Annotated in this window: 52 protein-coding genes and 1 pseudogene (2 of these 53 cut by a window edge); 26 read left to right on the forward strand and 27 right to left on the reverse strand. The window is 36.6% G+C overall.

Features of this window, described 5'->3' with window-relative positions; all coding sequences use genetic code 11:
• Positions 1 to 236, forward strand: the final stretch of a protein-coding gene (locus OLM61_RS15830; protein ID WP_264523585.1) for a hypothetical protein. It extends 457 nt beyond the left edge of the window; only the last 236 of its 693 coding nucleotides appear in the window; its start codon lies off the left edge, out of view; the stop codon is at positions 234 to 236.
• Positions 237 to 277: 41 nt separating this feature from the next.
• On the opposite strand, the gene OLM61_RS15835 is transcribed toward OLM61_RS15830, so the two are convergent.
• The 5 genes from OLM61_RS15835 to OLM61_RS15855 form a co-directional block, all read right to left on the reverse strand.
• Positions 278 to 1,114 carry a mechanosensitive ion channel family protein gene (locus OLM61_RS15835; protein ID WP_264523586.1) on the reverse strand — a complete coding sequence of 279 codons (837 nt, stop codon included), beginning with the start codon at positions 1,112 to 1,114 and terminating at the stop codon, positions 278 to 280.
• Positions 1,115 to 1,205: 91 nt separating this feature from the next.
• Positions 1,206 to 1,643 carry an acyl-CoA thioesterase gene (locus tag OLM61_RS15840; protein ID WP_017496553.1) on the reverse strand — a complete coding sequence of 146 codons (438 nt, stop codon included), beginning with the start codon at positions 1,641 to 1,643 and terminating at the stop codon, positions 1,206 to 1,208.
• Between the two features lie 149 nt (positions 1,644 to 1,792).
• Entirely contained in the window at positions 1,793 to 2,818 is a 1,026-nt protein-coding gene (locus tag OLM61_RS15845) for a saccharopine dehydrogenase family protein (protein WP_264523587.1), read from the reverse strand.
• Between the two features lie 78 nt (positions 2,819 to 2,896).
• A complete protein-coding gene (locus tag OLM61_RS15850) occupies positions 2,897 to 4,159 on the reverse strand; it encodes a Na+/H+ antiporter (protein ID WP_264523588.1) in 1,263 nt (420 codons plus the stop codon).
• 30 nt (positions 4,160 to 4,189) lie between these two features.
• Positions 4,190 to 4,669, reverse strand: coding sequence for a YybH family protein (locus OLM61_RS15855; protein ID WP_264523589.1), 480 nt, complete (start codon positions 4,667 to 4,669; stop codon positions 4,190 to 4,192).
• A gap of 261 nt (positions 4,670 to 4,930) precedes the next feature.
• Here OLM61_RS15855 and dnaK point away from each other — a divergent pair, with 261 nt between their 5' ends.
• The 10 genes from dnaK (at position 4,931) to bglX (ending at position 23,791) form a co-directional block, all read left to right on the forward strand.
• Positions 4,931 to 6,814 carry a molecular chaperone DnaK gene (dnaK, locus tag OLM61_RS15860; protein ID WP_173966835.1) on the forward strand — a complete coding sequence of 628 codons (1,884 nt, stop codon included), beginning with the start codon at positions 4,931 to 4,933 and terminating at the stop codon, positions 6,812 to 6,814.
• Positions 6,815 to 7,003: 189 nt separating this feature from the next.
• Entirely contained in the window at positions 7,004 to 7,549 is a 546-nt protein-coding gene (locus OLM61_RS15865; RefSeq protein ID WP_264523590.1) for a DUF6252 family protein, read from the forward strand.
• 177 nt (positions 7,550 to 7,726) lie between these two features.
• A complete protein-coding gene (corA, locus tag OLM61_RS15870) occupies positions 7,727 to 8,800 on the forward strand; it encodes a magnesium/cobalt transporter CorA (RefSeq protein ID WP_264523591.1) in 1,074 nt (357 codons plus the stop codon).
• A 62-nt stretch (positions 8,801 to 8,862) separates the two neighbouring features.
• Positions 8,863 to 10,956 carry a phosphate acetyltransferase gene (gene pta, locus OLM61_RS15875; RefSeq protein WP_264523592.1) on the forward strand — a complete coding sequence of 698 codons (2,094 nt, stop codon included), beginning with the start codon at positions 8,863 to 8,865 and terminating at the stop codon, positions 10,954 to 10,956.
• A gap of 191 nt (positions 10,957 to 11,147) precedes the next feature.
• Positions 11,148 to 12,332 carry an acetate/propionate family kinase gene (locus OLM61_RS15880; protein ID WP_264523593.1) on the forward strand — a complete coding sequence of 395 codons (1,185 nt, stop codon included), beginning with the start codon at positions 11,148 to 11,150 and terminating at the stop codon, positions 12,330 to 12,332.
• Between the two features lie 101 nt (positions 12,333 to 12,433).
• Entirely contained in the window at positions 12,434 to 15,178 is a 2,745-nt protein-coding gene (locus OLM61_RS15885) for a LuxR C-terminal-related transcriptional regulator (RefSeq protein ID WP_264523594.1), read from the forward strand.
• Positions 15,179 to 15,422: 244 nt separating this feature from the next.
• Entirely contained in the window at positions 15,423 to 18,425 is a 3,003-nt protein-coding gene (locus OLM61_RS15890; RefSeq protein WP_264523595.1) for a SusC/RagA family TonB-linked outer membrane protein, read from the forward strand.
• Positions 18,426 to 18,429: 4 nt separating this feature from the next.
• Positions 18,430 to 19,893, forward strand: coding sequence for a RagB/SusD family nutrient uptake outer membrane protein (locus OLM61_RS15895; RefSeq protein WP_264523596.1), 1,464 nt, complete (start codon positions 18,430 to 18,432; stop codon positions 19,891 to 19,893).
• A 73-nt stretch (positions 19,894 to 19,966) separates the two neighbouring features.
• Entirely contained in the window at positions 19,967 to 21,334 is a 1,368-nt protein-coding gene (locus OLM61_RS15900) for a glucoamylase family protein (protein ID WP_264523597.1), read from the forward strand.
• Between the two features lie 156 nt (positions 21,335 to 21,490).
• Positions 21,491 to 23,791 carry a beta-glucosidase BglX gene (gene bglX / locus OLM61_RS15905; RefSeq protein ID WP_264523598.1) on the forward strand — a complete coding sequence of 767 codons (2,301 nt, stop codon included), beginning with the start codon at positions 21,491 to 21,493 and terminating at the stop codon, positions 23,789 to 23,791.
• A 71-nt stretch (positions 23,792 to 23,862) separates the two neighbouring features.
• On the opposite strand, the gene OLM61_RS15910 is transcribed toward bglX, so the two are convergent.
• The gene (locus tag OLM61_RS15910; RefSeq protein ID WP_264523599.1) at positions 23,863 to 24,180 is read right to left on the reverse strand and encodes a hypothetical protein; all 318 of its coding nucleotides are present in this window, start codon (positions 24,178 to 24,180) and stop codon (positions 23,863 to 23,865) included.
• 225 nt (positions 24,181 to 24,405) lie between these two features.
• Between OLM61_RS15910 and OLM61_RS15915 the strand changes: the two genes are divergently transcribed.
• From OLM61_RS15915 to OLM61_RS15930, 4 genes are all read left to right on the forward strand, one after another.
• Positions 24,406 to 25,191 carry a glycerophosphodiester phosphodiesterase family protein gene (locus tag OLM61_RS15915; protein ID WP_264523600.1) on the forward strand — a complete coding sequence of 262 codons (786 nt, stop codon included), beginning with the start codon at positions 24,406 to 24,408 and terminating at the stop codon, positions 25,189 to 25,191.
• Positions 25,192 to 25,247: 56 nt separating this feature from the next.
• Positions 25,248 to 26,015: a family 43 glycosylhydrolase gene (locus tag OLM61_RS15920; protein ID WP_264523601.1), complete on the forward strand. Its 768-nt coding sequence runs from the start codon at positions 25,248 to 25,250 to the stop codon at positions 26,013 to 26,015.
• 11 nt (positions 26,016 to 26,026) lie between these two features.
• The gene (locus tag OLM61_RS15925) at positions 26,027 to 27,169 is read left to right on the forward strand and encodes a discoidin domain-containing protein (RefSeq protein ID WP_264523602.1); all 1,143 of its coding nucleotides are present in this window, start codon (positions 26,027 to 26,029) and stop codon (positions 27,167 to 27,169) included.
• A gap of 92 nt (positions 27,170 to 27,261) precedes the next feature.
• Positions 27,262 to 28,650, forward strand: a complete 1,389-nt coding sequence (locus OLM61_RS15930; protein ID WP_264523603.1) for a M20/M25/M40 family metallo-hydrolase — start codon at positions 27,262 to 27,264, stop codon at positions 28,648 to 28,650.
• 305 nt (positions 28,651 to 28,955) lie between these two features.
• Here OLM61_RS15930 and OLM61_RS15935 read toward each other — a convergent pair whose 3' ends face one another.
• From OLM61_RS15935 to prmA, 9 genes are all read right to left on the reverse strand, one after another.
• Complete coding sequence (locus OLM61_RS15935; protein ID WP_264523604.1) at positions 28,956 to 30,050, reverse strand: PAS domain-containing sensor histidine kinase; 1,095 nt, start codon at positions 30,048 to 30,050, stop codon at positions 28,956 to 28,958.
• Between the two features lie 196 nt (positions 30,051 to 30,246).
• Positions 30,247 to 30,930 (reverse strand): YiiX family permuted papain-like enzyme, encoded by a 684-nt coding sequence (locus tag OLM61_RS15940; RefSeq protein WP_264523605.1) that lies wholly within the window; start codon positions 30,928 to 30,930, stop codon positions 30,247 to 30,249.
• A 174-nt stretch (positions 30,931 to 31,104) separates the two neighbouring features.
• A complete protein-coding gene (locus OLM61_RS15945) occupies positions 31,105 to 32,007 on the reverse strand; it encodes a hypothetical protein (protein ID WP_264523606.1) in 903 nt (300 codons plus the stop codon).
• Positions 32,008 to 32,025: 18 nt separating this feature from the next.
• Positions 32,026 to 32,844 carry a 3-deoxy-8-phosphooctulonate synthase gene (gene kdsA, locus OLM61_RS15950; protein ID WP_173966851.1) on the reverse strand — a complete coding sequence of 273 codons (819 nt, stop codon included), beginning with the start codon at positions 32,842 to 32,844 and terminating at the stop codon, positions 32,026 to 32,028.
• Positions 32,845 to 33,427: 583 nt separating this feature from the next.
• Complete coding sequence (locus tag OLM61_RS15955; protein ID WP_264523607.1) at positions 33,428 to 33,880, reverse strand: 2-dehydro-3-deoxyphosphooctonate aldolase; 453 nt, start codon at positions 33,878 to 33,880, stop codon at positions 33,428 to 33,430.
• Positions 33,881 to 33,981: 101 nt separating this feature from the next.
• Complete coding sequence (locus OLM61_RS15960; protein ID WP_264523608.1) at positions 33,982 to 34,659, reverse strand: lysoplasmalogenase; 678 nt, start codon at positions 34,657 to 34,659, stop codon at positions 33,982 to 33,984.
• A gap of 7 nt (positions 34,660 to 34,666) precedes the next feature.
• Positions 34,667 to 35,938, reverse strand: a complete 1,272-nt coding sequence (locus OLM61_RS15965; RefSeq protein WP_264523609.1) for a sterol desaturase family protein — start codon at positions 35,936 to 35,938, stop codon at positions 34,667 to 34,669.
• 64 nt (positions 35,939 to 36,002) lie between these two features.
• Positions 36,003 to 36,278 carry an ATP-dependent Clp protease adaptor ClpS gene (locus tag OLM61_RS15970; RefSeq protein WP_095381901.1) on the reverse strand — a complete coding sequence of 92 codons (276 nt, stop codon included), beginning with the start codon at positions 36,276 to 36,278 and terminating at the stop codon, positions 36,003 to 36,005.
• Between the two features lie 120 nt (positions 36,279 to 36,398).
• Positions 36,399 to 37,232, reverse strand: a complete 834-nt coding sequence (prmA, locus tag OLM61_RS15975) for a 50S ribosomal protein L11 methyltransferase (protein WP_264523610.1) — start codon at positions 37,230 to 37,232, stop codon at positions 36,399 to 36,401.
• A 113-nt stretch (positions 37,233 to 37,345) separates the two neighbouring features.
• Here prmA and OLM61_RS15980 point away from each other — a divergent pair, with 113 nt between their 5' ends.
• Complete coding sequence (locus tag OLM61_RS15980) at positions 37,346 to 38,482, forward strand: hypothetical protein (protein ID WP_264523611.1); 1,137 nt, start codon at positions 37,346 to 37,348, stop codon at positions 38,480 to 38,482.
• On the forward strand, positions 38,442 to 40,781 hold the full coding sequence (locus OLM61_RS15985; RefSeq protein ID WP_264523612.1) for a hypothetical protein: 2,340 nt from the start codon (positions 38,442 to 38,444) through the stop codon (positions 40,779 to 40,781). The genes OLM61_RS15980 and OLM61_RS15985 overlap by 41 nt, the downstream gene beginning before the upstream one ends.
• 133 nt (positions 40,782 to 40,914) lie before the next feature.
• Here OLM61_RS15985 and tpiA read toward each other — a convergent pair whose 3' ends face one another.
• The 4 genes from tpiA to OLM61_RS16005 form a co-directional block, all read right to left on the reverse strand.
• Complete coding sequence (tpiA, locus tag OLM61_RS15990) at positions 40,915 to 41,667, reverse strand: triose-phosphate isomerase (RefSeq protein ID WP_264523613.1); 753 nt, start codon at positions 41,665 to 41,667, stop codon at positions 40,915 to 40,917.
• A gap of 72 nt (positions 41,668 to 41,739) precedes the next feature.
• Positions 41,740 to 42,234 (reverse strand): TlpA family protein disulfide reductase, encoded by a 495-nt coding sequence (locus OLM61_RS15995; RefSeq protein ID WP_264523614.1) that lies wholly within the window; start codon positions 42,232 to 42,234, stop codon positions 41,740 to 41,742.
• 373 nt (positions 42,235 to 42,607) lie between these two features.
• Positions 42,608 to 43,708, reverse strand: coding sequence for a BT_3928 family protein (locus OLM61_RS16000; RefSeq protein ID WP_264523615.1), 1,101 nt, complete (start codon positions 43,706 to 43,708; stop codon positions 42,608 to 42,610).
• Between the two features lie 91 nt (positions 43,709 to 43,799).
• Positions 43,800 to 44,342 (reverse strand): DUF1599 domain-containing protein, encoded by a 543-nt coding sequence (locus OLM61_RS16005; protein WP_264523616.1) that lies wholly within the window; start codon positions 44,340 to 44,342, stop codon positions 43,800 to 43,802.
• A gap of 237 nt (positions 44,343 to 44,579) precedes the next feature.
• Between OLM61_RS16005 and folP the strand changes: the two genes are divergently transcribed.
• The 4 genes and pseudogenes from folP (at position 44,580) to OLM61_RS16025 (ending at position 47,167) form a co-directional block, all read left to right on the forward strand.
• Positions 44,580 to 45,404: a dihydropteroate synthase gene (folP, locus tag OLM61_RS16010; RefSeq protein ID WP_264523617.1), complete on the forward strand. Its 825-nt coding sequence runs from the start codon at positions 44,580 to 44,582 to the stop codon at positions 45,402 to 45,404.
• Between the two features lie 303 nt (positions 45,405 to 45,707).
• Positions 45,708 to 45,857: pseudogene (locus OLM61_RS16015) on the forward strand (dihydropteroate synthase); the annotation flags it as partial.
• A 6-nt stretch (positions 45,858 to 45,863) separates the two neighbouring features.
• Positions 45,864 to 46,481, forward strand: a complete 618-nt coding sequence (locus OLM61_RS16020) for a hypothetical protein (RefSeq protein WP_264523618.1) — start codon at positions 45,864 to 45,866, stop codon at positions 46,479 to 46,481.
• Positions 46,482 to 46,519: 38 nt separating this feature from the next.
• A complete protein-coding gene (locus OLM61_RS16025; RefSeq protein ID WP_264523619.1) occupies positions 46,520 to 47,167 on the forward strand; it encodes a hypothetical protein in 648 nt (215 codons plus the stop codon).
• A gap of 117 nt (positions 47,168 to 47,284) precedes the next feature.
• Here OLM61_RS16025 and rlmH read toward each other — a convergent pair whose 3' ends face one another.
• The 8 genes from rlmH to OLM61_RS16065 all read right to left on the reverse strand — a co-directional run bounded on the left by rlmH (position 47,285) and on the right by OLM61_RS16065 (position 52,756).
• Positions 47,285 to 47,758: a 23S rRNA (pseudouridine(1915)-N(3))-methyltransferase RlmH gene (rlmH, locus tag OLM61_RS16030; RefSeq protein ID WP_026982293.1), complete on the reverse strand. Its 474-nt coding sequence runs from the start codon at positions 47,756 to 47,758 to the stop codon at positions 47,285 to 47,287.
• Positions 47,759 to 47,867: 109 nt separating this feature from the next.
• The gene (locus OLM61_RS16035) at positions 47,868 to 48,170 is read right to left on the reverse strand and encodes an antibiotic biosynthesis monooxygenase family protein (RefSeq protein WP_264523620.1); all 303 of its coding nucleotides are present in this window, start codon (positions 48,168 to 48,170) and stop codon (positions 47,868 to 47,870) included.
• 20 nt (positions 48,171 to 48,190) lie between these two features.
• A complete protein-coding gene (locus OLM61_RS16040; protein ID WP_264523621.1) occupies positions 48,191 to 49,606 on the reverse strand; it encodes an adenosine deaminase in 1,416 nt (471 codons plus the stop codon).
• 211 nt (positions 49,607 to 49,817) lie between these two features.
• Positions 49,818 to 50,102: a GNAT family N-acetyltransferase gene (locus OLM61_RS16045; protein WP_264523622.1), complete on the reverse strand. Its 285-nt coding sequence runs from the start codon at positions 50,100 to 50,102 to the stop codon at positions 49,818 to 49,820.
• A gap of 6 nt (positions 50,103 to 50,108) precedes the next feature.
• The gene (locus OLM61_RS16050) at positions 50,109 to 50,504 is read right to left on the reverse strand and encodes an OsmC family protein (protein ID WP_264523623.1); all 396 of its coding nucleotides are present in this window, start codon (positions 50,502 to 50,504) and stop codon (positions 50,109 to 50,111) included.
• A gap of 2 nt (positions 50,505 to 50,506) precedes the next feature.
• Positions 50,507 to 51,388, reverse strand: coding sequence for a pirin family protein (locus tag OLM61_RS16055; RefSeq protein ID WP_264523624.1), 882 nt, complete (start codon positions 51,386 to 51,388; stop codon positions 50,507 to 50,509).
• Positions 51,389 to 51,656: 268 nt separating this feature from the next.
• Positions 51,657 to 52,493, reverse strand: coding sequence for a DNA alkylation repair protein (locus tag OLM61_RS16060; protein ID WP_264523625.1), 837 nt, complete (start codon positions 52,491 to 52,493; stop codon positions 51,657 to 51,659).
• A gap of 26 nt (positions 52,494 to 52,519) precedes the next feature.
• On the reverse strand, positions 52,520 to 52,756 hold the full coding sequence (locus OLM61_RS16065) for a hypothetical protein (protein WP_264523626.1): 237 nt from the start codon (positions 52,754 to 52,756) through the stop codon (positions 52,520 to 52,522).
• A 193-nt stretch (positions 52,757 to 52,949) separates the two neighbouring features.
• Here OLM61_RS16065 and nadC point away from each other — a divergent pair, with 193 nt between their 5' ends.
• The 5 genes from nadC to priA all read left to right on the forward strand — a co-directional run.
• Complete coding sequence (nadC, locus tag OLM61_RS16070; protein ID WP_264523627.1) at positions 52,950 to 53,807, forward strand: carboxylating nicotinate-nucleotide diphosphorylase; 858 nt, start codon at positions 52,950 to 52,952, stop codon at positions 53,805 to 53,807.
• 97 nt (positions 53,808 to 53,904) lie between these two features.
• Complete coding sequence (locus OLM61_RS16075; RefSeq protein ID WP_264523628.1) at positions 53,905 to 54,828, forward strand: YihY/virulence factor BrkB family protein; 924 nt, start codon at positions 53,905 to 53,907, stop codon at positions 54,826 to 54,828.
• A gap of 1 nt (position 54,829) precedes the next feature.
• Positions 54,830 to 55,261: a DUF2147 domain-containing protein gene (locus OLM61_RS16080; protein WP_264523629.1), complete on the forward strand. Its 432-nt coding sequence runs from the start codon at positions 54,830 to 54,832 to the stop codon at positions 55,259 to 55,261.
• Between the two features lie 19 nt (positions 55,262 to 55,280).
• Positions 55,281 to 56,024, forward strand: coding sequence for a subclass B1 metallo-beta-lactamase (gene bla-B1-FLAV, locus OLM61_RS16085; RefSeq protein WP_264523630.1), 744 nt, complete (start codon positions 55,281 to 55,283; stop codon positions 56,022 to 56,024).
• Positions 56,025 to 56,103: 79 nt separating this feature from the next.
• Positions 56,104 to 57,671, forward strand: partial view of a primosomal protein N' gene (gene priA, locus OLM61_RS16090; protein WP_264523631.1) — the 5' portion only. It continues 883 nt past the right edge of the window; 1,568 of the gene's 2,451 nt are visible here — the first part of the coding sequence; it begins with the start codon at positions 56,104 to 56,106; its stop codon lies beyond the right edge, outside the window.

A 57,671-nucleotide genomic window follows, 5' to 3' on the forward strand; every position in this document is an offset into this window, starting at 1 on the left:
TGGCTCCGAAAATTTTTGGGAGCTATGAGATTGTTCCCAAGCTTATTGTTTTTGGACAGTTGAACAGCAGGGTTAATGATATCGCCTTAAAGTATCAGACTGGTCGTTTCTCGGCAGGAGGATTTTATTCCGGTCATGGAGAAGAGGGGATTTTCGGAACGGTTAACGTAGGACGTTTTGCGATTTCCTGCAGTACGACTTTTGATAAAGTAAATTTTGGGCTGAAGTTTCAATAAAGGAGTTGCGAATTGCAGCCTAAAATGATTAAGCGCGTAAATTACCTTTTCAGCGTTACTACCTGCTGTGGATAAGGAATGTCAATGTCGGCTTCGTCAAAACGTTTTTTGATGCTTTGGAGTAAATCGCAATACAAGACAAAACCGTCTGTAGAGTTTTTTGCCCAGGCCCATGCTTTCAGAGTTACGCTCGAATCTGCCAGTGCTACTACACGGGCAACAACCAAAGGTGTTTTTTGCTTTTTGTTTTCGGCGGTTCGGGTATCGATAAAAAGCGGATGTTTGGCAATTTCGTCCTGCATGATTTCTAAGGCCTTTTCAATATCAGACTGATATCCAATGCCAACTTCAATAATTTTGCAGCATTTGGTGTCGTGCATGTTGGTGTTGACAATAATCTGATTGCTGATCACTGAATTTGGAATGATGATGCGGTTGTTTTCGGCATCTTTTAGAACGACCTGTCTTAAATTAATATCTTCGACTGTGCCCACAAAATTGTTGATGGTGATTTTATCGTTGATGCGGAAAGGTTTGAAAATAACCAGGAAGATTCCGCTCACGATATTGCTTAAGGCCTGTTGAGAAGCCAAACCGGCAACAATAGAGATTACTCCGGCTCCGGCCAGAACTGAATGACCAATTATTTTAAATTCGGGAATTTGTATTAAGGCAAAGGCAAATCCTAAAATATAAATTATAGTAATGATTAAGTGTTTTAAAAACTTAAATCCTGTAGCATCATAATCTTTATCAGCCTGTTTTCGATATAATACATAACGAAGTACTTTGTCGGTAATGGCACTAAGGATTATAGTGGTAATCGCTATAATGGCAATAAAAATGCCTATTCTGAAGTCTTTTAAATAATCAATCATAGCTCTTAAGTTTGAAAAAAAATCCAAAAAACGATTTTTGTTAAAATGTGCTTTTTGGATTTTTGTAATTTATAACCAATAGGATTTCGTTTTAAAGTCCAACAAAGTCATCACTTTTTGGGAAGATGCTCAAGGCTTCAATAGCGATTTCGGGAGTTGGAGAAGCTAATTTGCGGAGTTTAGTATCCATCCACGCGCCATCCACTGTGATAACGGCACAAAGGGTATCGTCTTCTCTTCTAAATTCATGAATGATCGACCAGCGTGAGGCATCAGCTTTCATTTTTGAGGTTTTGGTATGAATGAAGATCTTATCAGAAAGTTTTAACTCTTTTCTGAAAATACATTCTTCTCTAAACAAAACAGGTCCAAAACCCTGTGTTTGCATTACTCTTAAAGTTAAACCCAGTTCTTCAAGGATTTCAATACGATGCTGTGCGCCAAAATCGTAATAAGCACTGTGACGAACGTGAAAATTAGGGTCAAGATCTGACCAGCGAAAAGAGATTTCTTTAATAAATGAAGCCATTTTTGTAATTGTATTTTAATTGAATGAGATTGACGGCAGAACGTTATTTTCTTTGGAAAATCAATCTTTTTTAGAAAATCGAAATTACGAATAAAAAATCAAACGATTTGTGGTAAAGAAGAACTATTGCTATTAAAAACCGAACTGTTTTAATTTAATTTCGATTCTTCAATCGCAGAGATTATAATGTCCTCTTCTTTTAAAGATTTAAGAAAATCTGTGGCATCAAATACTTCTCCAATGGTGGTGACTCCTGTTTTTTTAGCTTTTCCGGACAGTATTCTGTTCACTGTTTCTACAACAAGCGGCGCGGTAACGGCATAAATGTCCTGACCCTGAGCGATAATTGTTCTTTTGATGTTTTCTTTTGTTGCGGTAACTTCCAAACAAAAATGCTGTGATGATCGGTTTTTGTGATCGGTAGGTTTGGGTTCGGGTGTGGCAGCATTTCGAAGGTCGTCGAGTGAATTTTGACTGAGGTAAGTATTGATGTTGCCAACTTTTAAATGACGCGAGATCGTTATGATTTCTGAAAGGGGTAATGCAACCACCTCTTTAACTCCAATTGGATTCTTAAAGTCCCATTCTAAAGGTGTACTGGGTTGAAGGTCTTGCAGAAGACCATCTTTTAAGGTTAGTCGGGTATAATGATTTCGGTCTCCTGTTAGTCTTGTTCCTTTTGTAGGATGCCAGGAATCCAAGCCGATGTAGAGGTTTATTTCGTCAATCTGATCCCAGTCCTGAGTGATTGCAGTGCTTAATAAATCGCCTAATCCGCCATAAAAGGCAGCCGCAGGAATGACCAGAATTTCGGCCAGTTTTGCCGGGTTAGAAAATTGTTCGAATATATCCAATACCGATTTTTGTTCGGCAGTCAGGTCAATATAGTGAATGCCTAATCGCAAAGCCGATTGAATGATAGGATCGGCAGTGTCTAAAAACGGACCAGCACAGTTGATGACTATTTTTGCTTTGGAAAATGCCGCATCTAAGGATGCCGGATCCTGAATATCTGCCGCTTTTAGGATGGCTTTCGGGTAGTCCTGATTTAAAAGAGTCAGTTTTTCGTGGTCTCTTCCGGAAAGGATTAATGGGTAGCCCTGTTTGTAAAGTTCTGCTACAATAAATTTCCCGGTGTGCCCGTAAGCGCCATAGATGGCAATGGTATTTTCCATAAGTTAAAATTTTAATTATATTCGTTTAAGGAGTTGATAATTAGTTTAAACGAATATAATTAAAATTTCTGATGCAGTTTATTTTTCTTCCTGAACGCCTAATTTTTTGACAATCCACGGAAGTGTAAGTCCTTGTCCGACTATGGTTAAAAGTACCACCGCAACAGAAATGAATACTATGGCATTTCGCTCTGGAAAAGGAGTGCCGTCTTCCAGAAATTTAGGTAATCCCAGGGCTATGGCCAGCGAAACAATACCGCGCATTCCGGACCAGCTGATTATAAAACTGTTTTTAGAATCCAATAAGGAATGTTCGCTGATTTTTCGTCTTTTTCGGTCATTTTTTTGAAAGGCTTTCTGCAGGTTTATTTTTTGAAAAAAGACCCTCACCATTCGGGTTAATAAGGCCACGATAGTGATGATAACAGCATAACCAATATAAGGTAAAATCATGTTGTCGTCGATATCTTTCAGGATGTATCGGAAATTAAGTCCGATCAGGATAAAAATCAATCCGTTTAGGATAAATATAATGACATCCCACAAGTTTTTCGAATTGTTTCGGAGGCTTTCCGGAAATATTTTCTTGCTGAAACGAGCGATAGCCAGGCCCAGAAATACGACCGCAATTACTCCCGAGACATGCAAATGTTCCGCCACTAAATAAGTAACAAAGGGCATCAGGAGCATAAAACTTAAGGTGACATTTGTGTTTTTACGGACTTTGGTGAGAATGAAAGCTAAAATTTTGCCCATTATAAAACCTACTAGAAAACCGCCTCCTAATAAGAGTACAAATTGAAGTGTTGCTTTCCAGATGATAAATGCAGAACCCATGGCAGTCGCCACTGCAAATCGATAAGCAACCAGCGCAGAAGCATCATTGATTAGGCTTTCTCCTTCGAGTATGGTGATTGTTTTTTCGGGTATTCCCAGTCCTTTTGTGATGTTTACTGCAGCAACTGCATCGGTAGCCGAAAGTATTGCTCCCAGTACAAAAGACAGTGGCCAGGTCATGCCGGGAATCATATAATGTGAGACTACGGCGATCCAAAAGGTCGTGAGAAAAACCAATGGTATGGCCAGCGTACTTATGGTGCTAAGATTTGTTCTCAAATGTTTTGGTGAGATGTTAAACGAAGCATCATACAATAAAGGCGGTAAAAAAATCAGAAAGATAATTTCAGGATTAATTTCGATTTCACTCATTGACGGAATAAAGCCAATAGCAACTCCAACAATAACCAACAATATGGGATAGGGGAGTTTTGCTTTATCGGCAAATGCGGAAAGTCCTATGACAATGGCAAGAATAAAAATGATGATGGTATAGTTTTCCATTCGTGTAATTTAGAAAAAGACTACTGTAATTTATTTTTCTTTTGTTGGCGCTTCTTGTGCCATTTCTCTTAAGGTAATCCAGCCTGTAGGACTGGTTTTGTCCTGAATATAAACGACCATTGAACGGCCTCTGCTTATTACTGAAGCTCCTCCGTTTTTGGGAGTTGTTTTAAAACCAAAAACAACAGTTTCTATAGCAGTTTCACCATTAAAAATAGTACTTTCAACAGTGTTTTCTATAAATTCTACTTTCGAGTTTTGAAACCAGTCCTGTAATCCCTTTTTTAAGTTTTCTCTTCCAATCACAACATTATTTCCGCCAAAATATTTTTCAATATTCGGACTATGTAATTTTACAATCAGTTCTGCATCTCCTTTTTCAAATGCATTTCGTATTGTTAAAGTAGCCTTATCTAATGATTTTTTAAGTTGAGTTGTATCGTTTGTATTTTGTGAAAACAGATAAGGAGCGGTAATTAAAAAACAGATAAATGGAAGTATTGTTCTCATAATCATAATGAATTAATGTATTTCAAATATATTATAATTTAAGTAAAGAAGTAAATATTATGACGAATTGATATTGATAATGACATGTAAAGCATTGATATGCCACGTATGTCAGGTTTTAAAAATGTCATGTTGTCAGATAGTTTTAAATGTGTCGACAGTAAAACTGACAATTTTATTTGGTTTTTTATATTGGCACAAAGATTGACTTATGCCACCTGAGTTATTAAATTAGTATATCAAAAATTAAATATATAAAAAATGGGTAAAATAATCGGAATTGACTTAGGTACGACGAACTCTTGTGTTTCTGTAATGGAAGGTAACGAAGCAGTTGTTATCCCTAATGCAGAAGGAAAAAGAACTACTCCTTCTATTATCGCTTTTGTTGAAGGTGGAGAAATTAAAGTAGGTGATCCTGCAAAAAGACAAGCAGTAACGAATCCTACAAAAACGATTGCTTCTATTAAACGTTTTATGGGACACACTTTTGCTGAGACTACAAGCGAAGCAAAAAGAGTTTCTTACAAAGTAGTAAAAGGTGACAACAATACTCCACGTGTGGATATTGATGGTCGTTTATATACTGCTCAGGAATTGTCAGCAATGACTCTTCAAAAAATGAAAAAAACTGCTGAAGACTATTTAGGTCAAACAGTAACTGAAGCAGTTATTACTGTTCCTGCTTACTTTAACGATGCTCAACGTCAGGCTACTAAAGAAGCTGGTGAAATTGCTGGTCTTAAAGTTATGCGTATCATCAATGAGCCAACTGCTGCGGCACTTGCTTACGGATTGGATAAAAAAGGAACAGATCAAAAAATTGCTGTTTACGATTTAGGTGGAGGTACTTTTGATATCTCTGTTCTTGAATTAGGAGACGGTGTATTTGAAGTATTGTCTACAAATGGTGATACTCACTTAGGTGGTGATGATTTTGACCACGAAATTATTGACTGGTTGGCTAATGAATTTTTAGCTGAAGAAGGTATTGATTTACGTTTAGATCCAATGTCATTGCAACGTTTGAAAGAAGCTGCAGAGAAAGCAAAAATTGAATTGTCTTCTTCTTCAGAAACTGAAATCAACTTGCCATACGTTACAGCTACGGCTTCAGGACCAAAACACTTAGTTAAAAAATTATCTAGAGCTAAATTTGAGCAATTAACTGATTCATTAGTTAAACGTTCTATGGAGCCAGTTGCTAAAGCGTTAAAAGATGCAGGTTTATCTACATCTGATATCGACGAAGTAATCCTTGTTGGAGGTTCTACTCGTATGCCAAGAATCGCTGACGAAGTAGAGAAATTCTTTGGTAAAAAAGCATCTAAAGGAGTTAATCCTGATGAGGTTGTTGCTATTGGAGCTGCTATTCAAGGTGGAGTTTTATCTGGAGATGTAAAAGATGTATTGTTACTTGACGTTACACCTTTATCTTTAGGTATCGAAACTATGGGTGGTGTATTGACTAAATTAATCGAGTCTAACACAACTATTCCAACTAAAAAATCTCAAGTATTCTCTACTGCTGCTGATTCTCAACCATCTGTTGAAATCCACGTATTACAAGGAGAAAGAGCTATGGCAGCTGATAACAAAACTATCGGTCGTTTCCACTTAGATGGTATTCCACCAGCACCAAGAGGAGTTCCTCAAATCGAGGTTACTTTTGATATTGATGCAAATGGTATCATCAAAGTTTCTGCAACTGATAAAGGAACTGGAAAATCTCACGATATCCGTATCGAAGCTTCTTCTGGATTAACAGCTGAAGAAATCGAAAAAATGAAAAAAGATGCTGAAGCTAACGCTGACGCTGACAAAATAGCTAAAGAAAGAGCTGAGAAATTAAACGAAGCTGACAGCATGATTTTCCAAACAGAAAGTCAATTGAAAGAGTTAGGAAGCAAATTAGCTGACGACCACAAAGTTGCTGTAGAGTACGCTTTAACTGAATTGAGAATGGCTCACCAATCTCAAGACATTCCAGCTATTCAAACCGCTCTTGACAACATCAATGCAGCTTGGAAAACAGCTACAGAAGCTATGTATGCTCAAGGTGAACAAGGTCAACAAGCAGCTCCACAACAAGAGCAATCGCAAGGAGACAATGTTGAAGACGTTGAATTCGAAGAAGTAAAATAATTCTTCTTTAAACGATAATGAAACCGGATCAGAAATGATCCGGTTTTTTTTATTTTATTTAAACCCGACAGGTTTTTAAAACCTGTCGGGTTTGTTGAATTATTTATGCCGAATGTGGTTTTACGTAAGTTTATTAAGGTTTTTAGTCTTTAATTTGAAAAAAAATAATTAAAAATGAACCTTAAAATCATGAAGAAAATTCTAGGCATTGGACTATTGTCGTTATCTGTTTTGTTAACCGCTTGCAGTAGTGATGAAAACGATAAAAATGATAATAATAACGCTGTTTCGGCTACTATTAATGGTGCGGAATGGAATGCAACCAAGATTAACAGCGTAACGTTAATCAAGGTAAAAAGCGAAAACCAGCAACGTTTCGATATTAATATTCAGGACAATGCCCAAATGTTGTCTTTAGCTTGTGTAAGCGAGCTTACAACTGCTGATGCAATGCCATTGAAAGCCTATAACTTTATTGAAGATATAGAGGATATGGACGCCCTATTTATTAATACTTATTTAGTTGATGGAAATACGTATACAGAGCATTTTGTTGAAACCGGAAAACTAACGATAACCTCTATGGATGCTGCCAAAAAAACAGTATCAGGAACTTTTAGCTTTACTTCTAAAAAAGTGGGTACACTACAGACTAAAGTAAAAACACCTGAAGTTGTTGAAGTAAAAAATGGAATTTTTACAAACTTATCCTATACTGTAGTAACACAACCATAAATAAAAGTAATTTATAAGGAAGAAACCGGGTCAGAAATGATTCGGTTTTTTTTATGGTTGAAATTATGACGGAGAAGCGTTGTAGTAGGCCCATTTTAATGGATTCTCCTCAAAATGACATTTGTCATTTCCCATTCAGATTCTTTTTCGTAATATTACTTTGTAAATCATTTTTGAATGAGAAAGATAAAATACAAGAAAGGTAGGAAGTTGCAACATACAAGTCTGGAGTACACAGGCACGCATAAAGATCATGAAACAGAAATGCAGCTTTTTGTTTATAATGAGACTGATATTGTCGAGTACGAGAAGTTTACGGTTTTGGCCTTAAATTCCTGTTTTGATTATACTAAAAATAATTGGTTGAATATTCACGGATTAAATGACATCGGTCTTATTAAAACAATAGGAGATCATTTTAAAGTAGATGATTTTTTACTGGCTGATATTTTAAATACGACTAAAAGAACCAAATTGGAGGAACAAAAAGATGTTTTGTTTTTCAACATAAAATCGTTGTTGCCTTCAGAATACTCAGATGGTCTTAAGGTAGAACAGCTCAGTTTTATATTAAAAGACGGCATTTTGATTTCTTTTCAGGAAAAAAGGAGTGACTTCTTTACACACGTACGTGAACGTCTGCGCACTCATGCCGGAATCGTAAGATCTAAAAAGGTAGATTATTTGCTTTATTTATTGCTCGATGCTGTAATGGAAAACTTTTACATTACGATCGAAGATGAAGAAGATAATATTGAAGAGCTTATCGATTTAACAAAGAAAGGAGCAGACCCAATTATTTTGGAAAAAATTGAAAATCACCGTGATAACTTTAATTTTTTGAAGCGTTCGATTACCCCGCTTCGGGATTCGCTTTTTTATTTAAAAACCATTAAAGATGACGATGAAAATAATGGTCTGATACAGAAAGAAACCTTTAACTTTTTCATCAGACTACACCAAAAAAGTTTAGAGCTTCTGGAGCAGATAGAATCTGATATGAGCTCATTGGAAAGCGCTTCCAATTTCTATTTTTCAGAACAGAGCCGAAAAATGAACGAGATCATGAAAACCCTGACCATTATTTCGGCCATATTTATTCCACTTACCTTTATTGTTGGGGTATACGGAATGAATTTCGAATACATGCCCGAACTAAAAGAAAGAAACGGCTATTTTATTGTGATGGGATGCATGTTTATATTGGTAATAGGTCTGATCATTTATTTCAAAAAAAGACGCTGGTTTTAACGTTTATTTCTCTATTTAAAATACGATTATATACGACATTTGTTGAGTTTAAAACATAAATTATGAGTAAAGCAATATATATAGCTACAAGCGATCAGAATAGCGGAAAATCAATTGTAACACTTGGTTTGATGAGTATTTTGATTGGTAAAACGGCCAAAGTGGGTTATTTTAGACCTATTGTTGAGGATTTTGTGGATGGAGAGTTAGACAATCACATCGAGACCGTGCTGTCGCATTTTAATCTTGATATTAAATTTGAAGACGCCTTTGCCATCACCAAAAGCAAATTAATCAAGAAAAAAAACAAAGGAAAAATAGGAGAGGTTCTGGACCTTATTATCGAAAAATATAAAAAACTTGAAGAGCGTTTTGATTTTGTTCTGGTAGAAGGAACAAGTTTTACTGGAGAGGGAACTTCAATCGAACTGGATTTGAATGTTTTAATTGCCAAAAACCTCGGGATTCCGACCATCATTATCGGATCGGGAGTAGGTAAAACGCTGGAAGAATTAGTAGACAGTTTGTATTTGGTTTACGATTCTTTTAAAGTAAAAGAAGTTGAGGTATTATCGGTCATCGCCAATAAAGTACAGCCCGAAAACATCGAACTGGTGACACAGGGATTGCAAAAAAGCTTACCGGCCAATGTACTCATTAATACCATCCCGTTGATTTCAAGTTTGAACAATCCGACAATGCAGGAAATTGTCAACCAGCTTGATGCCAAAGTATTGTTTGGTGGCGCTTACTTAAACAATGAAATTGGACATTTTAGCGTTGGGGCAATGCAATTGCACAACTATTTGGTACATCTGCATGATAATGCACTGGTGATCACGCCAGGGGACCGTTCAGATATTATCTTAGGGGCTTTACAGGCCAATGAATCGGCCAATTATCCAACAATATCGGGAATTATCCTAACTGGAAATATCGTTCCGGAAGAAAGCATTCTCAAACTTATTGAAGGACTTTCGGCTGTAGTACCGATTATTGCCGTTGATGGTGGAACTTACGGGATCACCAACCGAATTGGATCGATCAGATCAGAGATTTACGCCAATAATACCCATAAAATAGAAACTTCGATCAGCACATTCGAAAAGTATGTTGCTATGGATGAGCTGTCTGAAAGATTAATCACCTTTCAAGCAGAAGGAATGACGCCAAAAATGTTTCAGTACAACATGGTAAAAAGAGCCAGACAGCACCGAAAACATATCGTTTTACCGGAAGGAAATGACGAGAGAATCATCATTGCAGCCTCAAGATTACTCGCTATGGATGTGGTCGATATTACCATTATCGGCGATAAAAAACAGATTGAAAGCAAAGTTAATGAACTCGGAATTACACTGGATTTTTCAAAGATCACCGTCATCAACCCAATAGAGTCAGAACTTTATGAGGATTATGCCAACACCTATTATGAACTGCGAAAAGCCAAGAATATAAGTATTACCACGGCAAGGGATTTAATGGAAGACGTTTCGTATTTTGGAACCATGATGGTATACAAAGGCCACGCTGACGGAATGGTTTCGGGCGCTGCACATACTACGCAACATACCATTTTACCTGCTTTGCAATTCATTAAAACAAAACCGAACTCCTCGGTAGTTTCGTCCGTGTTTTTTATGTGTTTAGAAGACAGAGTTTCGGTTTTTGGAGACTGTGCCATCAATCCAAATCCAACGGCGGAACAATTGGCAGAAATTGCCATTTCGTCGGCAGAATCAAGCTCAGCTTTCGGAATTGAACCTAAGATTGCCATGCTTTCCTATTCTTCCGGAGCATCCGGAAAAGGAGATGAGGTAGATAAAGTAAGAGCCGCAACCGAAATTGTAAAACAAAAACGTCCCGATTTAAAGATAGAAGGGCCAATTCAGTATGACGCCGCTGTCGATCGTGCTGTTGGAAAAAGCAAAATGCCCGATTCTGAAGTAGCAGGGCAGGCGAGTGTTCTTATTTTCCCGGATCTGAATACAGGAAATAATACCTATAAAGCAGTACAGCGTGAAACCGGAGCTTTGGCTATCGGTCCAATGTTACAGGGATTGAACAAACCAGTAAACGATTTAAGCCGTGGTTGTACCGTTGATGATATCATCAATACCGTTGTAATTACGGCCATTCAGGCGCAAGGACTTTAATTAATTGTTAATTATGCATTTTGCGGTATGAGGTACTCAAAAAATCCGTTTTATCCGTGTCTTCGCGATAGCGAATCCGTTTTACCAGCGTAAAAAAATAATCGTTTCAGCGTTAGGTCATACAACCTGAAACCTGAAACAAAAAAACAATAAAAAACTTAGAGACTCAGTCCCTTAGAATCTTAAAAATAATGAAAATACTAATAATAAACTCAGGAAGTTCGTCAATCAAATATCAATTAATGGTCATGCCTACCAACGAAGTAATTTGTACCGGTATGATTGACAGAATTGGTTTAGAAACTTCAAATGTGATCTTTAAAACGGCAACTAACACTATCGAAGAAACCTTTCCGATTGCCAATCATAAAATAGGTTTGCAAAAAGTAGCCAATATGCTTTTAGATGCCGACAAAGGAGTGATAAAATCGACTTCAGAAATTGCCGCAGTGGGCCATCGCGTGGTACACGGAGGAAGTGCTTTTAGCGATACAGTAAAGATTGACGAGAAGGTGAAATTAAAAATCAAAGAACTTTTCGAACTGGCACCGCTTCACAATCCTGCTAATTTGGAGGGAATTAATGTGGCCGAAGAGATCTTTAGTTCAGCAGAGCAAATTGCGGTTTTTGATACTGCTTTTCATCAAACAATGCCCGAATTGGCTTATAAATACGCCATCCCAAATTACCTTTTAACAGAACATAAAGTACGTGTTTATGGTTTTCACGGAACCAGTCATAAGTACGTATCTGAAAAAGCGATTGCTCACTTAGAAAAGAACGCTAAAATAATTACCATTCACCTCGGAAATGGCTGTAGCATGACCGCCATTAAAGACGGCAAGAGCATCGATCATACTATGGGGTTTTCGCCTTCAAACGGTCTTATAATGGGAACCCGCTCCGGAGATATTGACCAGTCCGTTATTTTTTATATGGTTAAAAACCTGGGGTATACAGCCGATGAAGTAAATTCTATTTTACTGAAACAAAGCGGTATGCTTGGACTTACAGGCTACAGTGATTTGCGTGACATTGAAGCAGAAGCTGAAAAAGGAAACAAAGATTGTATACTGGCATTGCAAATGAATGCCTACCGAATCAGAAAAACGATTGGTTCGTATGCGGCAGCTCTAAACGGTTTGGATGCTATTATTTTTACCGCCGGAATTGGGGAGAACTCCTCTTATGTGCGTAAACTCGTTTGTACCGATATGGATTATTTTGGAATTGAACTGGATGAGGAGAAGAATCAGATTCGTTCTAAAGAAATCAGAGAAATCAGTACACCAAATTCAAAAGCAAAAGTTTTGGTGGTACCAACGGATGAGGAATATGAAATTGCCAATCAGGTTTACCAGTTGCTTCAAAGCTAAAACTGGCCCATATTATAAAAGGAAGCTTCTCATTTGGGAAGCTTTTTTTATGCTTTCAGATTAAATATTTGTCTGTATCTTTGGCTATAAATCATACTATTTTGAAATCGATACTTCTTAAAGCTATATTTTTCTTTTTCATTGCTTTTCAAATCCAGGCACAAGAATTACTCCCTTTCGTAGAAAATTACAACAAATCAGATTATCAGGGCGACAATCAAATCTGGAACGTTGTTCAGGGAAATGATGATGCGATGTATTTTGCCAACAACCATTATTTATTGCGTTACGATGGTGTAATCTGGGAAAAATACACCCTTCCCAATAAAACAATCATCCGTTCGATCATGATCGAAGGAGATAAAATCTATTCAGGTTCTTATAAAGAATTTGGGTATTGGTACCGAAAAGACGGAAAGATGCACTATGTATCGATCACCAGGAAACTGCGATTGTTTGATGAAAAAGACAACGAAGAGATCTGGAAAATCTTTAAATTTAACGGTTCTGTTTATTTCCAGTCTTTTAACGATGTTTTTATTTATAACGGAAAACACATTCAGAAAATCAAATTTCCTTTTTTGATATCCTACTGTTTTGTAGTCGATAATAATGTGTATGTGGCCTCTGTTGAAAAAGGTCTTTTTCGCATGGACGGTTCGAGAATCGCCAATCCGAAAGGCTGGAACATTTTAAAAAAGACGGTAGTTCATGCCATCGAAAAATACAAAAACGAAACGTTTATTTTTACGCAGAAAAAAGGAATCTTTATTGTAGAAAAAGGAGGTTTAAAACCCTGGAACAATCCTTTAAATGAAATCCTAAAATCGGCAACAATCAATGTGGCCAAGTTCATTAAAGGAAATAAACTGGTAGTAGGAACCGGGAACAGAGGCGTATTTATCTATGACTTTCAGACCGACACCTATAAAAACATCAACAGGAACAATGTCTTAATGAACAATTCGGTCTTAAGCATTGGTTTTGACAAAGAGAACGATTTATGGCTAGGTTTGGACAATGGTATTACCCATGTAGAGATCAATTCTCCCATTTCCTTCTTTTATGATAATTCGGGTCTGCTGGGGTCTGTTTATTCCGTTGCGGCTATCGACAAAGGGTATTTGATTGCTTCAAATCATGGGGTTTTCGAATTTGTATCAGGCAAATTTAAGATGTTGCCCAATACACAGGGACAAGCCTGGAATATTACTAAAATCGGTACAAAATATATCATTGGTCATAATGACGGAACCTTTTGTTACGAAAATGGCTCGTTGGTTCGAATCAACAATATAAGCGGTGGATGGAATTTAACCAAAAGCGGCATCAATACTACTTATTTTCAATCTACTTACAGCGGAGTTGTGGTGTATGATGATATTTCAAAACCTACGCAGAGGAGGATTATTAACGATCTTTCAAAACCTATAAAATATGTGGCGCAGAATCAAAAGAATGAAATCTGGGCTGCCGACAATTACCGCGGATTGTATCGCGTACTGTATGATGATGACTATAAGACCAAAAAAGTCGAGAACATCACCCAGCAGAGTAAAATTAAAAATGATTTTGGTGTAAAGATTTTTGAGTTTAGAAATGAGATTCTTTTTCTCATAAATAATGTGTGGTACACCTACAACTCGATTAGTGCAAGTTTGGAAGAAAACGAGCTATTCAATTCTAATTTTAAAAAGATAAGCGATGTCGTTTCGATCGACGAAGACCACTTTATTGTGCTTCAGGATGGCATTTTGTATCATATTTATGCAAAAGGAAATAAATTTATCTGGAACATTATTCAGGAGAAATATTACAAAGGCACACTGATCAATGATAATCTGAGGATATTTAAAACGCAGAACCATTATTTACTCAACCTTGATGACGGATTTATTTCGCTTCAGCTGACTTACGAAAACAAGCAAAATTCGAATGTTAAGATAGAAGCTTTTAATGACGGAAATCTGGTACCAAACGATTCTAAAATCAAATACAATACGGAGATAAAAATAAATGTAATCTCAGGGATTTACGGTGCGAGCAAGCCTAATTTATTTTACAAAATTAATAAGGGCAATGATTTTTTACCAATTTCTGATGGGCTGGTGGTATTGAACAATTTAAGCAGTGGCAATCATGCTATTGTGGTTTACAAACACGATGGAGCGAGCTACGAAAAAGTAACCAGTTTTGATTTCAAAGTGGCAGAGCCCTGGTATTTTTCATTCTGGATGATCTTGCTGTACCTGTTGGTAGTGGGAGCTGTTTTGTTCATCTATTACAAATGGAACAAGCTGCGCTACATGCAAAAACTGAAATTACAGGCCGAAGAATTAAAACATCAGCGTGAAATTCTGGAAATGGAATTAAAAGCAGAGAACGAACTGAATCTTCAGGAATACGAAAAACACATTCTGGAATTGGAACTACAAACCAAATCTTCTGAAGTTGCCGGGAAATCATTGTCGATTGCCAAGCAAAGTGAAATGATCGATAACATTCAGAACATTCTGAACTCCGAAAAAGACTTCAATAAACTTAAAAGCGAAATCAAAAAGGCAATCAAGATCAATGAGGTAAACAAACACGAGTGGGAAATTTTTGAAACCAACCTGAATCAGATCCACAATGAGTTTATCATTAATCTTTCTAAGAAATATCCAAGCTTAACGCCAAAAGATATTAAACTGTGTATTTACCTTAAAATGAATCTTTCGTCAAAGGAAATTGCCCCTATGATGAACATCTCTTTTAGAGGGGTAGAACTGCACCGATACCGTCTAAGAAAGAAGTTAGGGCTTACACAGGATGAAAACCTCTCAAAATTTTTATTAAGTCTGTAAGATTGGGATTAGTTTTTTAAATATCTTATATTTTTCCACTTCTTTTATTGTATAATTCTAATACATCATTACTACATCATAACGTTATGTTAACAAAATAAAATTAATATTTAATTTGTTGATAACCATTAATTTGTGTCCAATTTTAAACATAATGATGTAGCTGTGTTGTAGTGCTATTTGATGTACTACAACGTTGTAATTGTTTAATTTGGCACTACTAACTTAAACGATTACGAACTGTATGAAAAATTTTATTTTTAGCTTTTTAGCGCTTTTGCTATTGCCGGCTTATATGTCTGGACAAGCAATTAAAGGAAAAGTAGTAGACAGTAGTGGAATGGGAGTTCCCGGAGCAATTATTTCTGCTTCGAGTACTAAAGCTTCTACTGATGCTGATTTCGACGGAAATTTTACCATAAATGCCAAAGTGGGCGAGATATTAAAAATCTCAATGTTGGGTTTTGAAGCTGTTTCTGTAGCAGCGACATCCGCACCAATGACGATTACTTTAAAAGAATCAGACGATACGGTTCTGAAAGATGTAGTGGTAATCGGATACGGAACCCGAAAAAAAATCGATAATACTTCAGCAGTAAGTTCTATTAAATCGGAAGAAATTACCAAAATGAAAGTGTTAAATGCCTCTCAGGCCATACAAGGTAAGGCAGCCGGGGTTCAGGTGTCTACTTCAGATGCACCGGGAAGTACTCCTTCTGTGGTAATCAGGGGAGCAGGTACTGCATTAGGAGGAAGAAATCCTTTATTTGTAGTAGACGGTATGCCAACCGAAAACATCAATAACATTAATAGTAATGACATTACTTCTTATGAGATACTGAAAGATGCTTCTTCATTAGCAATTTACGGAACCAGAGGTGCCAATGGTGTAATTATGATTACCACTAAGGCAGGTAAAGGGAAACTTTCTGTAGATGTTGAAAGTTTTACAGGTTTCAGATCTCCTTTGAAAAAAGTAAAAATGGCCAATAGCGACGAATATGTTCGTTATAGTAATGCCGCTTTCAGCAAAGATTTTCCACAAGGAAGATTCTCAGCAAACCAACCTTACAATACCGATTGGCTTGACGAAATTACAAGAACAGGAATCTATACGCAGAACAATATTGCAATCTCAGGATCTTCAGATAATGTAAAATACTTCTTTAGTGTTGGAAATTATGAGGAAAAAGGAATTCTGAACGGATCTGATTACGGACGTACTACGATTAGAAACAATAACGAGTTTAAGCTTTCTGAGAAAGTTAAACTGACTCAAAATTTGAGTGTTAGTACTATCAAGAACAGACCAATGCCTTTAAGCGCATTTACCAATGCTTACAGACAGTCTCCATTAGTTCCTGTGCGTTACCCTAACGGAAAATACGGTGTGCCGTTTGTTTCGAATGGAGTAGTGGCTGAAACAGGAGCATCTTTCAACAATGTTGGAAATCCGGTGGCTCAATTGGATTATACAAATGAGCAACAGGAAAGTGTTATTTTACAAGGTGGTTTGAAATTAGACTACGAGATTATCAAATCATTAAAATTCACTTCTCAGTTTAATGGAGAATTTTACACCTACAAACAATACAATTATGTTGACAATACAGCGCTTTGGTTATCAGCAGATCCAACTCGTGTTGTAGCAGGTTACCCTGGAAGTTTGAATAAAAACACTTTGACCAGAAGCAGAGATCAGTATTTCAACTGGAACTTGTCTAACTACCTGACTTATAATAAAGTTTTTGCAGAAATTCATGATGTTGAAGTTACTGCCGGTATCGAAGCTAACGTGCAGGGAACCAGAGAGAAATTAACGATTGACAGAAAAAATGTAAATCCAGATTCAAATTACTGGTCTTTAAAAGATGTTAACGTTGCCAGTTCAGTAACAGGTTACAAAGATGAAGCCTTGAATCAAAGAAGATTAGCTTCTTACTTTGCCCGTTTCCAATACAAATTAATGGACAAGTATTTGCTTACCGGTACAGTAAGACGTGACGGATCATCTCAATTTGCTGAAGACAAACGTTGGGGAACATTCCCGTCTGTAGGTTTGGGATGGATTGTATCTAAAGAAAGCTTTTTAAGCAAAGTAGAGCAGATCAATTTATTAAAATTAAGAGGTTCTTGGGGTAGATTAGGAAATCAAAATGTACCATTGAACACACAGATTATCACTTCGGGAGTAGATTATCCTAATTTTGGTTCAGGGATAACGGTTAACTCTCAAATCGATCCTAGTTTATCATGGGAAATTGTAGAAGAACTTTCTGGAGGTGTTGATTTTGAATTGTTAGACAGCAGATTAAAAGGATCTTTTGACCTGTACGATAAAAAAACAACCAACACTATTTTGAATGTTAAGCCTTATTCTTCATCAGGAATTACATTGGCAACACCAGCGCACATTGGAGAAGTATCTAACAAAGGTTATGAGATCTCTTTACGTTGGGATGATAAAATAACGGATAATTTGAGCTATTGGGTTGGAGGAAATTTTTCTCATAACAAAAATGAGCTAACAAGTCTTAAAAATGTTCAGCTAAGTCCAATTATTGGAGGAAGTTTAGGAAACGGTCAAAATACTAAAATATTAGACAATACTTCGGTAGGACAGCCTTTAGGAAGTTTCTATATGTACGAATATGCCGGGATTGACCCAACAAACGGTCAGATGTTGTATTACAATGCAAACGGAGCCAAAGTAGCTCAGACTGCCTTAAATGAGAGAACTGATAAAAAATACGTAGGTTCACTTTTACCAACGTCTACTTACGGAGTTACTTTAGGAGTTAACTATAAAAACATTGATTTTTCTGTTGACGGTTACGGAACAGGGGGAGCAAAAGTTTACAATGGTAAAAAAGCGCAGCGTTTTGGAGGTGAAAACATAGAAGCTTCTATGGCTCGTGATTTCTGGACACCAACAAACACAAACGCTTCTAATCCTGCACCTTCTAATGTGACACCTTTCGCGTCCACTTATTATTTAGAATCAGCAGATTTCTTTAGAATCAATAACATCACTTTAGGATATAAACTTCCTTTAAAAGACGATCAGTTTCTTAGCTACTGTAGAATATATGTAAATGCAATTAACCCGTTTATTACACAAAAATTCTCAGGATTTTCACCTGATGTAGTGTCAGATGGTAAGTTAGTTGAAGGTACTCAGGGGGTTGAGCTGGATGCTTATCCATCATTGAGATCATTTGTTATAGGTGCTAATTTAAAATTTTAATATTATGAAAAGATTATATATATCAATATTTGTACTCTCTGGATTGTTCATTTCAGGTTGTTCAAATGATTTTTTAGATGTAGAGCCAAGCGAGGCTATTCCGGCCGATCCTGCATTGGTAAACAGTGATGAGGGAGCTTCAAGTTTTGTAACGGCAATTTACAACCAGTTTTTAGGTTGGGAAATGTCCTCTTTTGGATGGAATGCGGTTTCAAGTATCATTTCAGATGACGCTGATAAGGGATCAGATCCCGGAGATGCTGGTGGAGATAAAGATATTGTTGATGCTTTAACGTACAATGCATCAACCCCATCATTTGAATCTACGTGGAATGCCAATTATGCCGGGATAAACAGATGTAATCAGGCATTGGAAATGTTTCCTAAGTTAGATAAAGTAACTCCTGCTTTGAAAACAAGATTAGAAGGAGAAGCTAAATTTATGAGAGCTTTTATGTACTTTACTTTAGTAAAAGGATATGGCGGAGTTCCTATTGTAGATCACTTAGCGTTGGTTCCGATTTCGGAAGAAGACAGAAAAATGCAGTTAACACGTAAGCCGGCAGCAGAAGTGTATGCTTTTATCGAAAAAGACTTAAAAGATGCTATTGCAAACTTACCGGAGAAATCAGCCTACGCAGGAAATGATAAAAAACGTGTTTCTAAAGGTTCAGCTTATGCATTGTTGGCAAAGGTGAGTTTGTATCAAAAAAAGTGGCAGGAAGTAATTGACAACTGCGATAAGGTAACAGGATATTCTTTAGTATCAGATTATGCTTTACAATATAAAAAAGAAGGAGAATTTGGTCCGGAATCTATTTTTGAGATTGATGGAATCGGTTCAACTTCAAGTCCTGGATTTGGAATTGGTAATTACACCGTTTCTCAAGCGCCACGTGGTGCCGGAGGCTGGGGTTGGGGTTTCAATACACCTACTGAGGGCTTAGCAAATGCTTATGAAGCAGGCGATGTAAGAAGAGCGGCAACGATCATTTTCAGAGGTTCAGTTTTATACGATGGAACACCGGTACCGGCTACTGTAGCAAATCCAAGATACAATTACAAAGCATACTCATCTGCTTTTTATAATCAGGAATTTACAGATACCAATCTTAGATATTTAAGATATGCTGAAGTAGTGTTAATGAAAGCAGAAGCTTTGAATGAATTGGGGCAAACTTCGGCAGCAATTCCTTTAGTAAACATGATTCGCAAAAGAGCAGGTTTAGGAGATACCCCTTTTACCTCTCAGACCGATATCAGAAAAGCGATCTACAAAGAAAGAAGATTAGAAATGGCTTTCGAACATGACAGATGGTTTGATCTAGTTAGAACAGGACAGGCAGAGGCTGCTATGGCTGCTGACGGAAAAACTTTTGTGGTTGGAAAACATGAATTATTCCCAATTCCAACTTCATTCCTGAGAGAAGCAGGCGCACTTTCGCAACAAAACCCTGGTGGTTACTAAATAAATTTTTAAAATCACTTCCTTCTTTTTCTGAAGGAAGTGATTTTTATTCATTGTTTTTAAAAATTTTATAATGGTTAAAATTTCAGTTTTACTATTAACTTTTACTTTTTTGAGCTGTAATGCACAAGAAAAAAAAGACAAAGAAAAGGCATCGTCAGCTACAGTAAAATTAACAGACGAGCAGCTTTTAGCTACGGTTCAAAAAGAGACCTTTAAATATTTTTGGGATTATGCCGAACCCAACTCAGGATTGGCCAGAGAACGTTACCATCCGGATGGGAATTACCCTGAAAACGATGCACATATTGTAACTACAGGAGGTTCTGGTTTTGGATTGATGGCCATAGTATCCGGAATGTCACAAGGATATGTAACCAAAGAAAAAGGTGTTGAAAGACTGAACAAAATTGCTGATTTTTTAGGCAAAGCAGATCGTTTTCACGGAGCATGGTCACACTGGATAGACGGAAATACAGGAAAAGTAAAACCTTTTGGAACCAAGGATAATGGTGGAGATTTGGTCGAAACCTCATTTTTGGTTGCAGGAATGATTACCGTTCGCGAATATCTAAAAGACGGTTCGGAGAAAGAGCGAGCAGTAGCTCAAAAATATGACGCACTTTGGAAAGGAGTAGACTGGCAATGGTACACCAACAATAAAAATGTCTTGTACTGGCACTGGTCGCCAACCTACGACTGGCAAATGAATTTTCCGCTGGAAGGCTACAACGAATGTTTGATTACCTACGTGATGGCAGCTTCTTCACCCACACATGCGATAGAGGCAAAAGCCTACCACGAAGGCTGGGCGAGAAATGGCGGAATTGTTTCTTCAAAAACAAAATACAACCTGCCATTAATTCTAAAACACAACGGGGCTGAGGAATTTGGAGGACCCTTGTTTTGGGCGCATTATTCGTATGTAGGACTTGATCCGAACCAATTAACAGACAAATATGCCAACTATTGGAATCTGAATGTGAATCAGGTAAAAATTGATTACCAGTATTGTATCGAAAACCCGGGGAAGTTTAAAGGTTATGGACCCGATTATTGGGGATTAACCGCATCTTATTCCAGAAATCCTGACGGATCTATAGGTTACGATGCACACATGCCAAGTAACGATAAAGGGGTTATCTCTCCAACAGCTGCAATTAGTTCAATCGTGTACACGCCAAAAGAAGCAATAGCTGTCATTAGAAACTTATATGAAAATCATAAAAAAGAAACCTTTGGAAATGCAGGGTTTTATGATGCGGTAAGCTTACAGAACAAATGGGTGGCAAAACGTTATTTAGCCATCGATCAGGGACCTGAAGTTGTCATGATCGAAAACTACCGTACCGGTTTATTGTGGAAATTGTTCATGAATGCTCCCGAAGTAAAACAAGGTTTAACGAAACTTGGTTTTAAATCCGGAAAATACGAATTCTAACAACATTAGAATGACATCCTGCAATCTGGGGATGGAGGTTTAAACGATAAAAACGAATACAAAAAACAAATAGATTAAAATGAAAACGCTTCGATTTCAACTCATAAATGAAACGAAGAAAGCGGTTTCATGCTCCAAAAACAAATATTAATACACATGAAAAACAAATTAGTCTTACTATTTTTAGGATGTGCTGTTCTCGGATACGCCCAGAAAAAGAACACTAAAAATACAGTAAAAATCAAACCGAAATCAGAGTTTGTAGCAGAGTTATTGTCAAAGATGACACTGGACGAAAAATTGGGACAGCTTAATTTACCGACTTCTGGAGATATTACTACAGGACAGGCAAACAGTTCTGATGTGGCGAAAAAAATTGCTGAAGGTAAAGTTGGAGGTTTATTCAATATTAAATCAGTTCAAAAAATTAGAGAAGTACAACGAATTGCGGTGGAGAAAAGCCGTCTGAAAATTCCATTGATTTTCGGAATGGACGTCATTCACGGTTACGAAACCACCTTCCCAATTCCACTGGGATTATCTTGTACCTGGGACATGAACCTGATCGAAAGAAGCGCCAGAATTGCAGCGCAGGAAGCCAGTGCTGACGGAATCAACTGGACATTCTCACCAATGGTAGACGTTTCTCGTGACCCGCGTTGGGGAAGAGTTTCTGAAGGTTCAGGAGAAGATCCGTATTTAGGAAGCCAGATTGCCAAAGCGATGGTAAATGGGTACCAGCAGCATGATCTTTCAAAAAACAATTCGATTATGGCCTGTGTAAAACACTTCGCTTTATACGGAGCACCGGAATCAGGACGTGATTACAATACAGTCGATATGAGTCATATCAGAATGTTCAACGACTATTTTCCTCCTTACAAAGCCGCTGTTGATGCAGGAGTAGGTTCGGTAATGGCTTCTTTCAATGAGATCGACGGAATCCCTGCAACAGGAAACAAATGGCTGATGACCGATGTTTTAAGAAAACAGTGGGGCTTTAAAGGTTTCGTAGTAACCGATTTTACCGGAATCCCTGAAATGATCGAACACGGAATGGGAGATTTACAGGCTGTTTCGGCTTTATCGCTAAACGCAGGTGTAGAAATGGACATGGTAGGTGAAGGTTTCTTAGGGACTTTGAAAAAATCATTAGACGAGAAAAAAGTAACCATCGAGACTATCGATAACGCGGTTAAACTTATTTTAGAAGCAAAATACGATTTAGGTTTATTCAGTGATCCGTATAAATATTGTGATGCCAACAGAGCAAAAACAGAAATCTTTACGGCAAGCAGCAGAAAAGAAGCACGTTCGACAGCAGCACAATCCTTGGTTTTACTGAAAAACCAAAATCAATTGTTACCACTTAAAAAATCAGGTACAATTGCTTTAATCGGACCTTTGGCAGATGCAAAAGAAAACATGCCGGGAACCTGGAGTGTGGCTACAAGAATGGAAAATGCGATCTCACTTTTGGCAGGAATCAAAGAAGTAGCGGGAGCTTCTACAAAAGTATTGTATGCTAAAGGAAGCAACTTAGATTACGATGAAGAGTTTGAAACCAAAGCAACCATGTTTGGTAAAACCTTACACCGTGATACTCGTTCAAAAGAAGAATTACTGGCAGAAGCTTTAAAAGTGGCTAATCAGTCAGACGTAATTGTTGCAGCATTGGGAGAATCTGCCGAAATGAGCGGTGAATCAAGCAGCCGTACGAACTTAGAAATTCCACAGGCCCAGAAAGATTTATTAAATGCCTTACTAAAAACAGGTAAACCGGTTGTTTTAGTATTGTTTGACGGGCGTCCGTTAGTGATAAAAGAGGAAAACGAAACCGTTCCGGCTATTTTAAATGTTTGGTTTGCCGGTACCGAAGCAGGTTATGCTATTGCCGACGTTTTGTTTGGTGATGTGAACCCTTCCGGAAAATTAACATCAACTTTCCCAAGAAGTGTGGGGCAGTTGCCGATTTATTATGCACACAAAAATACAGGAAGACCTCTTGTTAACAAAGAAGGTAAATTCGAAAAATTCAGATCAAACTATATTGACGAAAGAAATGAACCGTTGTTCCCATTTGGTTTTGGTTTAAGTTATACCACTTTTGAGTATTCAAACCTGAAGATTTCAGCTGATAAAATGAATTCAAATGGTAAATTGAAAGTAACCGTAGATGTTGCCAACACCGGAAACTATGATGGAAAAGAAACCGTGCAGTTGTACATCAGAGATTTGGTTGGATCTGTAACAAGACCTGTTAGAGAGCTTAAAAATTTCCAAAAAATAACCCTTAAAAAAGGGGAGAAACAAACCGTGACTTTCGAGATCACAGTTGAAGATTTAAAATTTTATAATTCTGACCTACAATTTGTAGCAGAACCTGGGCAGTTTGATGTTTTCGTAGGTGGAAATTCAGATGCCGATAAGAAAGTTAGCTTTGAGTTAACTAATTAGTTGGTTTATTGATTAGTGATTAGCCCTTCGTGTTTTGGTTTGCGAAGGGCTTTTTTTAAATAGGTTCAACATTAACTATTAGATGAAAAATCGATATCAATAGCACCAGAAACCTGATCATTGTACACTGGGTATGTTGCATCACCATTCAGATTCCATAGACCACTATCACCATTGTAATTATAAGTCTGACCTTGGACATGACCTTGCGCATCAAAAAATTGCATGTAGAAACTGGCAAATGAAGTGTTGGCTATACTTGCATCATAAGGTTCCCCATCAAAGGTAGTATGACTACTTCTTAATTGAGAAAAAACGGCATTTATAACAGTACCATTGTCACCATCAGTTTTAACCGGGTAAGTTCCTGAATTTTCTTGCTCTTCCATAAATTGAATTTTTAAAATTATAATGCAATATTAAATAAAATAATAAAAAGAAAGATATTTCTTATAAAATATATTACAGTATTTTCATACATATTAAAAGTTTGTATTCGTAAATTTACAAAGGGGGTGACGGCCTTTCTCAAACTGAGGGAGAACTAATTCTTTTGGATATTTGCGCAGTCAATACAGTTTACGATATAGGTTATAAAACATAAATTCAAAATAATGAATACTACTAAAGCATTTCGGATATCATTACTTTTAACAATAACAATTGCTTTTCAGTCCTGCTGTGTGAAAGAAAATGCAATAGTGGCACATCGAGGGGCATGGAAAAAGAACAATCTCCCTGAAAATTCGATAGCAGCTCTGCGACATGCCATCGACTTAAAACTTCCCGGTTCAGAGTTTGACGTTTGGAGAACAGCCGATGATTCACTCGTTATCAATCATGACGCACATTATAACAAATTGCTTATTGAGGAAACAAATTATGCCGATCTTATAAAGTTTAAACTTTCAAACGGAGAGAAGCTTCCAACCTTGTACGAGTATATAGCTGAAGGCAAGAGAAATAACAAGCACACCCTTTTGGTTTGTGAAATAAAACCTTCAGAAATAAGTAAAGAAAGAGGAAGAAAAACGGCGTTGAAGGCGGTCGAAACAATCAATAAACTGAAAGCAGATAAAAGTACCTGCTACATTAGTTTTGATTACGAAATTCTGAAACAAATCAGAGAAGTCGATTCCCGGGCAAGTTTACAGTATCTCGAAGGAAACAAATCTCCAAAAGAAGTTAAAGCAGATCATATAAACGGCGTTGATTATCATTATTCAGTATTTAAGAAACATCCGGAGTGGATCAAAGAAGCTAAAGCGTATAATGTTATTTTAAATGCCTGGACGGTAAACGAAACGGCCGATATGGACTGGATAATTGATCATAAATTCAATTATATCACTACCAATGAACCTGAGTTGTTAAAACAAAGGATAAAACAGAAAAAATAGAACTATTGAAACTGTGTTTTCCCTTTTGGAGAAAACCTTTTATATAAAAACATCCTATGAAAAAAATATATGGAGTAGCTGTTATGCTGATGCTGATTAGTTTAAGCAATACAATACTTGCACAAAATACTAAAATTCCAGGTAAGACCGAATGGTTTGACCCCAACAAAAAAGCCTCAACCTACTGCAATCCGGTTAATATCGGCTACAATTACACCACCGAGAATCACAATGGCATTCCGGAATCCCGTCGTTCGAGTGCCGATCCGGTAATTATCACCTTCAAAGGAGAGTATTATTTGTTTGCCACCAATCAGGCGGGGTATTTTTGGAGCAAAGATATGTCAGACTGGAAGTTTGTGTACGGCAGTTTTCAGCGCCGCCCTGCCGATGATGACCAATGCGCCCCTGCGGCATGGGTGGTTAACGATACCTTATTTTATGTGGGATCAACCTGGAAAAGAGACCATCCTGTTTGGAAAACTGCCGATCCAAAATCGGGACAATGGTTGCGACATATCGACAAAGCGATGCTGCCAACCTGGGATCCGGCTATTTTTCAGGACGATGATAAAAAAGTATATATGTATTACGGTTCAAGTGGAAAATTACCGCTTGTAGGCGTAGAAGTCGATTACAATACCTGGCTTCCAAAAGGCGATCAGGCAGCTTACGAAAAACTATACAAAGCCACTGAAGTAGAAGACATTCAACGTGCTTATGGCGAAATAAAAGAAGTCGCAGGTCTTGATCCTGCCAATCACGGTTGGGAGCGTTTTGGACCCAATAACGATATGGAACCCGCACCCTGGGGAATTTTATAGAAGGCGCCTGGATGACCAAACACAATGGTAAATACTACATGCAATACGGAGCTCCTGCTACTGAATTTAAAGGTTATGCCAATGGCGTACATGTTGGAAACAATCCGCTGGGGCCTTTTACCTATCAAAAACACAATCCGATGTCGTATAAACCGGGAGGATTTGTAATTGGAGCCGGACACGGAAATACTTTTGCGGACAATTATGGAAATTATTGGAATACCGGAACCTGTAAAATCTCCATCAAAGACCGTTTTGAGCGTCGTATTGATATGTTTCCTGCCGGATTTGACAAAGACGATGTCATGTATTCCATCACCGCTTACGGAGATTTTCCGATCGTTTTGCCAACCAAAAAACGCAACCAGGAAAGAGGAGCTTCCTCCGGCTGGATGTTACTTTCATATAAAAAGCCTGTGACCGTTTCTTCTTCAGAAGAATGTATGGAAGTGGAAACCCACAGAATGGACAACGGCGGGAAAAAAGTATATGAGAAGTTTTGCTACGGAGCAGAGAATTTAACCGATGAAAATATTCAAACCTACTGGTCAGCAAAAACAGCGAATCCGGGAGAATGGTTACAGTTGGATCTGGGCAGACAAATGCAAATTCAGGCGCTCCAGATCAATTATGCCGATCATAAAGCAACGCAATTCAACAAGGCAATGGACATTTATTATCAGTATAAAATCTTTATGTCTGACGATGCCGTAAACTGGAAATTGGTAATCGATAAATCTAAAAATGCAAAAGACGTTCCGCATGATTACGTTGAACTGACAAAAGCAATTAAGGCCCGTTACATTAAAATGGTCAACATTCATAATGCTTCCGGTTTATTTGCTATTTCAGATTTCAGAGTATTTGGAAACGGATTGGCAGAAAAACCACAACCGGTTACGGATTTTAAAGTAGTGCGAAATACAGCTGATTCGCGAAACGCCATGATCTCCTGGAAAAAACAAAGTAATGCTATTGGTTACAATATCTATTACGGCATTTCACCGGACAAATTGTATAACAGCATTATGGTCTACGACGATAGTTCTTATGATTTTAGAGGGCTGGATAAAGGAACGACCTATTATTTTACGATTGAAGCGTTCAATGAAAACGGAATTGGAGTGAAAAACGAATTGCAGGAAGTAAAATAATTCTCATTTTTTTTCCAAATCGTTACATAAAAGCGATGGCAGTTCTAAAGAATTTTGTTCCTTTGTGTAACAACCAAAATGCTATACAACCTATGAAAAAAACGATTCTTTTAACTGCTTTAGTTTTAAACGGATTGACATCTTTTGCACAGTCAAATGATGAGAAAAACATTAAATTATTTTATAAAAAAGCTCTGACCGAGTCTAAATGTTACACCTGGTTAGAGTATTTGTCTAACGATATCGGAAGCCGTTTGTCAGGTTCTGCAAGTGCCGAAAAAGCAGTGCAATACACCAAAAGACAATTAGAGACTCTTGGTCTTGATAAAGTGTACCTGCAGGAAGTAATGGTTCCGCATTGGGTGCGTGGCGAAAAAGAAACCGCGTATATTTTAGACAATAAAACAAAAACGGTAGTGCCTATTTGTGCTTTAGGAGGATCAGTTGCTACTGCAAAAACGGGACTTACCGCTGAAGTAATCGAAGTAAAAGGAATAAAAGAACTGGCGGAATTGGGCGATAAGGTAAAAGGCAAAATTGTATTTTACAACAGACCAATGGACCCGGAAAATATCGAAACTTTTAGATCTTACGGAGCCTGTGTAGATCAAAGATATGCTGGTGCAAAAGAAGCAGCAAAACTAGGAGCAGTTGGAACTATCGTACGTTCGATGAACTTACGCTTAGATGATTTTCCGCATACAGGAGCTCAAAGTTATGGTGATTTACCAAAAGACCAGTACATTCCAACCGCTGCAATTAGCACCAATGGAGCTGAGTTGTTGAGTAAATCACTAAAAAGAAACCCGTCTTTAAAGTTTTATTTCAAACAATCTTGTGAGACGCTGCCGGATGTTTTATCCTATAACGTAGTTGGAGAACTTACCGGAACAGAAAACCCTGGCAACATTATGGTTGTTGGCGGACACTTGGATTCCTGGGATCTAGCGGATGGTTCGCATGACGACGGAGCAGGAGTAGTGCAAAGTATGGAAGTAGTTCGAATTTTAAAAAATTTAAACTATAAGCCTAAAAACACCATTCGTGTAGTGCTGTTTATGAATGAAGAAAATGGTGGTAAAGGAGGAGCGAAGTATGAAGAACTTTCGAAACAAAAGAACGAGAATCATATTTTTGCTTTAGAGAGCGATTCAGGAGGATTTAGCCCAAGAGGGTTTTCAATCGAAGCAGATGATGCTAATTTCAAGAAAATAGCAGGTTTTAAAGACCTTTTCGAGCCATATTTGGTACATAGCTTCACTATTGGTCACGCAGGGTCAGACATCAATCATTTAACGTCTAAAGCAATTGTGAAAGCAGGTTTGAAACCGGACTCACAACGTTATTTTGATTACCACCACGCAGCAAACGATAAATTTGACGCCATCAACAAAAGAGAACTAGAGCTTGGAGCAGCAACAATGACAACTTTGATGTATTTAATGGATCAGGGCGGAATTGTTCTTCCAGCGGCGAACTAAACTTATAAAAGTAAATTCCAAATCTCAAATTTCAAATTCCAATAGGATCGCTCTTATTAGAATTTGGAATTTGGGATTTTTTTATTGGAATTTATTTATTTGGGATTTGAAAAAAAAATCCAAACTTCAAAATCCAAATTCCAGTAGGATCGCTCTTATTAGAATTTGGAATTTGGGATTTTTTTATTGGAATTTTTTTATTTGGGATTTGAATTAAAAAAATTCCAAACTTCAAAAACCAAGTTCCAGTCGGGTTGCTAATATTTGGAATTTGGAATTTAAAGTTTGGAATTTTAAAGAAGTTCTCAGAACGTAATCGTAAATTTAGCCCCTTCATTGGGTTGGCTTTCCAGACAAATGTGACCTCCTAGGTTTGTTATGTGATTGTAAACCAGATAGAGACCAATTCCGTTACTGTCCTTATTCGAACTGAATTTTTGATGCAGTCCAAAAATCTTATCTTTTACTTTTTCCATGTCAAAGCCTATTCCGTTATCCGAAATAATCAATTGGGTAGTTCCGTTAGAACGAAGGGAATTAAAGTGAATAACAGGCAAAAAACCGGGTTTTGAATACTTAATCGAATTGGTAATCAGATTGAGGAATATACTTTTTAGAGATGTTTTATTGAAGAGAATGGTTTCTGCCTCCGAAAAATCAATTATAAGCTTTGTTTTCGAATTTTGAATGAGCGAATGGATTGAGGATAAAACTTCTTCTAAAACAACTTCAAAATTCAGCATTTCTAACTGCTCGTCTTCCTCGTTTTTTTTATCCAGCAGCGCAACATGATCGATCAGCGTTTTCTTTAAGCTTTGTGTGGAAGTTTGAATAACAGAGATTAATTCAAGCGTTTCAGGATCGGTTATAGTAGAGGTATCCAAAAGATCAAAAACGGCCAAAAGATTGTTTACAGGAGATCTTAAATCGTGGGCCGTGGTATAGGTGAGTTGTTTGAGTTCTTTGTTTTGTTTGGTGAGTTCAGCCAAATGAAGGTTTCTTTCCTGTTCGAGTTCTTTCTTAAAGGTGATGTTTTTGGCAATGGCATACACCAGTCTGTCTTTGGCAATCGGAACAGAACTCCATAAGAGCCAGACAATAGTGCCGGTTTTGGTTACATAGCGGTTTTCGAAATTATAGAGACCGATATCCAGGGTAAGGTCTTTTCGGGCATTTGCGGTTCTCATTTTATCGGCTTCAAAAACAAAATCGTTTATAGGGAGCGATAGTAATTCTTCTTCGGTATAGCCCAGTAATTTAGAGACAGCTGGGTTTATTCTTTTAAAATAACCGTCAAAACTTGCAATACACAACAAATCTGGTGAAGAGTCAAAAAAGTCTTCGAACTGCGAAAAAAAGTGCAGATTGTTTCTGGATAATTTAGGTGCTCTATTAATCATAGTTAAACCTAATTTAAAATTTGTCTTACTAAAATAACACTAAAATTTTACATTTATGATTTGTTTTTAACAATTTTAATGAATATTCGTTGAAAAACAGATTAATTCGTTGAAAAGTTAATAGAGGTGTAAAAGTGTAAGTTTTTGGAAACGAAATGGTTCTGCTTTCTCTTTCAATACAGACAAAAAATGGCTTTTAATAGGTGTCAATTACCGTTTTTAGGAGCTCAGAATCGACCAAATCGGAGGGAGCGACTACTTTTTCGTCAAGAGGAACATCATTTCCGTATCTTTCCTTTAGTATTTTTTGTACTCTTGGATCGGTTAGATTAAAATCTTTCAGCTGTTTCAATTTCGACAATTCAATGTTTGCCACATTCTTATAAATTTTCCAGATCAGCTCAGAGCAATAAATTCGGGTATCGCTCCACTCAAAATAGGCATCGTATTCTCTTCCGTCAAATTGCTGACTGTATGCTTTCATTTTTTGAAGAACCACAGGAGTCAAAACGGCATCGGCATTTTTCAATCGTTTTACAAGATAATCTGCGTTTTTTCCGTGCTGAATCCATTCATCAAAAGGAGTAAGTTTTACAGGCTGAACCGCTTCAAAAACAAACCATTTTCCGTTGATATCGTAAATGATGCCACAATGTGAGAATTTAGAGTTGGTTGCAATTCGTACCGCTTCACATTGAGGAGACTGAGAGGTTTGGAATATAAGGTCACCATCTTTAATTTTGTCTTGTAAGGTCGTTTTTTCTTTCGTTTTAGCGTGCGAAAAAGGATTGTTGGGGAAAACCTGAAGCGCAACAAACAAAGCACACCCAAAGCTGAGTAAAAAGGTAATTCCTAAAAAGAGAGATTTTGATTTTTTCATTTTGTAAAGGTGTAATGTGAGATGTGAAATGTGAAATGTGATCTGTAAAATGTGAAACCTGAAACCTGAAACCAACACCTTAATCCCCCGTTCACAAATTATCAGGACAAATAAAGGTCAAAAAAAAATAGTTACCAAAATGATAACTATTTTTAAATATAATTTTAAGAAATATTAGATTCTAAAAATTCCTCCAACAGCAATAATTCGCTGCAAAAAGAAAAAGTCCTGTGATGCTCTGTCTTCACTACTTTGTGTAGTTCTGATATCCTGCATGTTGATGTAACCACCTTTTAACTCACCCTGTATGTAAAAATACTTGAAGAAAGTAAGGTTGATTCCCGCTTTTGCAGAAAGACCATAACCAGAAATATGAAAATCATCATGACGTTCTTTTCCTAAAAGAGTAGTATTGGTTTTAGGGTACAAAAGTCCTACACCTACACCTTCAGTCAAATTAACCTGAATTTTATCCGTGTTAGTGATACCAAACAATTTAGAAATATCATCATGTCTGGAAACTTCCGTATTAATATAGTTCAAACCGTCTGTATGTTCGTACATTAAAAAAGCAGTACCGCTTCCAACTTCACCTTTTCCGAAACCACCTTCCTGAGCACCACCCTGAGACATATCTACCGGTCTGTTGTTGTAAACTCCGTTGTAAATAGATCCGGCCTGATCAACAGGTAAATTGATATATCCATTAACATTTGCGGTTTGATTTTGGCTCATTACATACTTCATGTGATCCCAACCAACCGAAACACTGTAGTGGTCGCTAAAGAAATATCCCATTCTGAAGTTAGTTTGCGGAATGGTCATGTTAACCGGATTTACATAATCAATATGCCATCCTTTTGGTTTGTCATGAGCTTTCATGTTATCAACCGTAAAGTTGTAGTCTTTCCCTCTGAAATTCACATCAGATTTGGTGTAACTGTCTCTGTTTCCTCCCCAGGAAACGAAAAATTTTCCTTTATTGTGGGCGGTATATCTTTGTACTGCGATTTCTTCCTGTGCAAAAGTGTTTGCTGAGAAGCACAACAAAAAGAAAATTATAATATTTGTTTTCAATGAAATGGTATTAAGTAATTAGAATGAATTAACTGTTTTTCTAATGGCTACCAATTTGGTCATTAAACCTTCGAAATAGTCTAAATGAAGCATATTAGCGCCATCACTTTTTGCATTAGCAGGATCAAAATGAGTTTCGATAAAAATACCGTCAACACCAACAGCGATACCCGCTTTGGCAACAGTTTCGATCATATCAGGTCTTCCGCCTGTAACTCCGGCAGTTTGATTAGGCTGTTGTAACGAGTGTGTCACATCTAAAACGGTAGTAGCATATTGCTGCATAGTAGGGATTCCTCTGTAGTCAACAATCATGTCCTGGTAACCAAACATAGTACCGCGATCGGTAACCATAACGTTTTCATTGTTACAGTCCAGTACTTTTTGTACCGCATGTTTCATGCTTTCCGGACTCATAAATTGTCCTTTTTTCAGGTTTACCGTTTTTCCGGTGTTTGCCGCAGCAACAACCAGGTCAGTCTGGCGAACCAGGAATGCAGGAATTTGCAAAACATCAACGTATTGTGCCGCCATAGCAGCATCTTCATTGGTATGGATGTCTGTTACAGTTGGAACGTGGAAAGTTTCAGAAACTTTTCGTAATATTTTTAATGCTTTTTCGTCACCAATTCCCGAAAAGCTATCAATTCTGGAACGGTTGGCTTTTTTGAAAGATCCTTTAAATACAAAAGGAATTTGAAGATTGTCGGTAATACCAACTAGTTTTTCTGCAATTCTAAGCGCCATTTCTTCTCCTTCGATAGCGCAAGGCCCTGCCAATAAAAAGAAGTTTCCGCTTTCTGTATGCTTAATTTGTGGAATATGTTGTATGTTCATAGTGTGTTTTTTTTGACAGTGCAAAGGTAGTTATGATTTATGAATAGCAGATGAAGATTTAAGTTTTTTTTAAGAAGCAAATCCTGCTTTTAGGACTTAATCTTCAGCGGAATTACTGAATTTAATAGTGAGCTCATTTGAAATCATATCTTTTTAATGCAGCGCAATATTAAGATAATGCCAAAGACTAATGGATGACATTTATCATGCTTGTGGGAAAATTATTTTTCGTATGATCGTTTGATGAAGTACTGTATGATTATCGTCACGATTAGAATAAAAGCAAAAAGAAAGGCAAGCATAAAATGCCCCCACAAACTCCATTCCGCATTTAAGCGAATTTGGATTTTGTTCCTTATAAACATTGGCATTGTAGGTGGCAATGTAAAAGGAAAGAACCGGAACTATTATTTGTGCGATGCAACTAATCAAACAAACCGCCCCGAATTTTAAGGGGATAATTTGGTCAATTGCTTTTTTACCGGCTATAATCTGAAACAGTAAGGGAAGAATAAGTAAAATGAGCGGTATACTTGCCAGCATTTTGTAATTCGGGATGTAATTTGATTTTAGGCTTGTTCTTTTAATTGCTCTTCAAACGCAATCCCATCGGAACCATTAAAATACCTTTTTCATAAACGTTCAAATAGAGTTTTATTGGTTTCTTTTGCCCGTCCCACTTCAATTCATAGACATTTAAGAATCCGGCCCCCATGTCGCTTCTTTTGGTTGGAAACGGACAACAGGTTTCTAAGCGCGTATAGGTGATTTTTTCGCCATTTGGCCCTGCCAGAGCATTTAGAAAACGAGTTTCGTTTAAAGCCTCATTGCGGGTATTTTGGAAAAAAATATTGATTGGATAATCAGGATCATAACCGTATTTTTTATCGTTGCTGAATTGTGTGATAACAAACGTATTGTCTTTCTTTAAAACAAGATCCGGAGCATTGTCATCTACATTTTTTAAAGTCGATTTTGTGCTTATACACGAAGCTGTGGTAAGGATTAAAAGGATAAAAAGGGTTATTTTTTTCATGGTTTATTGAGATTGGTCCTACAAAGGTAAAGCGTTTTTTGCTAGAGTTAATACCGATTAAAAGATTTATAAAAAAAGTATAAATCGGCTGCATCCGTAGCTTAATCTGCTTCCTTCAAATTCAGTTTTAATATACCAATTACAATCAGATATTGTGCCACAAGATAGGTAAGCATTATAAAAAAGGAACTTTTTTCTATGGGAGCATGAAATTTATTAAACGCCAGGATACTATCAGAAAGAACAAATGAAACGGCTCCTGCCAGAACATAGAAACTTCCTGGTTTTTTCCAGCTAAGCCCTCCGTTAAAAGCAAATAAAAGCATGGTAGAAATTACCGCAGCGTAGATAATTACCGGTATTCTTAATTCGCCCAGGTTTGGCATCAGAAACATAATCATTCCAATTAAATAAAAAGCGATAAGAAGGCTTCCGGCGCCGAACAGTACTTTGTTAATGTAGATGTCTCTTTTAGCTTGTTTGTTAAACAATACACAATACAGCAGGTGGGCAATCAGGAAAAAAAGGAGGCCCAGAATAAAGTAGATTTCGCCAATATCTGCAAAGAGCAAAATAACATCACCCATCCAGGAGAATAATAATGCCCCCAAAAGGATTTTTCGGGTACGGAATTTTCGATTAAAATAAACGCCAAAGCCCAATAACGGTACTAAAACAGGTTTTAAATACAAGTCTAAATTTTGATATTCCAGAAATAAAACAATTAGATATAAAATACTAAAAGCAATATAGGTTTTAAAAATAAAGGTATTTCTCATAATCGTTTTATGAATTAACAGGTTGGTTTTGGTAGTTTTTAAAATCGATATTTACAAAGTAAATGGTGGCTAAAAAGGATAAGGTTAAATAAGTAAGAATGATATAATTGAAATAAGGAAATACATTGTTTAAACCAAACCAGTCTCCGTAATAGCTTATAATTGCAATCACAATGCCAAAGCGCAACGCTTCCCAGAAAACCGCATATTTGCTTTTGTCCATTAGTTCGCTGTAACTGTAAATCGTAATCAGGATAAAAAAGCCGTAAATAAAGATGTTTGGCAATCCAATTTTGGCAATATTATCAAACAAATAAGTCACAAACAGCAAAGTGACTAACATTTGAGTTACCGACCAATAAATTAGTTTTTTAGAATTTTGAGTCCCATATTTATTAAAAGCAAAAACATTTTCGATTTTGGTTACCGGATATTTTTCTTCAAAATTCTCGGGCCTCCAGCCGGTTGGTTTAAACCAGATGGTGAGCCTGTCTTTCCAGTTTTCAGCACGCCAGGCATCTTTAATCAGCAAGGTCAAATGCTGGAAATTAATGCGGATAGGATTCCAGGTTTGTGCCGGTCTTGTAATACCAAAAACAGGTGGAACATCGTCTAACTCTGCCTGAAAAGTACCAAAAAGCTTGTCCCAGAAAATAAAAATCTGAGAATGGTTTTTGTCTAAATATTCGGGATTTATAGCATGATGTACACGGTGATGTGAAGGGGTAACCAAAATGTATTCGAGAAATCCCATTTTATTGATGTGTTTGGTATGGTACCAGAATTGCAAAAATAAATGCAGCGGCAGGGTAATAGCAATTACGGAAGCCGGAACTCCTAATAAGGCTGCCGGAATCAGTAAAAAAGTAAAGAGATTAACAAGACTTGCAATAGGCTGACGCAATGCGCAGGCAAGATTAAACTCTTCGCTGCTGTGGTGAATGGCGTGTTTGTTCCAGAAAAGATTAATCTGATGGGCCCATCTATGACTCCAGTAACCATAAAAGTCGATTACAAAAAAGGCAATAAAATAGGAGAGAACGTTGGCTTCTAAATGGTAAAGCGCAATTTTAGAAACCATCCATTCATAAGAAATAAAAGTCAGGCTCAGTCCCAAAACATCTTTTACCGAATTGGTAATTCCGGAGCTAATGCTCGATACACTGTCAATCAAAGGAGCAGTGTCGTTCTTTTTGTAAATGCCGTATAATTTTTCGATTATAATTAATACTAAAAAAACCGGCGTCGCAATAATCAATATCTTTCCGTATTCTTCCATAAAAAAAAGATTCTATTTTATTCAAATATAGAATAAAATAGAATCTTTTTTAAATTATTTACACTTAAACAATTTCGGCGCTTAATCCGGCTTCCAAAAGTTGTGTGCATTGTGGTTTTAACTTGTCCATAGGTCCTGTTTTTACAGTGCATTTCCCATTGTAATGTACAATCAGGGAACATTGTTCTGCTTGCTCCGGCGTATGACTACAAACTCGCATTAAGGTGTCAATTACATGATCAAAAGTGTTTACATCGTCGTTGTAAACAATGATTTCGTTATTGAAACCTGTCGCTTCCTTTTCGCGAACTCTTTCTCTTACTTTTTCTTTAGTACTCATTTTTTTACGTTTTTGTACTGTTGTGAATTACTAATTTTTAGGCATATAGCGCACAGATTAATTAAAATTTAGAAAAATAATGAAATCTGTGAACTGTTTAATAAACAGATAATCAACTATCTAATTTACGTATTTTAATGAAACCCAGTTATTTCTTTGAAACTTTTTAACATAAGTTAAACCTTTTTCGGTGCAGGAAGCATCGATAAACGGAATGTCTTCTTCATAGAAACCGCTTAAAAGCAGTATTCCGTTTGGATTCAAACAGTCAACATAACTTTGCATATCGTTCAACAAGATATTTCGGTTGATGTTGGCAATGATTAAATCGTATTTTTTTCCGGCCAATAAAGCAGCATCGCCTTCATAAACGGAGATGTGTTTGCAATTATTGCGTTCGGCATTTTCGATCGAATTGAGGTAACACCAGTTGTCAATATCGATAGCGTCGATAGGCTGAGCACCTTTCATTTCGGCCAGAATGGCTAAAATAGCTGTTCCGCATCCCATATCAAGTGTTTTTAAACCTTCAACATTAATTTCGAGTAAATGCTGGATCATCATATGTGTGGTTTCATGATGTCCTGTTCCAAAACTCATTTTTGGTTCGATTACAATATCAAATTCAGCATCCGTTTTCTCGTGAAAAGGAGCACGAACATGGCATTTACCGTCTACATCAATGGCTTCAAAATTTTTCTCCCATTCCTCATTCCAGTTCACCTGATCGATTTCTTCAATCGTGTATTCGATTTTAAATTCTTCAGATTGTAAGATATAAATGTCGTCCAGTATATTCTCGTCCCATAAATCTTTTTTTACAAAAGCCGAAATTCCGTTTTCCGTTTCTGTAAAAGTCTCAAACGCTTTTTCGCCTAATTCAGCAATTAAAATTTCTGAACCTGGTTCTTTTGGTTCAACCGTAAAATGGTACCCTAAATATATATTCGACATAAATAATTTTTTTGCAAAGGTAAGAATCCAAAGCAGAAGTTGTTCATAAATAATCTATATCCTTACCTTAATAAATGTTAATTTTGATTGGAATTTGTAAGGATTTTTAAAATATGAAGAATATCGTTTTTATTTTGCTCTTTGTACTGCTTAACGGAGCTACCTGTGAGAAGGAACATGAAGTGGTACGATCGTTTTGTTACTGGAAAACCGATTTAAATTTCGAAAGTAAGGAAGATTCTCTCATCAGAGATTTGAAGGTGAAACACTTATACGTTCGTTTTTTTGATGTCGATTGGAATCCTTATGCCAAAGAACCTTTGCCGGTTGCGACAATTTTGGATGTGAGATTAAATGAAAGCAATCCCGAAATTACACCAAGTATTTTTATTACCAATGAAGTTGTTCTGCAATCCAACAAGAAACAACTGGACAGTCTGGCGGTACGAATTGCCAAGCGTATTGAACAGATTGGTGTTAAAATAAACGAGACAAAGGCCGAAAAAACGGCAGGTGCGATTGTTTATCCCAAGGATTATTACAAACAAGAAAATCGCAAACAGCTGAACTATGATTCGGTAAAATCAATTGAAATGGCAAAATTGAAAGTGGATTTCAAAGAAATTTTGATTGATTGCGACTGGTCGGAGCAATCAAAAGACAATTATTTTTATTTATTAAAGCAAATCAAGAAGCGATATTCGGCCACTCCGGTTTCGGCTACTATCAGACTGTGGCAGTACAAATATGCTTCAAAAGCGGGGGTTCCGCCGGTAGACAAAGGTTTGCTCATGTGTTACAATATCACAAAACCGGAAGAATTTAATACAAAGAATTCTATAGGAACCAGTGAAGAGTTGGCTCAATACATTACCCATGATAAATACCCGTTAAAGCTTGATATTGCACTGCCATTATACAGTTGGGCAGTGGTTTTTAGAGGCAATCAGTTTAAGGGAATTTTATCAGATTACGATCGACTTCAGAATGATACCGTTAAATTAAAGAAAGTATCAGAGTCTAAATACAGGCTGCAGGATGACATTTTGGTCGGACAAACGTATTTGAGAAACGGTGATGAAATCAGGATCGAGAAAATTTCAGAGGACGAGCTCGATAAGATGATTTCCATCGTAAAAAACAAAATTCCGATAGACAATCAGACCAAAGTGACGTTTTTCTCTTTTGATAAAAAATATATCAATGATTATGGAACCCAAAATATATCCGGTTATTATGCGCGTTTTTAGTAGCTTACTTTTTGTTTTAAGTGTTCAGGTCTCTTTGGCCTGTGGCTGGAGTGTTTCGCCTGAAACGAGCAGGTTGGTTTTGTTCAAAGCCCAACGCGAAGGCTTTTTTAAGCTGACACCCTTTTATTATTCGGCCGATAATTATTATACAACCAATACCGTTTCGGGTGTTGATCAGGAGTTGAATTGTGTAGAATGGACGAAAAAACTGGGCGGTCAGGTCGATCCAAAGGACGTACATGTTATTTTGTATGAAACGGATGCTGAGACATTTGAAACCGCTTATGAAACCAAGTCGTTAAAGAAAGTTTTTGAAAAGAATACTTTTATTGAAGCGCTGCTAGGATCCAAAAATAAAGCGCTCTTAAACTATATTTTGTTTGCTAAAAAACTCGAATACAACAGCAATACCGATGTAAAGTGGGAAAGCTGGGACACGGTGAGCTATGATAGTAAAGATCATAAACTCGCAGAGGTTGGTGATTTTGAAAAGAAAATCAGAACGGCACGTGATCCCTTTTTAAAACAGCGTTATGCCTTTTTAATGCTGAGGTACAGTTTTTATGCGACCGATAAGGCTGAAGTGATTCGTTTGTATGATACTTATTTTGCAGATCATAAAAACACTATTTTAGAGCCATGGGCTTTGTATTATAAAGCTTTGTGCATTGAAGATTTGCCTTTGCAGAATTATTTACTGAGTAAAGTTTTTGCTTCCTGCGAAGAAAAATCGTTTGCTGTTTTACAACATTACAACTGGAAATTAACCACAGAAACTTTGGCATTGGCCCAAAATGACGAAGAGCGAAGTGTGATTTTGGCTATTGAAAGTTTGCGCAATCCCGCACCCGATTTGAAAACAATTGAGGAAGTGTATAAGCTGAGTCCGAATAGCTTGTATCTGAGTTTTTTGATTGGAAGAGAAATTAACAAACTCGAAGACTGGATTTTTACACCGATGTATACGAATGACGGAACCCCTTCAGTTGTTTTTGACAGTACGGCCTGGTATGAGAATTACGCAAAAGCAAAAGATGAAAATTTCAACAAAGACATTTTGCACTTAAGAGCCCTGGAATATTTTTTAATTTCTATACGCGAACAGACTTCGGGTGAGCAAAAGGATTATATCACAGCGGCAATTGCTCAGCTTTGTTTTATTGGAGATGAAATTGATCTCGGAAAAAAATACACCGCTATGATTTCCGAAAAGGCCAATCCTTCCATACAAATGCAGAAGAACATTCAATTGGCATTGGTTTCTTTAAAACAAGATGATTTGAAGAACGAAAAAGTTCAAAACCAGCTTTTCAAATACTTTGATTCCGTTGAAAGTCTGGTAGAAAAGGACTATGGTTTGTTTAAGAACTTATACAGTTTGTACCGAATTGCCAGTGCCGATTTTGCCAAACAAGACGATCGTGTTACAGCAGGTTTACTGGCTATGAAATCGGATATTAAAAACGAAGGAGAATACTCCGGATATGGCAACCCTTATTTTTACAATTACATCGGTTATTTTGACCGAAATAACGCGACGGTAGCGGATATAGACCGTTTGATAGCGCTGCAGGAGAAAAAAGACAAAACGCCATTTGAAACCTACATTTGTTCGGGAACTATTGCCCTAAATGTCAATTATTATAAAGATCTGAAGGGAACAATTGCATTCCGTAACAACGATTTAGAACTGGCTTATAAAACTTTCGCGGGGATGCCACAGGATTTTTGGGAGAAAAACTATGCCTATAAAGACTATTTGAACGAAAACCCCTTCCTGCCTAAAATCCTTCAAACAGCAGAAGAACGCAAGTTTAATTATCGTTTTAATAAGACCAATTTTATAGGGGAGCTGATTCGGTTAAAAAAGCAAAATACGGCGACAAGTAACCTGAAACTGGCACATGCCTATTTCAATGTTTCGTATTTGGGAAATTCCTGGATGATGACGGCCTACGACTGGACATCGGGCGAGTCGTATGTGGATTATGTGTATGGAGACAATTCGGAAAATGAAAAGAAATATCAGAAAGGCAATTATTATAATTTGAAAATGGCCAAAATGTACTATGAGAAAGCGTTGAAGATGTCTAAAAACAATAACGAAAAAGCTTTGGCCAGTTTAATGATTTTTGAATGTAATTATTACGATCATTACGCCAGCTTAGTTTCGGCGGAAGAAGAAGAGAAGAACCCGTTTAAAGCGGGGCAGGAGCTGTTTAATTTTTATTCGGTATATCGAAAAACGACCGCTTTTCAAAAGTACAATTGCCCGCTCTTAAAAGCATATCTTAAGTAAGTTAGGAAAGAGTTGATGTGAAAAAAAGCGTTCTTATGAACGCTTTTTTTTTATAAGGTACTAAGTTGCTAAGATATTCAGCAATTAGAGTATTTAATTATCTAATTACCTAATTGTCTAATTGCCTAATTATCTAAATAGCAGTAACAATAGCTAAAAAGTCATCTGCTTTTAAAGCAGCTCCTCCAATTAAACCTCCGTCTACGTCTGGTTTAGAGAAGATTTCTTTAGCATTTTCCGGTTTAACAGAACCTCCGTAAAGAATAGAAACTTCATCAGCGATAGCAGCTCCAAATGCTTTGCGAACTACCTCTCTGATAAATTCGTGCATTTCCTGTGCTTGCTCCGGAGAAGCAGTTTCTCCTGTTCCAATTGCCCAAACCGGCTCATAGGCTAAAACAATTTTTGACCATGATTCTTTTGCAATTTGGAACAATCCGTCACGCAATTGATTTTCAACAATATTAAAGTGATTGTCTGACTGACGATCTTTTAATTCTTCTCCAAAACAGAAAATTACGGTCATGTCATGTTTCAGGGCAGTATCCACTTTATTCGCGATTAAGGCATCTGTTTCGTGAAAAATGGCTCTACGCTCAGAGTGACCAAGAATTACGGTATTAACACCAACACTAGTTAACATGTCAGCAGAAATTTCTCCTGTAAATGCACCACCTTCAGCCTGATGAACGTTTTGTGCGGCAACACCGATGGTGGTGTTTTTTAATTTGGCAACGGCAGCCTGCAAGTTTACAAAAGTTGGCGCTACAATTACTTGAGCAGTAGTTTTTGCAGGTATTTTAGTAATTAATTCGCTTAATAATTCTTCAGTTTGTGCTGCGTTTTTATGCATTTTCCAGTTTCCTGCAACAATCTTTTTTCTCATTTTGGTAGTTTTTATTTTTTTGCTTTTATTTTATTGAAATGTATGCTTGTCAGTGCAATTGATCTTTCGGTTTTATTTTAAACCTTTTAAAGTTTCGTTGATTTTATCGAAATCTTTTTCAATGGCACGGTAGAGTACAATTTTTCCTTTTTTGTCTACAATGATGTATCTTGGAATCCAGTCTAAATCAATTGCTTTTCCAAATAAACCTTTCATACCATCATTCATCATAAAATGATCGCCTTTTAATTCGTGTTTTTCAATTCCTGCTTTCCATTTATCGGCCGTTTTATCAGCAGAAAGGAACAAGTACGAAACATCAGGATTATTGGCTTGTAGCTCTTTTAAATGAGGCATGGCTTTTACACAGTCGCCACACCAGGAAGCCCAAACTTCGATAACCAAAGTTTTGCCTTTGTATTTTTTTAAAATGTCTTTGAAAGCAACCTGACTTCCATCAGCTGCTAATAATTTTTCAGACAAAGCTTCTTTAGAAAAACTTGTTTTCTGAGCTTGTGAGCACGAAAAAGTAATAAATGCAATTAGAATTAGCGTTATTTGTTTCATAGTGATAAATGATTTTGAACAAAGTTAAACAAACAAATGGAATGCCAAATGGAGATTAACAAAATTTGAAGAGTCGTTTATATTATCACAAATGAGTCTGTTTCGGTTAAAAAAGGAGGAGTGAAATCGTAATAGTTGGCGCAACTGACTTCAATTTGGAGGGGATTTTCAGAAAAAAAGGATTCAGGAAATAAAAAAAGAAAAACTTTTTTTCGGGAGCGTTAGTTTTTGGAGGAAAAAAAACGTCAGATTTGATCAAAAAAAGGCTCCTGTAAATTCAGATTTTGAAGTTATTTTTTGGAGTAAAAAAAGTCCGCAAAGCGATGAAACTTTGCGGACTTTGTAAATTGGGGTTACCTTTAGAATTGAGGTTTTATAGTTTTAAATCGGCAGTATCATTATAGTGTACTTTTTGAACTACAGTTCCTTTTTGCAGTACTACAATACTTGGATTGGCTCTTTCGATCGTTTTTAGCGTAGTGGCATCACAGAAATAGAAATCAACTTCTAAACCATATTGTTTTTTTGCTTTTGCAATTTCATCGGGGCCAGAAGCCGTCATAGCAATTACTTTGTAGCCTTTTGTTTTAGCTTCTTTGTTTAAACCTTCCAGTTTTTTCATTCCTTCAGGATTAGAAAGTTTTAAATCGTAGGTTACAAATACCAGTAATTTAGGCTCTTTAAGCAATTCTTCTTTGTAATCAGAATCGTCTTTTGTCATGGTGAAATCATGAATTGGCGGTACATAACCTTCCGTAATTACTTTGTCTTTTCGGTCTACAAACGTAGCGCCTTCGGGAATGTTCATCAGGTCTTTTTCAGTAAATTCCTTATCAACACCGTTTACTTTGTAGATAAAAATCATCTCCACAACCGATTTTGGAGCACCTTCAGGAATTTCCATTCCCTTCTCGATATTGCTTCCTACTTTGTACGGACGGAAATCTTTGATCGGATTGTGGTTAAGTACCCAAACGGCCATAATAACACACAAAATAATGCTGATCAAAGTGAGGATATTGGTCACAAATTTTGAAAACAAAGGTTTTACCAGTTTTTTATTGATGAACAATATCAGAATAAAGAAAAGTAAAACAGTATCTTTTGTGAACGATTGCCAAGGCGTTAAGTGTAAGGCATCTCCAAAGCATCCACAGTCTTTAACAACGTCAAAATAAGCAGAGTAGAAGGTAAGGAAGGTAAAGAAAACGATTAATAACAACAAAGCCCAAATCGTAAGTTTTGATTTGTATCCTACCAACAGCATAACACCCAAAACTACTTCGAGAATTACTAAAAAAATCGCTAATCCTAAAGCCAATGGTTCGAGAAAAGGCATATTAAAAACCGGTTCGCTAAAATACTCGGCCAATTTATAGGAGAAACCAACAGGGTCGTTTAGTTTAATTAGTCCGGAAATAATAAATAGTACACCGACAAATAATCTGGAAAATTGAGTAATGATGTTTTTCATAAAAATAATGATTTTAAAATTCCAAAACTAAAATTCCAAATTCCAACTTTTCAATAAAATTTTGGGATTTGGGATTTTTAAAATTGGAATTTTATTTAGTGATAGGATTTAAGATTAAAGCAAAAACAGAATAATTAATCATGTCCTGATAATTGGCATCGATGCCTTCAGAAACCAGCGTTTTGCCTTTATTGTCTTCGATTTGTTTGACACGAAGTATTTTTTGCAGAATCAAATCGGTAAGGGAACTTACACGCATGTCACGCCACGCTTCGCCGTAATCGTGATTTTTGGCTTCCATTAACTCTTTGGTTTGTTTGACTTTAGCATCATACAATTCGGTTGCTTTTTCAACATCTAAATCGGGTTGCTCCACAACTCCAAGTTCCAACTGAATAAGGGCCATGATCGAATAATTGATGATTCCGATGAATTCTCCTTTTTCGTCTTCGTCTACTTTACGGACTTCATTTTCCTGTAAGCTTCTAATTCTTTGTGCTTTTATGAATATCTGATCGGTTAAGGATGGCAATCTTAAAATACGCCATGCACTGCCATAATCTTTCATTTTGTTAATAAACAAAGTACGGCAAACCGTAATTACATTATCAAATTCAAGGGAAGTATTCTTCATTTATTGCTGTATATTTGCTAAAAATTTCTTCAAAAATAAGGATAATTTTTTAAGAGTTTCAAGTTTCAGGTTTTCTTTGTTTCAAGTTTTTTCTAAACAAAGTGTTAATGCCAATAACCTGAAAGTGGAAAAGAATGTAAAAAGTTTCAGGTTTCAAGTTTCAAGTTGACGCAGATTGCGTGTGTTCCAGAACTTGAAACTTCAAACCTGAAACTTGAAACAAAAAAACAACAACAAATGACAATTAATTGCAAAGGCCAGCTTATCGATTTGTCGATTCCTAAAGTAATGGGGATTTTGAATGTGACGCCCAATTCTTTTTTTGATGGGGGAAAGTATAAAAATGAAGAGGAAATCGTCACACAGGTGGGTAAAATGCTTTCAGAAGGGGCTTCCTTTATTGATATTGGCGCCTATTCGAGTAAACCAAGTGCTGAGTTTGTGACGGAACAGGAAGAAATTGAACGTATTGTCCCGGCCATCGAGTTGATTTTAAAACACTTTCCGGAAACCTTATTGTCAATTGATACTTTTAGAGCTGCCGTTGCCAAAGCGAGTATCGAAAGCGGTGCTGCTATTATAAACGATATTGCAGCAGGCGAGTTGGATGATAAAATGTTTGAGGTGATTGCGCACTACAACGTGCCCTACATCATGATGCACATGCGCGGTAACCCACAAACGATGCAAAGCCTCACACAGTATGACGATATTGTAAAAGAAATGCTTTTTTACTTCTCAGAGAAAGTTAAAAAAGCAAGAAGCCTTGGAATCAATGATTTAATCTTAGATCCGGGTTTCGGATTTGCAAAAACAACCGAGCAAAATTTTGAAGTTTTGCAAAAAGCGGAACTTTTTAATCTATTGGAATTGCCTGTTTTGGCGGGGGTTTCGAGAAAATCGATGATTTATAAAACATTAAACAATACCGCGTCAGAAGCGCTAAACGGAACAACAGTTTTGAATACAATTGCTTTGACAAAAGGAGCTAAAATACTGCGTGTTCACGATGTAAAAGAAGCGGTGGAATGTGTGACTTTATTTAACAAATTACATATTTAAACGACAGCTTTGTCATTCCGAGGAACGAGGAATCACCGCAAGAAACTCCGCAAAGAAAAGTCAATCTTTGTCGATTCAGCAACTGTGATTCCTCGTTCCTCGGAATGACAATATTGTCGATTATTGCGATGTATAAAAAAAATAAAAAAGCTTATGAAATACTTTACGCTGCTTATTGCTTTCCTACTTTTCTCTTGTGGTAAAAAGGAAGACGTTTTGCTTCCAAAATCCAATGTTACGATTGTGAAAGACGTACAAGACCTTTCACCCGTTTACATTTTCTTTAAAACTCAGGGAAAAGATACCACTGCCGATGCGCTAAACGGAACAATAGTTTTGAATACAGTTGCTTTGACAAAAGGAGCTAAAATACTGCGTGTTCACGATGTGAAAGAAGCGGTTGAATGCGTGACTTTGTTTAATAAAATGAGTTTGAGTAATACTCTAGTATAGAAAAAAATGATTAAAAATTTATTGTGTTTACTTTTTATTGGAATTTGTGCGGCAAGCTGTGCTAATAAAGATTCATCAGATCTAAAAAGGAACTATCGTGAAAAGATCAATGAAATTAAAGAGTTGAAAGAATATTTTAATAAGATAGTTCCAAAAAACTATATTGTTAGAATAAGATATAACGATTCAGATGAAATTGATTTATTTGTTTACCAACCAACAAATATTCCGGGTAAAACAGAATTATTATTTCAGGAATGGAATGTTGATTTTGAAGATTATGTTGCATCTAAAAAGTCTTCGTATTATGATGGAAGGACAAAATCATTAGAAGAAGTTAAAAAGAAACTTAAATGGAGTAATACAACCTTTAATGAACTTTACGACAAATTAGAGAATGTAAATTGCATTGGAATAACAAATGGAAATCCTACTAAATTGGAATACGGTTTTAGAGGAATGGGAGTTTTAAGTTACTTGATTTTTGATAGTAATCTGAATGAACAGGAACAAAAGGAGAGTTCGGATGATTGTTCTAAAATGTTTTATAAAGATAATGTTGTGTTTACATTTAGTTCCGGAGCGATTGGGAGTTTTTGCATACCTGATTTTAAAAGAAAATAACAATTTATAAATAGGTTAATTTAAAGTACTATAAAAACATGAAATACTTTACGCTGATTATTGCTTTCCTACTTTTCTCTTGTGGTAAAAAAGAAGACGTTTTGCTTCCAAAATCCGATGTTACGATTGTGAAAGACGTACAAGATCTTTCACCCGTTTACATTTTCTTTAAAGCTCAGGGAAAAGATACCATTGCCGATGTAAACCGAAAAAACAGTATTATTTCGACCAATTGGATTTTCAATATTGACAAACGTCTGCCTTTAAAACTGGTAATTCCCGAAGTAATGAAATTACAGGAGAAAAAGCGAGCTGACAGCGCCCATAAAAACGAAAACGCGGAGAATTATTATTCCTACGCAGATTCGATTGGGAAGAACCTTGCTTTTTTGCCTTTCACGAAAGTGTATTACAAAATGGAAATTGCCAACAACAGAAGTCAATTGTATTTTAAGAAGAATGGAATGATAAGATACAGTGGAAGAAAAATATATGATTTTCCGAAAAAGAATCTAAAGCCATTTTTAGATAGTTTGGTAATCAATCCGAAGGCCGAAATCAAATTTTCGTATGATAAAAACATGAGTTTCGGAGCTTATATTCAATGTAAAATCCTGGTAAAAACTATGGCCGATAAAAAGATCCCCTTTGTTTTTATAAACCAGGACGAGGAGTTTGTGTTTTAGCTTTAGGCTGTAAGCAATAGGCTATAAGCAGTGTAGCAAGTAACAATAAACAACAAACAAAAAACCATCAACAATTAGCCATTAACCATCAACAATCAACAATCAACAATCAACAATTTATTGATGGTGATAAGGCTCGTTTCTTAAAATAGTAAATCCTCTATACAATTGTTCTATAAAAAACAAACGTACCATTTGGTGGGAGAACGTCATTAGCGAAAGCGATATTTTTCCTTGTGCTTTGCTGTAAACGGTATCCGAAAATCCGTAAGGCCCTCCAATGACAAAAACTAAGGTTTTGATTCCGGAGTTCATTTTCTTTTGCAACTCTTCGGAAAAACCTACGCTCGAGAAGTTTTTACCGTTTTCATCCAGTAAGATAAGCTGGTCTGTTGGGGAAAGTTTAGACAGAATCAATTCGCCTTCTTTCTCTTTTTGTTGACTTTCAGATAAATTCTTGACATTTTTGATATCGGGAATAATCTCCAAATCAAATTTGATATAAAACGACAAACGTTTGGTATAATCATCAATCAAAGTTTGAAGCGATTTGTTATCTGTTTTGCCTATGGCGATAAGTTTGATATTCATGGTTGTTTTTATTTTTCGCCACTGATTAAAATGATTTTTACAGATTGATATAAAGTGAATTAAAGAAATAATCCCTTGTAATTCTTTTTAATCTGTGGCAAATAAATCTCTATTTTTTATTTTCAAAAACCGTTTCAAAATGTTCTACTACAGGAAACGGTTCATAATAATGATGTAGGATCTTTTTCCATTCTAAGTAGGCCTCAGAAGTTCTGAAACCAACGGTATGATCTTCGAGCGTATTCCAGTCGACCAGCAAAAGATATTTGTTTTCGACTTCAAGACATTTCTCTAAGCGATGGCCCAGATAACCCTCAATTGATGAAATATACTGGCTCGCTTTTGCAAAATCGATTTCAAATTGAGTTGCCAGATTTGGTTTTACATAAAGAAAAGCGGCTTCGAGAATCATACTTTACAGCTTGCAGCAATTTAGTTTTTAGAAAATTTATCTTCAAAAGTTTTAAACCTTACATCTAGATCTTTCAATAATTGTTTTTTAACAGATTCATCCTGAATAAAACTGTAATTGATGCTGTTGTAAACATATTGTTTTATAGTGGCATAGGAAACGTCCTTGTATCTTTTGGCTAATAAAACATATTGCTCCGTCATATTTGTTCTTAGAATTCCCGCATCATCCGTACTGATTACGATTGGGACATTAAATTCTTTGTAAAGCGTAAACGGATGGCGGTTTTCTTTCACTTTCAGAATAAATTCGTTACTGGCCAGATTGATTTCAATCGGAATATTTTTGTTTGCCATATAGCGCAATAAATCATAAGAGTTGGCTTCATAAGCGATATCCACTCCATGTCCAATTCTATTAGCACCCGCAATATGAATGGCGTCATTAATATGCCAGGTTAATTCTTCCGGCTGAACCAATCCTAAAGTCAGTTCACCCGCGTGAAGCGTATACTTTACATCAGGAAACTTAGAATGACAGTATTTAAACATCACCATATGCAACCAATAATCTTTCATCGAGTTTTCGCCATGTTCCGGTGAAACGATGTTTACGCCCGCAACAAGTTTGCTGTCGTTGGCAGAGATAAAGGCGATACTTAAATTTTTAAATAAATCGACAGGATCCATAAAACGCAGCACAAAATTCTGATAGCGCATTGTAAAACGCTCATCGTCAATTTTAAGGTCTTTGTGCAGTTTAGCGATAAAATTAGTGTTGAAATCTACAGCATACTTTTTAGCCTCTTTCTGTTGAAGCGATTTGTACAGCTCGTCTAAAAGTTTGAGCGTTGCTTTTTCGTCTTTCTGAGCGGCTGCCTGACGTAATTTGCTATTAAAATCAGTCAGATCAGAAACATTCATATCACACGGAATCGTTGATAATTGTGTTTCAATATAACTCACATTTTCTGAAAGCGCGCGTTTTTTTAATTCTAGTATTCCTTCGGCAAAATGGCCTTTAATAGTAGGTTCGAATTTTTGAAAAGAATCAAAAAACAAATCATCAGAAGGTACAGTACCATTATAATCTTTGGCAGACCAGGTTTGCATAACCTGTTGTTGGTAATAATCTAATTTGCCATCCTTTTTTAGAGAAGAGAAGGTTTGCCAGTTTCCTTTTTCTGGTTTTGTTTTAGAAACTTCCATAGTTTCTAAATTCAAATAAAAATCTTCTGAAATTGCTCTTTCTAAAAGAGGTTCTGCGTAAATCGATCCTGAAAAATGGTGGTGTAAATCACCGCCTTTTGGCATTTGTTGAAAGAAAGCTGTGGAGAGAGCTTCGTTATTTCTTATTTTTTCTAAATAACTGTCAGCTGTTTGAGAAAAGCCGATTTGTACTACTAAAATACAGAAAAGTGTAATTATCCTTGTCATACTCTAAGTTTAAATTACATGCAAATATACAAGTTTCTACCGAGATTTAAAAATTGATCTCGTTGTGTTGTTTTTTTACCGCAAAGAGCGCAAGGTTTTGTTATGTGCTAAATTTTATATAAACGCAAAGTTCGCAACGCTTTACCTAAAAAGAGTTTGCGAACTTTGCGTAATTCTTTGTGTGCTTTGCGGTTAAAAAAAATTAGTAGTGTTAAGAAAAAAGCACATCATGAATTTCGGCAACCTTATCAAAAACGCTTTTTGCAAAAGGACAAAGAGGGATAATTTTCAGGTTATTGGTTCGGGCATATTCTACAGCGGCCATTACCAGTTTTTTGCCAACACCTCTTCCGTTAAAATCTTCATTTACTTCAGTGTGGTCGATGATAAATTTAGAATCGCCTGCCCAGGTATAAGTCATTTTTCCGGCTTGTTTTCCCTCTTCTACAGCTTCAAAATAGCCTCTTCTTGTATCGTTTATTTGTTGAATTTCCATGATATGTTATATTAGTGTGGTTTTAATTTCGATTGAATTTGTTAGTGTTTTATGTATCGGACAGCTGTTGGCAATTGTTTCAAGACGTTGTCTTTGCTTGTCGTCTACCTCGCCGATGATTTCGATTTTTCGGGTAAATAAGGAAACTTTTTGATCCAGATCCCGTTCAAAATCAACTTTGATATTGATTTCTGTAACCTCCCATTGCTTGCGGTTGATATACATACGAAGCGTGATCAAAGTGCAGGAAGCTAAAGAGGAAGCCAACAGTTCTGACGGGCTGAATCCTAAGTTTTTGCCTCCCATTTCCTGAGGTTCGTCGGCAATTACAATATTTCCACTGGCGGATGTTATTTCCGTGCGATACAAACGGGTATCGATTTGTGCTGATAGTGTATTCATAATTATCGCATTTTAGGGTCAGGTAAAGGAACAAAATCCGTTTCGCCCGGAACTTTAGGGAAAGTCTGTTCGGTCCAGTCTTTTTTGGCTTTTTCGATCAGGTTTTTGTCCGAGGAAACAAAGTTCCAGAAGATGAAATGTTCTTCAGGAAAGGGCTGTCCTCCAAAAATATAAACCGTAGTGTTTTCGGCGATTTCAAACTCACATAACGTACTGTCGTTGGTAATTAGAATTTGTTTCGGATCATAAACATGCTCACCGCTTTTGATGCTTCCTTCAAGAATGTACAAACCGCTTTCGCCGAATAAATCTTTTCCAATGTTAATTTTTCGGGCTTCCGTACTTTTAATCTCAATAAAATAAAGAGGACTATAAACCGGAACCGGTGATTTTTTGCCAAACGCTTCTCCTGCAATTAATTTATAAGAAACACCGTCTTGTTCCCAACTTGGGATATCACTGGCTTCTACATGTGTAAAATTCGGATCCATTTGTTCCAGCTCTTTAGGCAATGCAACCCAAATTTGCAGGCCGTGAAGCATCTTATCCGAATGTCTTAAATATTCCGGAGTCCTTTCTGAATGAACAATTCCTTTTCCTGCGGTCATCCAGTTTACAGCTCCCGGTTTTATTTCCAGTTCGGTACCCAGACTGTCACGGTGCATAATGCTTCCTTCAAATAAAAATGTCAAAGTTGAAAGTCCGATGTGCGGATGTGGAGGGACATCCATATTTTGATACTGATTTAAATGTGCAGGCCCCATGTGATCGATAAATACAAATGGTCCAACCGCTCTTTTTTCGCGGAAAGGCAATAAACGACCTACCATAAAATTGCCAATATTGGCAGCGCGTTCTTCGATGATTAAACTGATATTTGACATGTTCTTTGTTTTAGTTGAAAGCAAAATTACAGCTGTAGTTGTAATCTGTAACTTAATTTAGATTAAGAAAATTGTTTCCGGTATTCTTTATAAAAGTAAGGAAAATGCGGAATAATTCAAATGCTTCTTTTTTAGTGCGGTGCTGTTTGTCATTCCGAGGAACGAGGAATCTCTACGAGAAGCCCGACAAAGATTAGACTTTCGTTACGGAGTTGCTTACGGAGATTTCTAGCTCCTCGGAATGACAAAAAAGGAGAATCCTTTAAAATTACTCAATCAATTCAAAATCGAGTGTTTCGCTTTCTGTTCCGTTAATAATAATAGACAATTGATGCATTCCAGTATGAAAAACGCGTGTAGTAATGATTTTGAACGACTGGTTGCGCTCTATTTTGGTTGTTTCATTTGGGGGATAAATCTTCTCACTGATTTTAAAGACTTTTTTCGCCAGATGTCCTTTTGCTTTTTTATAATGAACAGCATACTCTAAACGAATCGTTTTTGGCTCCTGGTTTTTATTGCTTAAGTAAAAATGAAACTGCAGATAATCTCCAATTTTCACAACAGGAGTCTTGATTTCGAAAGAAGAAAGTTCAATATTGGTGCTTTCCAGTCCATAATGACTCAGGATTTCAGGATGTCCCTGTTTGAGTAAAGTACGACAGCCGTGCTTGATAATTCCGTCAGTTTCTTTGCTGTGACCTTTCCACTTACGGGCAATTTCAAGGACGATTTGCGGATTGTCTTTTACAATATCGTTCAGGTTATTGGCCACGCTTCGGCGCACATATTCAGAGGAGTCGTTTTTTAGATTTTCTAAAATAGGAAGAATAGAGACAGGGTCTTTCTTTAGATACGGAATTGCCATTGCCCACGGTAACCTTGGACGACTGCCTTCGCTGGCCAATCGGCGAACATGATGGTTTTCGTGCAGGGACCATTTGGTCATTTCTTCGATCATTTCTTCTTTGTATTTTAGAATGAAAGGACGAACGGCAAATTCACAGCTTATAAATTGTGTGATCGAAACAAAAGCTTTCGCTGAAGTTTCAAAATCATCCAAACCGTACATTTCGATATAATCGGCAAAGAAAATAAACGCCAAATTGCTGTCCGTGAAGCTGTTTTTCTTCAGGTTTTCGATGATTTTGTCCAGTAAAGAAACGGCTTCGGGAAGTTTTCAGGCATAAACTGATGCAAAACAACGGTGGTGTGTTTCATGCGGTCTTTCCATTCTTTTTGGTTGAAATCACCTTCATAGATGGTGGCAATAAATTTTTGTTTGTCGAATGTTGGATGCACTTCTGCTACAGCCTGACCAAATTTTTCGTAAAAAGCAACCGAGTATATGTCTTTAATTAATCCCATGGTTTTGTTTGAATGAACCTCAAAGATATTTATTGTTCTTTAATTTTTTGAACGATTAAGAGATTAAGTTTCGTTAGGAACGGACACTTAATTTTTCGTACTCTTTTAATCGTTTGTAAATTTTAAAATCGAAGCGAAGCTTTTAAATCCACAAAATATGTCCTACTTTAGCATCTCATAAAATTTAAGAAAAATGATTAGCGAAGTACAGTTTCAAACCGAATTAGAACTTTTAATCAGTAATGCAATTCGGGAAGATGTAGGCACGGGAGATTATAGTTCACTGGCTTGTATTCCGGAAACGGCACACGGGCAGGCTAAATTGTTAGTAAAAGATCAGGGGATTATTGCAGGTGTTGCCTTGGCGAAAATGGTTTTTGAATATGTAGATCCAAAATTAAAAGTAAAAACTTTTATAGAAGATGGAACTCATGTAGAATATGGTGATGTCGTTTTTGAAGTTTCGGGTAGTTCACAGTCGATTCTGAAAGCAGAAAGAGTGGTGCTGAACACCATGCAGCGTATGTCGGCAATTGCCACCAAAACAGATCAGTACGTGCAGTTGTTGGAAGGAACCGGAGCAAAAATACTGGATACCCGTAAAACAACTCCAAATTTCAGGGTTGCCGAAAAATGGGCGGTTAAAATCGGGGGAGGTGAAAACCATCGTTTTGCATTGTACGATATGGTCATGCTGAAAGACAATCATATTGATTTTGCAGGAGGAATTACACTTGCCATCAAGAAAACCAAAGAGTATTTGATGGCGAATAATCTGGATTTGAAAATTATAGTCGAAGCCAGAAATTTAGATGAGATTCGTGAGATTCTTTTGAGTGAGGGAGTTCACAGAATTCTAATCGATAACTTTAATTACGAAGACACTAAAACGGCAGTACAATTAATTGGTAAAAAATGCCAGACAGAATCTTCGGGAAATATCAACGAAAAAACGATTCGTGAATACGGACTTTGCGGTGTAAACTATATCTCGTCGGGAGCTTTAACGCATTCGGTTTACAACATGGATTTGAGTCTGAAGGCTTTTTAGTTGAGTTATGAGTTTTGAGTTGTAGGTCAAGGGTAAAGAAAAACACAGCTTGAATCTAATGTCTAATATTCTAATATTCTAAAAAACTAAAATAAACATGTCAAAAGAGATAGAAGACCGGATCGACAAAATTCCGGTTGTACGATCTGTAGTGCACTTTTTCAAGCAAATAAAATTGCCCTGGCTGGAAGGTTTTTCGTTGTATGATTTGCTCGAAATGTATACCATTGGTATTATTGAAGGAGCATTTTCGTATCATGCGAGTGCGGTTTCATTCAGCTTTTTTATGGCTCTGTTTCCTTTTGCATTATTTATTTTAAACTTGATCCCTTTTATTCCTATTGAAGGATTTCAGCAGGATTTTTTGCAGTTTGTGCAGCAGGGAGTTCCGCCAAATACATACGATGCGATCAGCAAGATTATCAGCGATATTTTAAACAATAGTCATTCCGGTTTATTGTCGTCAGGTTTTTTGCTTTCGATATTTTTAATGGCTAATGGTATCAATGGAATTTTAAGTGGTTTTGAGTCTTCGAAACATGTTTTTGACAAACGTGGTTTTTTAAGTCAGTATTTGGTGGCTCTGGCGATTTCGCTTGTAATGACCATCATCTTGTTTGTAACAGTGGCAACCATTGTTGTTTTTGAGGTCTTTATTCAAAAAACAATCATTCAGGATGTGTTGAGTGATCGTATTCCGCTGATTATTTTAGGGAGGTATTTGTTTGTTATTTTAATGATTCTGATAACATCTTCAATATTATTGCGTTATGGTACGAAGCAGTATAACAAAGTGCCTTTCATAAGTATTGGATCTGTTTTTACAACCATTTTAATTGTGATATCTTCATTCTTTTTTGGGATTTGGGTTATAAAATTCTCAAAATATAACGAACTTTATGGTTCGATAGGTACATTATTAATTCTAATGTTTTACATTTGGATAAACTGTATGATTCTGCTTTTGGGATTTGAATTGAATGCCTCTATCAGAAAATTAAAACAAAAAAAAAATAAATAATATGAAAAATTGGATGTTAACGATTGGTGTTTTTTTTCTAACATTAGGCACAATTCAAGGTCAGGGTGTAATTGGAAAATGGAAAACAGTTGATGATGAAACTGGTGAAGCAAAATCAGTTGTAGAGATTTATGAAAAATCCGGAAAACTTTACGGTAAGATTGTTGAGATACTTCGTGCGGATCACAAAAAAGACGTATGTGCTAAATGTGACGGAGCAGATAAAAACAAACCAATTTTGGGCATGGTCATTATCAACGGACTTAAAAAAGACGGTTCTGAATACAGTGGAGGAACAATCTTAGATCCAACAAACGGAAAAAAATACAAATGTTATATTGCATTAGAATCTGCAGATAAACTTAAACTTCGTGGTTATGTTGGTATTTCTCTAATGGGAAGAACACAATACTGGAGTAGAGTGAAGAATTAATTTTATAAAAAAATATAAAATGCGAAAATTAGCATTGATCGTTTTATTTCTGGCACAGCTAACCAATAGTTATGCACAATCTAAGAACTCGCCATTACAAATAAGTCATCTTACAGGTGACTTTTATGTTTATAGGACGTTTCATGAATATAAAGGGACAAAGATTTCGGCAAATGCCATGTATCTGGTTACCGCTAAGGGAGTTGTGTTGTTTGATGCTCCCTGGGATAAAACACAATTTCAGCCTTTGCTGGACAGTATCAAAACAAAGCACCATAAAGAAGTTATAATGTGTTTTGCTACGCATTCACATGAAGACAGGGCTGGAGGTTTGGAGTTTTACCGTAAAAAAGGAATCAAAACCTATACGATAAAACTAACAGACGAAATTTTAGAGAAAAACAAGGAAGGAAGAGCTGAGTTTGTCATTCCAAACGATACACTTTTTACAGTAGACAAATACACTTTTGAGGTTTATTATCCCGGAAAAGGCCATGCTCCTGATAACATTGTGGTTTGGTTTAACAAAGAAAAAGTGCTTTACGGAGGTTGTTTTATTAAAAGTGTTGAAGCCAAAGATTTAGGCTACCTTGGAGATGCAGATGTGAAAGAGTGGCAGAAATCTATTTTGAGAGCGCAATCGAAATTTAAAAACCCAAAGTACATTATTACAGGTCATGACGACTGGACAGATTTGACCTCTTTAAAGCATACGCTTAAACTGGTGAAGGAATACAACGGGGCGAAGGCTACAGTTAAGTAATTTTGTACTAAAGAGCAATTGTTGTTTGGATTTGGTTTTAAGACTAAATCTTCATTTATAAATTCTATAAAATATTTACATGTTTTTTGTTGAAGTCGTTTTGCCACTTTCACTGGCTAAAACTTTTACGTATCGTGTTTCTGAGGCTGAATTTCATTTTATAAAAAAGGGAATGCGGGTTGCAGTACCATTTGGTAAAAGTAAAATTTATACAGCAATGGTGATTGATCTGCATCAAAACGAACCGGGTTTGTATGAAGCCAAGGAAATACATCAGATATTAGACGAAAAACCTATCGCAACCGAAGTTCAGATTAAACACTGGCTTTGGGTAGCTAATTACTATATGTGCGCTATCGGAGATGTGTATCGTGGCGCTTTCCCTAGTGGATTGTTGTTGGAGAGCGAAACTATTATTTCGTATAAAGTGGATGCAGTAGTCGATCAGGATGAGCTTACCGATGATGAGTTTTTGGTTTATGAAGCCTTGCAACAACAAAGTTCTTTAAAGGTTCAGGAGATTATTTCGATGTTAAATAAGAAAAACATTCTTCCTGTTCTTCAAAAAATGATTGCCAGAAATATTATTGTTTTAGAAGAAGAAATTAAAGAAGGATACAAACCAAAACTGGTTCGTTATGTGAAATTACATGCCCAATACGAATCGGATAATGGTTTGGGAGAATTGTTGGAAGTCTTAAAAAATGCCAACAAACAAAAGGAAATCGTACTGGCTTATTTTCAGATTATGGCTTCTGAGAAAAAGCCGATTACCGTAAAAAAACTGGTTGAGGTTTCAAATTCGACTTCAGCCGTAGTCAAAGCACTGATTGATAAAGAAATTTTTGAAGAATATCTTTTACAACAGGACAGAGTTTTGTTTACAGGACAAACAACAGATCAGCAATTAATACTAAGTGAAGCGCAGGAAAAAGCTTTTACTGCAATTAAAGAGAATCTTTTAGAAAAAGAAGTTTGCCTGCTTCATGGGGTTACTTCAAGCGGAAAAACAGAGATTTATATCAAGCTGATCGAAGAACATCTGGCAACCGGAAGACAGGTTTTGTATCTGCTGCCGGAAATTGCTTTGACCACACAATTGGTTTCGAGATTAAGACTTTACTTTGGAGATAAAGTGGCGGTTTTTCACTCTAAATACAGTAATAATGAAAGAGTAGAGGTTTGGAAACAAACACTTGAAAACTCAGAGAAAGCCCAAATAGTAATAGGGGCAAGGTCTGCATTGTTTTTGCCTTTCGATAATTTAGGTTTATTGATCGTAGACGAAGAGCACGAGCAGACTTTTAAGCAAACAGATCCTGCACCGCGTTACCATGCCAGAGATGCTGCAATTGTTCTGGCTAACTTTCATAAGGCAAAAGTATTGTTAGGTTCGGCAACACCAAGTATTGAGACCTATTTTAATGCACAGGCAGATAAGTATGGTCTGGTATCGCTTACGGAACGCTACAACAATGTTCGAATGCCGGAAATTGTTCTGGTAGATTTGAAAGATAAACATTTCAGAAAAAGAATGACGGGGCATTTTAGCGATCTTTTAATTGAAGAAATCGCCGAGGCCTTGTCTTTGGGTGAGCAAATAATTTTGTTTCAAAACAGACGCGGGTATTCGCCTGTAATAGAATG

The organism is Flavobacterium sp. N502536 (assembly GCF_025947345.1).
Classification (GTDB): domain Bacteria; phylum Bacteroidota; class Bacteroidia; order Flavobacteriales; family Flavobacteriaceae; genus Flavobacterium.

Coding starts and splice junctions, on each gene's coding strand:
- pta (WP_264523592.1), top strand. CDS start 8,863: ATGAGTAAAGCAATATATATAGCTACAAGCGATCAGAATAGCGGAAAA.
- OLM61_RS15995 (WP_264523614.1), bottom strand. CDS start 42,234: ATGAAACAAATAACGCTAATTCTAATTGCATTTATTACTTTTTCGTGC.
- OLM61_RS15865 (WP_264523590.1), top strand. CDS start 7,004: ATGAAGAAAATTCTAGGCATTGGACTATTGTCGTTATCTGTTTTGTTA.
- OLM61_RS15985 (WP_264523612.1), top strand. CDS start 38,442: ATGGAACCCAAAATATATCCGGTTATTATGCGCGTTTTTAGTAGCTTA.
- OLM61_RS16005 (WP_264523616.1), bottom strand. CDS start 44,342: ATGAAGAATACTTCCCTTGAATTTGATAATGTAATTACGGTTTGCCGT.
- OLM61_RS16045 (WP_264523622.1), bottom strand. CDS start 50,102: ATGGAAATTCAACAAATAAACGATACAAGAAGAGGCTATTTTGAAGCT.
- bglX (WP_264523598.1), top strand. CDS start 21,491: ATGAAAAACAAATTAGTCTTACTATTTTTAGGATGTGCTGTTCTCGGA.
- tpiA (WP_264523613.1), bottom strand. CDS start 41,667: ATGAGAAAAAAGATTGTTGCAGGAAACTGGAAAATGCATAAAAACGCA.
- OLM61_RS16020 (WP_264523618.1), top strand. CDS start 45,864: ATGATTAAAAATTTATTGTGTTTACTTTTTATTGGAATTTGTGCGGCA.
- kdsA (WP_173966851.1), bottom strand. CDS start 32,844: ATGAACATACAACATATTCCACAAATTAAGCATACAGAAAGCGGAAAC.
- OLM61_RS15965 (WP_264523609.1), bottom strand. CDS start 35,938: ATGGAAGAATACGGAAAGATATTGATTATTGCGACGCCGGTTTTTTTA.
- OLM61_RS15895 (WP_264523596.1), top strand. CDS start 18,430: ATGAAAAGATTATATATATCAATATTTGTACTCTCTGGATTGTTCATT.
- OLM61_RS15935 (WP_264523604.1), bottom strand. CDS start 30,050: ATGATTAATAGAGCACCTAAATTATCCAGAAACAATCTGCACTTTTTT.
- OLM61_RS15880 (WP_264523593.1), top strand. CDS start 11,148: ATGAAAATACTAATAATAAACTCAGGAAGTTCGTCAATCAAATATCAA.
- OLM61_RS16080 (WP_264523629.1), top strand. CDS start 54,830: ATGAAAAATTGGATGTTAACGATTGGTGTTTTTTTTCTAACATTAGGC.
- OLM61_RS15850 (WP_264523588.1), bottom strand. CDS start 4,159: ATGGAAAACTATACCATCATCATTTTTATTCTTGCCATTGTCATAGGA.
- OLM61_RS15910 (WP_264523599.1), bottom strand. CDS start 24,180: ATGGAAGAGCAAGAAAATTCAGGAACTTACCCGGTTAAAACTGATGGT.
- OLM61_RS15835 (WP_264523586.1), bottom strand. CDS start 1,114: ATGATTGATTATTTAAAAGACTTCAGAATAGGCATTTTTATTGCCATT.
- OLM61_RS15970 (WP_095381901.1), bottom strand. CDS start 36,278: ATGAGTACTAAAGAAAAAGTAAGAGAAAGAGTTCGCGAAAAGGAAGCG.
- OLM61_RS15840 (WP_017496553.1), bottom strand. CDS start 1,643: ATGGCTTCATTTATTAAAGAAATCTCTTTTCGCTGGTCAGATCTTGAC.
- OLM61_RS15960 (WP_264523608.1), bottom strand. CDS start 34,659: ATGAGAAATACCTTTATTTTTAAAACCTATATTGCTTTTAGTATTTTA.
- OLM61_RS15925 (WP_264523602.1), top strand. CDS start 26,027: ATGACCAAACACAATGGTAAATACTACATGCAATACGGAGCTCCTGCT.
- dnaK (WP_173966835.1), top strand. CDS start 4,931: ATGGGTAAAATAATCGGAATTGACTTAGGTACGACGAACTCTTGTGTT.
- folP (WP_264523617.1), top strand. CDS start 44,580: ATGACAATTAATTGCAAAGGCCAGCTTATCGATTTGTCGATTCCTAAA.
- OLM61_RS16035 (WP_264523620.1), bottom strand. CDS start 48,170: ATGATTCTCGAAGCCGCTTTTCTTTATGTAAAACCAAATCTGGCAACT.
- OLM61_RS15915 (WP_264523600.1), top strand. CDS start 24,406: ATGAATACTACTAAAGCATTTCGGATATCATTACTTTTAACAATAACA.
- prmA (WP_264523610.1), bottom strand. CDS start 37,232: ATGTCGAATATATATTTAGGGTACCATTTTACGGTTGAACCAAAAGAA.
- OLM61_RS16065 (WP_264523626.1), bottom strand. CDS start 52,756: ATGGGATTAATTAAAGACATATACTCGGTTGCTTTTTACGAAAAATTT.
- OLM61_RS16040 (WP_264523621.1), bottom strand. CDS start 49,606: ATGACAAGGATAATTACACTTTTCTGTATTTTAGTAGTACAAATCGGC.
- OLM61_RS16055 (WP_264523624.1), bottom strand. CDS start 51,388: ATGTCAAATATCAGTTTAATCATCGAAGAACGCGCTGCCAATATTGGC.
- bla-B1-FLAV (WP_264523630.1), top strand. CDS start 55,281: ATGCGAAAATTAGCATTGATCGTTTTATTTCTGGCACAGCTAACCAAT.
- OLM61_RS16075 (WP_264523628.1), top strand. CDS start 53,905: ATGTCAAAAGAGATAGAAGACCGGATCGACAAAATTCCGGTTGTACGA.
- OLM61_RS15955 (WP_264523607.1), bottom strand. CDS start 33,880: ATGAAAAAAATAACCCTTTTTATCCTTTTAATCCTTACCACAGCTTCG.
- OLM61_RS15930 (WP_264523603.1), top strand. CDS start 27,262: ATGAAAAAAACGATTCTTTTAACTGCTTTAGTTTTAAACGGATTGACA.
- OLM61_RS15855 (WP_264523589.1), bottom strand. CDS start 4,669: ATGAGAACAATACTTCCATTTATCTGTTTTTTAATTACCGCTCCTTAT.
- OLM61_RS15940 (WP_264523605.1), bottom strand. CDS start 30,930: ATGAAAAAATCAAAATCTCTCTTTTTAGGAATTACCTTTTTACTCAGC.
- OLM61_RS15845 (WP_264523587.1), bottom strand. CDS start 2,818: ATGGAAAATACCATTGCCATCTATGGCGCTTACGGGCACACCGGGAAA.
- OLM61_RS16050 (WP_264523623.1), bottom strand. CDS start 50,504: ATGAATACACTATCAGCACAAATCGATACCCGTTTGTATCGCACGGAA.
- OLM61_RS16025 (WP_264523619.1), top strand. CDS start 46,520: ATGAAATACTTTACGCTGATTATTGCTTTCCTACTTTTCTCTTGTGGT.
- corA (WP_264523591.1), top strand. CDS start 7,727: ATGAGAAAGATAAAATACAAGAAAGGTAGGAAGTTGCAACATACAAGT.
- OLM61_RS15920 (WP_264523601.1), top strand. CDS start 25,248: ATGAAAAAAATATATGGAGTAGCTGTTATGCTGATGCTGATTAGTTTA.
- OLM61_RS16000 (WP_264523615.1), bottom strand. CDS start 43,708: ATGAAAAACATCATTACTCAATTTTCCAGATTATTTGTCGGTGTACTA.
- OLM61_RS15890 (WP_264523595.1), top strand. CDS start 15,423: ATGAAAAATTTTATTTTTAGCTTTTTAGCGCTTTTGCTATTGCCGGCT.
- OLM61_RS15980 (WP_264523611.1), top strand. CDS start 37,346: ATGAAGAATATCGTTTTTATTTTGCTCTTTGTACTGCTTAACGGAGCT.
- OLM61_RS15900 (WP_264523597.1), top strand. CDS start 19,967: ATGGTTAAAATTTCAGTTTTACTATTAACTTTTACTTTTTTGAGCTGT.
- nadC (WP_264523627.1), top strand. CDS start 52,950: ATGATTAGCGAAGTACAGTTTCAAACCGAATTAGAACTTTTAATCAGT.
- rlmH (WP_026982293.1), bottom strand. CDS start 47,758: ATGAATATCAAACTTATCGCCATAGGCAAAACAGATAACAAATCGCTT.